The organism is Streptomyces sp. A18, from assembly GCF_059026065.1.
The window spans coordinates 57,672-113,236 of the sequence record NZ_JBWLKL010000019.1 but is presented as its reverse complement, the minus strand read 5'-3'; the positions used below and the strand labels follow the sequence as shown (position 1 = coordinate 113,236).

Sequence of the window (55,565 nt, the reverse complement as noted above, 5' to 3'; positions counted from 1 at the left end):
CATGTCGAGGCGCGGCACGTGGCCCTCGGACACGCGGCTCGCCTCACGCAGCGGCGTGCCCTCCGCGCGGTAGTGGCCGAGCGCCCGCAGCTCGTGGCCCGGCAGCAGCCGACCGTCCGCGCGCACCACGCGCCACCACGGAACCGCGTCTCCGTAGAGGGCCATCACCCGGCCGACCTGACGGGGGCCGCCCTCCTCCAGCCACTCCGCGACGTCCCCGTACGTCATCACCCGCCCCGGAGGGATCAGCTCCGCGACCTCGAAGACCCGCTCGGCGTACTCCGGGTACCTCGAGAGCCCCTGCTCCGGTCCGCTCTCCTCGCTCATCCGGTCCATCCTGCCGTACCCCACCGACACCGTGACCGCCCCGCGACAGAGTGTGCGGTAGGAGACAAACTGGAGCTGGGTGAACACTTTGGACCCCCGCATTGCACCCTGATGCCCCCCTCTGTCGGCGGGGCATGCCACCATCGTGCGGGCGGTGACTGGTGATACGAGATCAAGAAGAGGCGACGGAGCAGCAGGATGTGCACCCGGATGAGACGGCGGGCACCCCTGCGGCCGAGGCGCACCCGGACACCGGTGGGCACTCCCTGAAGAAGCACGAGAAGCACGAGAAGCCGGGCCACGAGAAGTTCGAGAAGCCGGGCCATGGGAAGTCCGAGAAGCCGGGCAGCGGCGAGAAGCCCGGCCAGGACGAGGCCGAGCAGCACCCACCCACCGCCCCCGTTCCCGACGACCACACCGACAACCACACCGAGAACCGCCCCGAGGACCGCTCCGACGGCGACCTCGCCGAAGGTGACCGCACCAAAGGCGACCGCACCGACAGCGACGACTGCGCCAACGGCGAGGGCGAAGGCGCCCACCCCGACCGCGTCGCCGGTGACGAACCGCTGCTCGCCGCCCGCGTGCACCGTCCATCGGACCTGATGCGGCTGCTCGTCGGCATCCTCGGCATCGCCATCGTCCTCGCCATCGCCGCGTTCGCGCACGGCACGACATCCGGTCTCGCCCAGGACATCGACAAGGGCACGGACCAGGCACCGGACCTCCTGATCAAGTTCGCGGGTCTCACCGCGAGCATCGGCGTCCTGCTAGTCCCGGTCGCCTTCGCCATCGAGCGCCTGGTCAAGCGGGACGGACTACGCATCGCCGACGGCGTCCTCGCGGCCGTCCTCGCGCACGGCGTCACGCTCGCCACCGACCTCTGGGTCGCCCAGGCCGCACCGGACTCCATCCAGGAGGCGCTGACCCGGCCGTCGCCCGGTGAACTGCACGCGCTCACCGACCCCGTGCACGGCTATCTCGCCCCCGTCATCGCGTACATGACCGCCGTCGGGATGTCCCGAAGGCCACGTTGGCGGGTCGTCCTGTGGGTGGTGCTGCTGCTCGACGCCTTCACGATGCTGGTCACCGGCTACACGACGCCGTTCTCGATCATCCTGACGGTCCTGCTCGGCTGGAGCGTGGCCTACGGAACGCTCTACGCGGTCGGTTCGCCGAACGTCCGCCCCACCGGCCAGACGCTCCTCGCCGGTCTGCGGCACGTCGGCTTCCACCCGGTGAGCGCGGCCCGCGAGGAGTCCCCGGACAGCGAGCACGGCGACCGGGGCCGCCGCTACTTCGTCACCCTCGAGGACGGCCCGCCCCTGGACGTCACGGTCATCGACCGCGAGCAGCAGGCGCAGGGCTTCTTCTACCGCGTATGGCGCAGGCTCACGCTGCGCGGCATCACCCAGCGCCGCAGCCTGCAGTCGCTGCGCCAGGCACTGGAGCAAGAGGCGCTCCTCGCGTACGCGGCGATCGCGGCCGGGGCCAACGCGCCCAAGCTGATCGCCACCTCCGAGCTCGGTCCTGACGCGGTGATCCTCGTCTACGAGCACACGGGCGGCCGCACCCTGGACTCGCTGCCGGCCGACGTCATCACCGATGAGCTGCTGTGCGACACCTGGCGGCAGGTGCAGGCGCTCCAGTCACGGCGGATCGCGCACCGCAGGCTCGCGGGCGACGCGATTTTGGTGGATCGTTCCGGCACGGTCATCCTGACCGATCTGCGGGGCGGTGAGATCGCCGCCGGTGACCTGGTCCTGCGGATGGACATCGCCCAGCTCCTGACCGCCTTCGGCCTGCGCGTGGGCGCCGAGCGCGCCGTCGCGACCGCGGTCGACGTGCTCGGTCCGGACACGGTCGCGGACTGTCTGCCGCTGCTCCAGCCCATCGCCCTGACCCGCTCCACCCGCGGGACCCTGCGCAAGCTGGCCAGGGAGCGGTCCCAGCGCGAGCGCGAGGCGGTCCTGGAGGCGTCCCGCAAGGACAAGGTGGCGCGCGCCGCGGAGGCGGACATCGAAACGGCCGCGGACGCGGCACAGACCGTCGAGGGTCCCAAGGGGCCCGACCGCAAGACCGTGCGCGCGGAGAAGCAGGCCGAGAAGCAGGCGATAGACGTCGCGCTCGACCAGGCACGCGAGGAGGATCTGCTCACCCAGATCCGTCACCAGGTGCTGCTCATCCGGCCGCAGGCGCCCGTGGAGCCCGCTCAGCTGGAGCGGATCAGGCCGCGCACGCTGATCAGCTTCATCGCCGGTGCCATCGGCGCGTACTTCCTGCTCTCACAGCTCACCCACGTCGACTTCAACACGATCATCGGCGAGGCCGAGTGGGGCTGGGTCGCCGTGGCGGTGGCCTGCTCGGCGCTGAGCTACTTCGCGGCGGCGATGAGCCTGCTCGGCTTCGTGCCGGAGCGCGTGCCGTTCCTGCGGGCGGTGCAGGCGCAGGTCGCCGGTTCGTTCGTGAAGATCGTGGCGCCCGCCGCGGTGGGCGGCGTCGCGCTCAACACGCGTTTCCTGCAGCGCTCCGGAGTGCGCTCGGGCCTCGCGGTGGCGAGCGTCGGGGCCTCGCAGCTGTTCGGACTCGGCTCGCACATCATGCTGCTGATGATCTTCGGTTATGTGACCGGTACGGAGAAGACACCGTCCCTGTCGCCGTCCCGGACCGTCATCGCCGGTCTCCTCTCGGTCGCGGTGCTCGTCCTCGTGGTCACCGCGATCCCCTTCCTGCGGAAGTTCGTGGTCACGCGCGTGCGGTCGCTGTTCGCGGGCGTCGTGCCGCGCATGCTCGACGTGCTGCAGCGCCCGCAGAAGCTGCTCACCGGCATCGGCGGCATGCTGCTCCTGACGCTCCTGTTCGTGCTCTGTCTCGACGCTTCGGTACGTGCCTTCAGCACTACGGAGATGAAGCCGCTGACCCTGGCCAGCGTCGCCGTGGTCTTCCTCGCCGGCAACGCGCTCGGCTCGGCGGCACCCACGCCCGGCGGTGTCGGGGCGGTCGAGGCGACGCTCACCTTCGGTCTAATCGCGGTGGGCGTGCCCAAGGACGTGGCGGCCCCCGCGGTGCTTCTGTACCGGCTCCTCACGCTGTGGCTGCCGGTGCTTCCGGGGTGGCTGTTCTTCAACCACCTGACAAGGAAGGGCCTTCTCTGAGGGAAGGGCCTTCTCCTGAGGGCGGGCCTTCTCCTGGGAGGGCCTTCTCCTGAGGAGGAGGAAGCCTGTCCACGGAAGGCCGAAGCAGTCGTGCGCCCCGTCTGCGCCCCCCGCAGGATGGGAAGCATGCCCAACCACAAGGCGCGTGCCGCCGCCACCGTCGTCCTGCTGTCTGCGACCCTCGCGGCCTGCGGCGGTGACGGCTCCAAGGACTCCGAGGCCTCCAAGGACACGGATCTGTCGGCCCAGGAGCTCAGCTGGAAGGACTGCCCCGCGCCCGATGCCGCCGAAGGCGGCGGTGAGCCCCCGTCCCCGCTGCCCGGTGGCGCCGAGTGGCAGTGCGCCACCATGAAGGCCCCACTCGACTGGGACAAGCCCAAGGGGGACACCCTTGACATCGCCCTGATCCGCGCCGGGGCGAGCGGCGACAAGGACCGGCGGATCGGCTCCCTCGTCTTCAACTTCGGTGGCCCCGGCGGCTCCGGAGTCACCACGCTGCCCGCCTTCGGAGAGGACTACGCCAAGCTGCGCACCCGCTACGACCTGGTGAGCTTCGACCCCCGCGGCGTCGGCCGCAGCGCGGGCATCAAGTGCGAGGACGACGAACAGCTCGACGCGTACTTCCAGGAGGACTCCACCCCCGACGACGGCGCCGAGCGCAAGAAGCTCATCGAGAACGTGAAGGGCTTCAACGGATCCTGCGAGAAGAACTCCGGCGAGGTGCTCCCCCACGTAGCCACCACCGACGCGGCCCGCGACATGGATCTGATGCGCCAGGTGCTCGGCGACGACAAGCTGCATTACTTCGGCATCTCGTACGGCACCGAACTGGGCGGCGTCTACGCGCACTTGTTCCCCAAGAGGGTGGGCCGCGCCGTCTTCGACGCGGTCGTCGACCCCACCGAGACGGGCGAACAGGGCTCGCTGGGCCAGGCGAAGGGTTTCCAGCTCGCGCTCGACAACTTCGCCAAGGACTGCACGTCGAAGGTCGAGGACTGCCCCGTCGGCGACACCGAGAAGGACGTCAAGGACAGGATCGCCAAGCTCCTCGAGGATCTGGACGCCAAGCCGCTGCCGGCCATCCCCCCGCGCGAACTGACGCAGACCGCTGCCACGAACGGCATCGCGCAGTCGCTGTACTCCCAGGACTTCTGGCCGTACCTCACCGAGGGCCTCGACCAGGCCTACGACGGCGACGGCAGGATCCTGATGACGCTCTCGGACTCCATGAACGGCCGCAACGAAGACGGCACCTACAGCAACATCCAGGCCGCCAACGTCTCCATCAACTGCGCGGACGACAAGGCGCGCTACACGCCGGAGTACGTCGAGGAGAAGCTCCCCGGGTTCCGCGAGGCGTCGCCGCTGTTCGGCGACTATCTGGCGTGGGGCATGGTCGGCTGCACCGACTGGGCCGTGGACGGCGCCGCCGAGCACCCGGACGTCAGCGCTCCGCAAGCGCCGCCCATCGTCGTCATCGGCAACACGGGCGACCCGGCCACGCCGTACGAGGGCGCGAAGAAGATGGCGGACGCGCTGGGCGAGGGCGTCGGCGTCCAGCTGACGTACAAGGGCCAAGGGCACGGGGCGTACGACAGCAAGAACAAGTGCGTGCGGGACGCGGTGAACGGCTACCTGCTCGACGGCACCGTGCCGAAGGAGGGCACGGTCTGTTCCTAGGGCCCAGTCTGCTCGTGACGACGGCGGGGCCACGCAGGGCGCCAAGATCCTTGTCAGTGACCCCGCCTACTATGGCTGGACTGTCTTGACGAGGGGGGAAGCGCTCCATGCCGCGTTTCGTACGGTCAGCCGCTCTGGCCGCCGCAGGGGTCCTGGTGGCGGGGCTCGCCGTCGGCTGCGGTGGTTCCGACGACGGGGGCAAGGACGACGCGAAGCCCGCGCCGACCGGCCCCGAGCAGTCGCCGAAGCCCGACCCCTCCTCCACCCTGCCCGCTTCGCTCACCGGCCAGAAGCTCGACTGGGGCGGCTGCAAGGCGAGCGGCGGCGACCCCGCACCCGGCTCCGAGTGGCAGTGCTCGACCCTCAAGGTCCCCTTGGACTACGAGAAGCCGGACGGCGAGACGATCGACGTCGCGCTGATCCGCGCCCGGTCCACCGGCGAGGGCAAGCGCGTCGGCTCGCTCCTGTTCAACTTCGGCGGACCCGGCGGCTCGGGCGTCTCCATGCTGCCGTCGTTCGCCGACATGTATGGAAATCTGCGCGAGCGGTACGACCTGGTGAGCTTCGACCCGCGCGGGGTCGCGGGCAGCGAGGGCGTGCGCTGCCGCAGCGACAAGGAGACGCAGGCCGCGGAGGCCGTCGACCTCACCCCGGACACCCCGGCCGAGGAAGCGGCGTACTTCAAGGACGCGGCCGACTTCGGCGCGGGCTGCGCGAAGGACGCGGGCAAGCTCCTCAGCCATGTCTCGACGGTCGAGGCCGCCCAGGACATGGACGTGATGCGCCAGGTCCTCGGCGACGAGAAGCTGCACTACATGGGCATTTCATACGGCACCGAACTGGGCGGCGTCTACGCGCACTTGTTCCCCAAGAAGGTGGGACGCCTCACCCTGGATGCCGTCGTCGACCCCAGCGCGGACTCGGTGGGCCATGCCAAGAACCAGGCGCGGGGCTTCCAGCGCGCCCTGGAGAACTATCTGAAGTCCTCGGGCCAGGACCCGAAGGAGGGCTCGCAGAAGATAGTGCGCCTCCTGAAGCGCCTCGACGCGAAGGCGCTGCCCGCATCGGACGACCGCAGGCTCACCCAGTCCCTGGCGCTCACCGGCATCACGGTCACGCTGTACAGCAAGCAGAGCTGGCCCGCCCTGACCCGCGGCCTGGAGGAGGCGGAGAAGGGCGACGGATCGGCGCTGCTCCAGCTGGCCGACGCGTACAACGAGCGGGATCCGTCCGGCGGTTACAGCACACAGAGCCACTCGCAGCGCTCGATATCCTGCCGCGACGCCAAGGCGCGGACGACTCCCGCGCAGGCGAAGGAGCAGCTCGGCGAGTTCCGCGGGATATCGCCGGTCTTCGGCGAGTTCATGGGCTGGGACACGGCGGGCTGGTGCCACGAGTGGCCGGTGGCGGGGCTGCACGACTCCCCCGACGTGAGCGCTCCGGGCGCGCCCCCGATCCTGGTCGTCGGCAACACGGGAGACCCGGCGACGCCCTACGAGGGTGCGCAGAAGATGGCCGACGAGCTCGGCAAGGGCGTGGGCACGATGCTGACCTGGAAGGGCGAGGGCCACGGGGCGTACGGCAGCGGGAGCGACTGCGTGGACGGCACGGTCAACGACTACTTGCTCGACGGAAAGGCTCCGAAGGACGGCAAGGTCTGCGAGAGCTGAGGGGACGATTCAGCCCGTCCGGCGTTTGAGGACGAGCCGTCAAGGCGATGTCTTGAGCCGCCCCGCCAACGGAGAGGGGCCCGCACCACAAGGTGCGGGCCCCTCTCCGTTCAAGCGCTACGCCTAGTAGACCGGCTTCGAGGGCTCGATCTGGTTGACCCAGCCGATGACGCCGCCGCCCACGTGCACCGCGTCCGAGAAGCCCGCGGACTTCAGCACGGCGAGGACTTCCGCGGACCGGACACCCGTCTTGCAGTGCAAGACGATCTTCTTGTCCTGCGGGAGGCTCTCCAGGGCGGTGCCCATGAGGAACTCGTTCTTCGGGATCAGCTTGGCGCCGGGGATCGAGACGATCTCCCACTCGTTCTGCTCGCGCACGTCGATGATCTCGATCTTCTCGTCCCCGTCGATCCACTCCTTGAGCTGCTTGGGAGTGATCGTCGAGCCGAGCGCCGCCTCCTGGGCCTCGTCCGACACGACGCCGCAGAAGGCTTCGTAGTCGATGAGCTCGGTGACGGTGGCGTTCGGGCCGCAGACCGCGCAGTCCGGGTCCTTGCGGACCTTGACCTGGCGGTACTGCATCTCCAGGGCGTCGTAGATCATCAGGCGCCCGACCAGCGGGTCGCCCACGCCGGCCAGGACCTTGATCGCCTCGGTGACCTGGATGGAGCCGATGGACGCGCAGAGCACGCCCAGGACGCCGCCCTCGGCGCAGGACGGGACCATGCCGGGGGGCGGGGGCTCCGGGTAGAGGCAGCGGTAGCACGGGCCGTGCTCGCTCCAGAAGACGGACGCCTGGCCGTCGAAGCGATAGATCGAACCCCATACGTACGGCTTGTTCAGCAGGACGCACGCGTCGTTGACCAGGTACCGCGTGGCGAAGTTGTCCGTGCCGTCGACGATCAGGTCGTACTGGCTGAAGATGTCCATCACGTTCTCGGCCTCGAGCCGCTCTTCGTGGAGGATCACGTTCACGTACGGGTTGATGCCGAGGACGGAGTCCTTCGCGGACGCCGCCTTGGAACGGCCGATGTCGGCCTGGCTGTGGATGATCTGGCGCTGCAGGTTCGACTCGTCGACCTCGTCGAACTCCACGATGCCGAGCGTGCCGACGCCCGCCGCCGCGAGGTACATCAGCGCCGGTGACCCGAGGCCGCCGGCGCCGACACACAGCACCTTGGCGTTCTTCAGCCGCTTCTGCCCGTCCATCCCGACGTCGGGAATGATCAGGTGGCGGGAGTACCTGCGAACCTCGTCGACGGTGAGCTCAGATGCTGGCTCGACCAGGGGTGGCAGCGACACGGGGACTCCGTTGGTCGGTGTTTCGGTGGGCCCCCCGCTCGAGTGGGATTCGAGAGTGGGGGAGGTTGTTCTCTCCGTAACACTGCCACGCCCTTCTTCATTCCGAGACGCCCGTTCCGATGCGCGAGACGATTTCGTCCCAGTACCCGGGCATCGACTCCCACGGGTCGTCCGCTCCACCGCTGTCCACCCGGTCGGTGAAGTAGATCGTCGACGCGCCCTGCCAGCGTGCGATGCGCAGCGCCTCGTCGAGATGGCCGCGCGGCATGCCGTGCACGAAGTGGCAGAAGCGCTCGGGCGGGTAGTCGGCGGTCCACTCGGCCACCTGTGACCAGCGGTAGTCGCTCCACGGACCCGAGAAGGTCACCAACTGGTCGCCGGATTCGGCGTATCCGGGATACGGGTGGGTCCCGTGCCCCAGGACGATGTGGGCGTCGTCGCAGAGCGCGCGCAGCGTCGTCACCGTCCTGCGCACCTCCGGGAGCGCCGCCCGCTCCGTGGGACAGCGGTCCAGGGAGAAGCCGTCGACCTGGTACCAGTCGAGGTAGCGGTGGGCGTCCGAGACGAGCTCCCCGAAGCCGCGGGCGCCGTACATCACGTCGAGGTGACCGAGAACACGCACGCCCGCGTTCCGCAGCCGCCCCGCCGCCTCCAGGCAGTGCGGGTCGGGCCGTTCCCCCGGCCCTCTGCTCACATTCAGGACGACCCAGTGCAAAGGGGTGGCGGGGCGGGTGAGTTCGGACCATTCGGCGGGGGCTACGAGGGGGTGCGCGAAGCCCGGGATGCCGAAGCCGAGACGTGTGTCGGTGTGCGCGGTGCCTGTGGCTGTGCTGGTCAGATGCGGCATGCCGCCTCCATCCAGATGTCGGCGAGTGATTCTTCGAGGTTGATCCGGGGGCGCCAGCCGAGCCGGTCGCGTGCGGTGCGCACGTCGGCCTGCTGCCAGCTGCCGCACCCGTCGGGGTAGGGATAGGCGGCCGGGCTCCCGTGGTCGGATTCGGTGCGGGGGTGCCCGATGGATTGCCGCATGACGCCTTGGTCGAGCTCGTGCAGGGCTCCGCCGTACCCGGCGACCCGCGCCAGGACGGCCGCCGCGTCACGCAGCCGCACGGCGCGGCCCGCGCCGATGTTCACGATCCCCTGGGCGGCGGAGAGCGAGGCGGCGTGCACGGCGCGCGCCACATCGCGTACGTCGATGAAGTCCCGCTGCACGCCGAGACCCCCGAGCTTGAGCTCGCCGTCACCGGCCTGCATGGCCCGCCGCATGGCCTCGGCGAGCCGCCCGAGCGGCGATCCGGCCGGGGTGCCGGGCCCGGCGGGCGAGAACACCCGCAGGACGACGGCGTCGAGCCCGGCCCCCAGAACCAGCTCGGTGGCGGCGAGCTTGCTGACTCCGTACGGTCCGCCGGGCCGGGGCACGGCGTCCTCGGCGGTGGACGATCCCGGCTGGCTCGGCCCGTACTCGGCGCCGCAGCCCAGCTGCACGAGCCGCGCCCCGCATCCGCTGCGGCGCAGGGCCTCGCAGATCGTGGCGACGGCGACGGTGTTGTGCCGGGTCAGCTCGCGGGCACCGCCCCGCGTCGCGCCCGCGCAGTTGATGACGACTCCCGGGTGCACGGCGTCCAGGAAGCGGGTGAGCGCGCCGGGGCTGCCGCTCGCGAGGTCGAACCGTACGTCCGAGTCGTCGCCGCGTCCGAGCGCGGTGAGCTGCACCGCCGGGTCGGCGAGCAGGCGGTCGGCGACGAACCGGCCGAGATATCCGTTGGCTCCGATCAGCAGCACCCTCATCGGGCGGCTCCCGGGTCGGATTCTCGGATGCTGAGGGTGCTCATCTGGCGTTCTCCTTCAGGGGTTTGCCGTGGTTCACGGGGTAAGGCCCGCGGTGTCGGCCCCGCGGGAGAGAAGGTCTTCGAGTGGAGCGTTTTCCCGTGCGGCCGGGAGGACCCGGCGGGGGCGGCGCGCATGCTCAAGCCCCGTCCGCATGCGCGGAGGCCCGGCTGAGCACCCGCGAGGAGTGGAGCAGCAGTACGCCCGCGGCGGCGCCGCACGCGACGACGGGTACGACGCCGGGCCCCCAGGCAAGGACCGCCTCGTCCACCGGAGCGGCCAGCCACCCGAACCCGGGCAGCCGCCCCCCGAACACCGAGGCGAGCGAGGCCGCCTCCACGGCACCCGCGGCCCCCAGCATCAGCAGGGGCGCCCGCGTGAACCCGTACGAGGAGAGCAGCCGGGAGAGCATCAGCAGCGCGCCGAGCGCCCCGGCCCCGGCGGACGCAGACACTCCGTAGACGGCACCGGCCCCTACGAGCAGGGCCCCCAGGGCGCACAGGTACAGCGCGACCACGCCGAGCAGCAACGGCCGCACGGAGGCGGTGAATTCAGCGAGCCCCCGGCTGAGCGCGAGTCGTCCCCGCGCCCCCACGGCGAACAGCCGCACGCACCACGCGGCGGGCGCCACAGCGAGCGAGAGCCCCAGCGCGGCGGCGGTCGGCGGCGCCCATGGGCCGTCGGAGCCGCCCGAGACGGCGGCCCGCAGCAGCCCGTCGCCGAAGAGGGCGTACGCGACGAGAAGGCACACCCACGCGTGCGTGGCGGGGGCGACAGGGTGGGCGGAGCGCAGCGGACCGTACCGAAGAGCCACGCGCAGCGCGACGGCTACGGCGAGCGATCCGCCGAGCCCCACCGCGAGCCGCGCACGCCCCTCGCTCAGGTCGAGCCCTGCGGCGGCGAGCCCGCACGCCACCCCCGGAAGGAGCGCGAACAGCGCCCATCCCGCGGGCACTTCGGGCGTCCCGCGCGAGGGAAGCGCCACAGGGACGCCGCGCTCCTCGTCATCGCGAGGCACGCGCGCGTACATCTCCTCGGCGAGCGCGAACACGTCCCGGTGCCGGAACCGCGCGGCGGTCCGGTCGGTCACTCCGTGCGCCTCGAGACCCGCGGCGATCTCCAGCGGGTCGACGGCTCGCTCGCACAGCTCCCGGTGCCGGTGCATCAGGGCCTTCACCGGGTCGACGCCACCGCGCCGGGCGGGCCTGGCACCGGCCGACGCCCCGACGCCGGTCCCGTCCCCGGCACCCCGCCAGGCCGCGGGCTCGCGCACCAGTGCCGCGTCGGCGACCAGCTCCTCCGACCGCATGTCCCAGCCGCCGGGGCTCTCCGGTGCCCGTGGCGCGTCCACCTTCTGTTCCTGGCTCATACGCCCGCCCCCTTCAACTGCTCCGGCTTCTCCGTCTCCTGCGCCCAGCTGGGCGCGCCGCCCGCACCCGTGCCCGCGTCGCCGCAGCCCGCGGCCACCGCCCACCGCCCCGGCATGTACGCCTCCGCCGGATTGCCGAACGGCACCGGCTCGCCCGCGTCGTCGAGCGCCTCCCTGCGCACCGGGCAGTGCGAGACGATCTCCAGGTAAATGCCGCGAAACGCCTCGATGTTCTGTTCCACGGTGAACAGTTCGAGCGCCCGCGCATGCGCCGCGGCCCCGAGCCGTTCGCGCCGCCCGGTGTCACGCAGCAACGCCACGCACGCCTCGGCGAGCGCCCGCGGATTGCGCGGCGGCACCACGAGCCCGGTGCCGCCGATGACCTCGACGACCGCGCCGACGTCCGTGGAGACCGTCGCGCGCCCGCAGAACATCGCCTCGACGAGGCTGATCGGGAAGCCCTCGACGACGCTCGACAGGACGACGACACTGCCCGCGGCGTACGCGTCCTCCAGCTCCGGCGTCTCGGGGGCGCCGATCTCCTCGAAGGACACGGGGTTGTCGCCGACCGCGTGCGCGCCGTCCGCCTCGTCCGGGAAGAGCTGCGCGGCGAGCGCCCTGCAGTGCGCGAGGTACGCGGCCGCCTCCTCGCCCTCCGCGGGCGCACCGACGATGCGCAGCCGCGCCTTCGGCTCGTCCTTGCGGACCTCCGCGAAGGCGTGGAGCAGGGAGATCAGGTCCTTGGCGGGCTCGATGCGTCCGACCCACAGGAGGGTGTCGGGGTCGCCCGGGTCCTCGCGCTCGCCGACCTCCGCGAAGCGGGAGGTCTCCATGCCCGGATAGACCGTGCGCAGCTTCGCCCGCTCGGCTCCGCACCGCTCCTGCCAGCGGCGGGCGTGCGTGTTGCCGGGCGTGATGATCTGGGCCTGGCGGTACACCTCGGCGGCGAGCCTGCCGTGGAAGGAGGTGAGCAGCGCCCGCGCCGGCGCGCTCAGCGCCTCTTCGCCGGTCGCGAGGTAGTGCGCCCGCAGCTGCACGCCGTACTCGGTGACCAGGAGCGGGACTCCGGAGAAGTGCTGGGCGAGGAGGCCGGGGAGTGCCGCGGGGCCGCCGGACGTGGCGTGGCACAGGTCCACCGCGCCGAGGCCGTCGTCGCCGTACCAGTCGAGGGAGAGCGGTCGCAGCGCGCGCTCCAGGTGGCCCGCCACGACGAGCAGGTCGGGCACCCGTGCGGTGCGTGCGGTGCGAAGTGCGCCCGGCGCGCGGCACGCGCCCTCCAGGGCGCGCACGGCGGCTTCGGAGCGCAGTGCGCCGACGAGTCCGCCCTGGTCGCGGGCGAGTTCGGCGAGGCCGTAGAGCGCACTGCCGAAACGGTCCGCCAACGCTTCGGAAGCGCCTGGGCCTTCACCGGCTCCGGCCGCCGTCCCGGCGTCGCACACCGCCGATGCCAGCGCGCCGAAGCACTCCGCGAAGCGCCGCCGCGCCCGCCGTCCGTACCCTGCCCCGAAGGCGACGCCGTCGTCGACCGTCCACAGAGGCGCCGTCCGCACGCGGTTCACCTGGGGCGGCAGCTCGATCCAGCCCTGCGCCTCCTGCCGCTCGCTGCGGCTGAGGGCGTAGACGTCGAATTCGTGCTGCTCGAGCCCGCGCACGAGCCGGTCACACCAGAGCCTGGCGTCACCGCTCACATACGGATAGCCACCCTCCGTAAGCAGTCCGATGCGCACGCGTACACCCCCGATCTCCCATGTAGAGAGCCGCCGTTGGACCGGAGGCTCGCAGCGGGACGAACGTATGCGGACATGCCAGTGGCGTGATGGACGGTTGTCCATCACGCCACCAAAAGGGGTGAACGGCAGTAACTTTCCTGCCCCGGTAGCGTTCCGTCGCGCTATGGCACGAGAGAGCGCTCTTTGACTACGGACCGTTAAGCTGCGGCCAGTTCCCTGCGGGCCGTGCGGCGCCGGTCACTTCACTTCCGTCTCAACTCTTGGGAAAAGCCCAGGGGTTGGCCTTGCACTTGATTCCGTCGTGATCGATGAACTTCGTCTGCTGCTGCATGACGGGCGCGAGTTGGCCGTCCTTCGTGCAGTCCGTGTGGTTGAAGCCGAGCCGGTGGCCGACCTCGTGGTTGATCAGCATCTGCCGGTACGGGTGGATGCGGTCGCCGTAGGTCTTGGCGCCCTGCGCCCAGCGGTAGGCATTGATCATGACGCGTTCCGTGGCCGCCGAGTCACAGGAGACGTTCTGCTCCATGGTGTCGAGCCCGGACTTCGCGCACCACTTCGCCGTCGTCCCGGGGCTGGCGAGCGTGATGACGAAATCGGGCTTCCCCGAAGAGATCCGCTCGAAGGTGCGGCCTCCGCCGTGCGCCCAGCTCCGTTCGTCGTTCAGGGTCTTCTGCACGGCCGACGCGAACAGCTCGCCGTCCAGGCCCATCCCCTTCTCGACGTCGACGCGGTAGCGGAACAACTGCCCCTTGCCGGGCGCCTTGTCGAACCCCGCCATCGCGTCGAAGTCGCCGGACGCCGTGAGCTTGGCGTCGAGCGGGTACTTCTCGGCCATCTTCGTCTCGTACGTCGCCGGGGCGGACTCAGGAGGCGTGGGACGGTCGTCCGAGCGGGACGCATCATCGCCGGCCTCGCGGCTGTCCTGGCCCTTGGCGGCCTGCGCCTGCGGGGCAGAATCCTTTGGCCCGTCCGTCACTTGGCCGGCCACCACGACCGCGAGGACGGTGGTGACAGCGGCGGCGGCTATCCCGGTGAAGGTGCGGCCCTTGCCGCCGCCCTTGCCGTCCGTGGCTTCGTCGTCCGCGGGGTCGCCGGGACCGTCGGCATCGGCGGACCACAGCTCTCCGTGGGCCTGCTCGTCCTCGTCGACCGCGCGGTCCCAGTCGGTGACGGAGGCGTACGGGTCGCGGGGCGGGGCTCCGGCCTGCATGGGCGAGGGGCGGCTCGCGCCGCCCCCGAAGAGGTCTTCGTCGGCGAACTCGTCGCCGAAGGCGTCCACGTAGTCACGCCGTGGCCCCGGGACGCGGGGCGGCGCACCCGGTACGCCGTAGGCGGCGCCCATCCGCGGCCCCGCTCCCCATGCCCCGCCCGGCTCGCGCTGCTCGGGGTGCCCACCACGGACGTGCGGCATGCCGTGCGCAGGAGTGGCCCGGGGCGTGCCCTGCGGCGGTGTGGCCTGCGGGAATCCGTGCGCGGGCGTGCCGCCGTCGCCCGGGGCGCGCCTGCGGCGTCCCGTACCGGCACCCGGCGGGCGTGCGCCCTGGGGCGGCGGTATGTCCGCGGTGTTCGTACTGCCCGTGTCGTCTGTGAGGTCCGCTGAACCCCGGCGGCTATGACGTCCCACTCGCCGCCTCAGCTCCTCGCGCCCGAACGGCCGGATCCAGGCAGGTCGTCTGTGTCCGCGAGGAGTTCGCGGACGGCCGTGGCCACCGTATCGGGATACTCCATCATCGCCACATGCCCCGCGTCCGGCAGCGTGAGCAGCCGTGAGTCACGGAACGCCGCGGCGGCCTTGCGGGCCATGCGGAACGAGACGAGCAGATCCCGGCCGCCGTAGATCAGCAGCGTCGGCGCGAGCACCCGCTCCGCCTGCCGCCACAGACCCTGCTGCCCGCCCAGTGTGTACGCGTTCACGATGCCGCGCGCCGAGCGGGCCATCGCGTCCCACATGTACGGAAGGGCGAGCCTGCGCTCCATCTCCCGCACGGCCGCGCTGTACCCCTCGGGCGAGACCCGGCCCGGGTCGCCGTAGCAGAGCCCCATGACGCCGCTGACGCGCTGCTCGGCCGACCAGTCCCTGGTGAGCCGGGTGAAGAGCTTCGCGACGCCGGGCACCGCGAGGAGCCCGGTCGGCAGGGCCGTGCGCTGCACCCGCAGCTCCGGGAGCGCGGGCGAGATCAGCGTGAGGGTGCGGACCAGGTCGGGGCGGACGGCGGCGACGCGGGTGCTGACCGCGCCGCCCATCGAATTGGCGATCAGATGGACGGGCCCGTCCTCGCGCGCGTCCAGATATCTGATGACCGCGCGCGCGTGACCGGTGATCGAGTAGTTGCCGTCGTCCGGCGGCGGCGAATCGCCGAACCCCGGCAGGTCGATCGCCGCACAGTCGACGACGTCCTCGAGCAGCGGCATCAGGGCCGACCAGTTCTGCGAGGATCCGCCGAGCCCGTGGACGTACAGCGCGGGGGGCAGCCCCTCGCGCACGGACGGTCTCGAACGCACCGAGAGCGTGAGCCCGGGGAGGGTGACCGAGCCGAGCTTCTCGCCCGGCGCGACCCCGACGGAGCCCGGTTTGGGCGCGACGGAGGCAGCGATCAGGTCCGGCAGCTCGGTCGAAGACATGCGGCAATGTTACGAGACGATCACACCGTGGTTCATGTGTTCGCCGTCACAGATCCGGCCGATGTCGCCCCGAGATCGCGTAGCGCCTGGTTCGGCAGTCTCCTAGGCTCATAGATGAGGGCGAACAGGGCACTCGCACCACTAGTCCGCTAGGGAAGAGAGCCACGATGACCGTCGACCCGTCCGACCCCGAGACCTTCGAGGCCGAAGAGACCGCCGACACCAGCGCCGAGGCGCCCGAGGCCGATGCCGCGGAGCAGCACACCGACCTCGCGCCGCGCGAGGACGACTCCTTGCAGGACGCGGACAAGGACTCGGCCAACGAGGCCGACCTGGCCGAACAGGCCCGCGTCGTCACGATCGACGAGGACGACTATCGCTGAGCTGCCCGTGTTTGCCCTGCTACGCACGGCTTTCACGGTCATCCAGTCCGTGAAATTCTCCGGCCGTACCGCGCACATCACGGTTACCGAAAAGTACGATGGCCGCGCGGCGCACACCGCACATTCACGATCATGGGAGGCGGCGTGACAGCCATCGAGCAGACAGAGGCGGCGCGCCCGCGGGGCACACGCCTGCCGCGTCGTGCCCGACGCAATCAGTTGCTGGGCGCGGCGCAAGAGGTCTTCGTCGCGCAGGGTTACCACGCGGCCGCGATGGACGACATCGCCGAGCGGGCCGGAGTCAGCAAGCCGGTGCTCTACCAGCACTTCCCCGGCAAGCTCGACCTGTATCTCGCGCTGCTCGACCAGCACTGCGAATCACTGCTGCAGTCCGTGCGTACGGCACTTGCCTCCACGTCGGACAACAAACTGCGCGTCGCGGCCACGATGGACGCCTACTTCGCGTACGTGGAGGACGAGGGCGGCGCCTTCCGCCTCGTCTTCGAGTCCGACCTGACGAACGAGGCCGCGGTCCGCGAGCGCGTGGACCGCGTCACGCTCCAGTGCGCGGAAGCGATCTGCGAGGTCATCGCCGAGGACACGGGCCTGCCCCGTGACGAGGCGATGCTGCTCGCCGTGGGCCTCGGCGGCTACTCACAGGTGGTCGCCCGGTACTGGCTCGCCAGCGGAAGCACGGTCCCGCGCGACAAGGCGGTGGAGCTGCTCACCTCGCTGGCCTGGCGCGGTATCGCGGGCTTCCCGCTGCACGGCGTGGACGGCCACTGACCCCCGGATTCGGTTGCCTGCGTTCTGTTCCCGATCTCTGTTCGCTACTGGCGTGCAGCGGCGGAAGCATACGCGTCGCTTCACCGGGCTAATGTGTGCTGAGTACGGCGCGGACGGCCGCGCACATCACTGACCGTCGGAGGGACAAAGCCGTGGAGGTCAAGATCGGCGTGCAGTACGCGCCCCGCGAGATCGTGCTGGAGAGCGGCCAGAGTGCCGAGGAAGTCGAGCACGCGGTGTCCGAGGCGCTGACCGGCAAGTCGCCGCTGCTGAGCCTCGTGGACGACCACGGCCGCAAGGTCCTGGTTCCGGCCGACCGTCTTGCGTACGTCGAGCTCGGTGAGCCGACCGCACGCAAGGTGGGCTTCAGCGCCCTGTAGTCCAGGACGCAGCACACAGCTCAACGAAAGAGAACGGCCCGGTGGTTGCGACTGCGCGACCACCGGGCCGTTCTTGTTTGCCGCACCGCCTCGCGCACAGAAGGTCTGGAGGGTTGTATTCCGGCCGCCACGGGTAAGACCGGCTACGACCGTTTTGCACCTGGCCGCGAGGGAGGGACACCCTGTGATTCTGGAAGCACTTGGATCCGCACTGCTCGGTTTCGCCCTGGCGTGGGCAGCGGCCCACCGACTGCCCCACCGGCTGCCCGCCCGCAACCTGGTCCTTTCGACCGGGGCGGCGGGAGCCGTGATCGGCGCATTCGTCACGCACATGGCCCTGGGCGCGGGCCACGCCCCCGCCACGATCGCCGGCGCGGTGGCCGTGGCAGCGGCCCTGCTCTCACTCCTGCTCCGCCCCAGCCGTGGCCGCCTACGCCGTCGCTCGGCGACGGCGTAGGGGCGGGGCGCCCCCACAGGGGCGCGAGCAACCACGATGCACCCGCAGGCACAAACGGCAAATCCGTGCCCCAAAGGGGCGCGGGGAACGGTGCGACAAGCCCCCACCCGCAGACGCAGGCGCAGGCGCAGGCACACCCGCAGGCCAAGACGAAATCCGCGCCCCGGAGCCCCAGCGACTACGCCGCGAGGCCCAGCGCAGCCATCCGCTTCGTGTGCGCCTCAGTGATCCGGGAGAACATCCGCCCGACCTCGGCAAGGTCGAACCCATCGGCCACGCCCCCGACCAGCATGGTCGACAGCGCGTCCCGGTCGGCAACGACCCGCTGCGACTGCGAGAGCGCCTCGCCCATCAGGCGACGGGCCCACAGCGCGAGCCGCCCACCCAGACGGGGATCCGCGTCGATCGCGGCCCGCACCTTCTCCACGGCGAAACTCGCGTGCCCCGTGTCGTCGAGCACGCCCAGGACGAGACGACGGGTGTCGCCGTCGAGCCGCGCCGCGACCTCGCGGTAGAAGTCACTGGCGATCGAGTCGCCCACGTACGCCTTGACCAGGCCCTCCAGCCAGTCGGACGGCGCCGTCTGGCGGTGGAAGCCGTCGAGGGCCGCCACGAAGGGCTCCATCGCCTCCGTCGCGTCCGCGCCGATCGCCGTGAGCCGGTCCCGCAACTGCTCGAAGTGGTGGAATTCGGCCGACGCCATCTTCGCCAGCTCCGCCTTGTCGCCGAGCGTCGGCGCAAGCTTCGCGTCCTCCGCGAGCCGCTCGAACGCCGCGAGCTCTCCGTAGGCGAGCGCTCCGAGCAGATCCACCACGGCGGCGCGGTAATGCGGCTCGTCGGCAGCGGTCTTCCAGTCCTGGGCGGCGATTCCCGTGGGTTCGTCAGGTGTGTCAGCGGCGGTGTCAGGCGTCTCCATAAACCGCACAATAGCCCGCTCGCAGCAACGTGTAAGGGCCTGGTCAGTGACTGTGACGACGACTACGTGACCAATTCGCCAGACACGGCTGCGAGATTCCGGGGTACAGTGGTAATGCGCCCGCCGAATATTCGTCGGGCCGTACGAATGAGGATGCCCGGTCGGAGGCCCGATCGGCTCCGAACCGACAGCCCTCCATGCGGCCCGCACAGTGCGGACGGCACGAGGAGGGAACCTCAGCGGTACGAGCGCTCGAGCGCAGGCAGTGGTCCCGCGCCCCCGGCCCCGCCCCCCAAGCAGCCGGCGGTAGTGGCACGGTCACGACCCCCAGCGTTCGCCTCGGACTGCGTCCACAGAAGAGGCAATGCCCTGACTACGACTTTCCGCGATCTCGGAATTCTCCCCGAGACGGCCGAGGCCCTTGAGGCCGTCGGCATCATCAGCCCTTTCCCCATCCAAGAGATGACGCTGCCCGTAGCGCTCTCCGGCACCGACGTCATCGGCCAGGCCAAGACCGGCACCGGCAAGACGCTCGGCTTCGGACTCCCGCTCCTGGAGCGCGTCACCGTCCCCGCGGACGTCGAGGCGGGCCGGGCCAAGCCCGAGCAGCTGACCGACGCCCCGCAGGCGCTCATCGTCGTCCCCACCCGTGAGCTGTGCCAGCAGGTCACGAACGACCTCCTGACCGCCGGCAAGGCGCGCAACGTCCGCGTCCTCGCCATATACGGCGGCCGTGCCTACGAACCGCAGGTCGAAGCCCTCAAGAAGGGCATCGACATCGTCGTCGGCACGCCGGGTCGTCTGCTCGACCTCGCGGGCCAGAAGAAGCTCAACCTCAAGCACATCAAGTGCCTGGTCCTCGACGAGGCCGACGAGATGCTTGACCTGGGCTTCCTGCCCGACGTCGAGCGGATCATCAACATGCTGCCGCCGAAGCGTCAGACGATGCTGTTCTCGGCGACCATGCCGGGCGCGGTCATCGGCCTGGCCCGTCGCTACATGTCGCAGCCCACACACATCCGCGCCACCGCGCCGGACGACGAGGGCCAGACCGTCGCGAACACGAAGCAGCACGTGTACCGCGCGCACAACATGGACAAGCCCGAGATGGTCTCGCGCATCCTGCAGGCCGACGGCCGCGGGCTCGCGATGATCTTCTGCCGTACGAAGCGGACCGCCGCGGACATCGCCGAGCAGCTCGAGAAGCGCGGCTTCGCCTCGGGCGCCGTGCACGGCGACCTCGGGCAGGGCGCCCGCGAGCAGGCGCTGCGCGCGTTCCGCAACGGCAAGGTGGACGTGCTCGTCTGCACGGACGTGGCCGCACGCGGCATCGACGTCGGCGGCGTCACGCACGTCATCAACTACCAGTCCCCCGAGGACGAGAAGACCTACCTGCACCGCATCGGCCGCACCGGCCGCGCGGGCGCCAAGGGCATCGCGATCACGCTGGTCGACTGGGACGACATCCCGCGCTGGCAGCTGATCAACAAGGCGCTGAACCTCGGTCTCAGCGACCCGGTCGAGACGTACTCAAGCTCTCCTCACCTGTACGAGGAGCTGAACATCCCGGCAGGCACGAAGGGTGTGCTGCCGCGCGCCGAGCGGACCCGTGCCGGGCTCCGCGCCGAGGAGGTCGAAGACCTCGGCGAGACGGGCGGCAAGGGCGGCTCGCGCGGTCGGGACCGTGGCGGCCGTGACGCGGGCCGTGACGCCGGCCGTGACCGTGACCGTGGGCGCGCTCCCGAGCCGGAGCGCGAGCCGCGTGAGGCACGTACGCCGCGTCGCCGCCGCCGGACACGTTCGGGTACGCCGCTGGAGGCACCCGCGGTGGCTGAGGCTACGGCGACTGCGACTGCGACTGCTGTGTCCGCCCCGGAGGCCGAACTGACGGAGCCGCGTACACCGCGCCGCCGCCGGCGGACGCGGAGCGGCTCGGAGGAGCCGGAGGCCGCGGAGGCAGTGGCGAACACGGTCGAGGCCGTGGAGCCCGCGGAGACGAAGCCGCGCCGCAGGACCCGCAAGACGGCCGAGCCCGTGGCCGAGGCTGCGGTGGACACGGTGGAGCCCACGGAGACCAAGCCCCGCCGCCGCACCCGCAAGGCAGCGGAGCCCGCAGTGGACACGGCCGAGACGGTCGAGCCGGCAGAGCCCGTCGAGACCAAGCCCCGCCGCAGGACCCGCAAGACGGCAGAGGCAGCAGAGGACGCGGTGGACACGGCGGAGGCCGTGGAGCCCGCGGAGACCAAGCCCCGCCGCCGCACCCGCAAGACGGCCGAGCCCGTGGCCGAGGCTGCGGTGGACACGGTGGAGGCCGTGGAACCCGCGGAGACGAAGCCCCGCCGCCGCACCCGCAAGACGGCCGAGCCCGTGGCCGAGGCTGCGGAAACGGTGGAGCCCACGGAGACCAAGCCCCGCCGCCGCACCCGCAAGGCAGCGGAGCCCGCAGTGGACACGGCCAAGTCGGTCGAGCCGGCAGAGCCCGTCGAGACCAAGCCCCGCCGCAGGACCCGCAAGACGGCAGAGGCAGCGGTGGACACCGTCGAGGCGGAGATCCCCGCTCAGCCGACGGAGGAGACCAAGCCCCGTCGCCGCACGCGCAAGGCTGCGGAGGCCCCGGCGGCCACCGAGGAAGCAGCGGTCGCAAAGCCGCGCCGCCGCACCCGCAAGGCGGTGGCCGCGCCGGTCGAGGCACCGGAGGGCTGAGCGGACGCTCCGCCAAGCCTGAACGCTTGAAGGCCCGGCCCCCTACGGGGCGCCGGGCCTTCGGCATACCACCCGCCAACTCCCGTCCCCCACTGCCCAGTTACAGGGCGCCTGCCCGGCGCCAGGCAACCCCGACCAGGCGAGTTGCGGTCCGCCCCCACCTACCCCGGCGCTCCGCGCCGGACCTCTCCCGCCCACCTACCCGATTACCCCGCAGCCGCAGCCGCAGCCGCAGCCGCAGGACCACGATCACCGTGCGATTGCGGAGCAACGGGTGAGCGGCCGGGAAAGATCCGCGCGCAGCACGGGAAAGCCGGCCAGCTAGCCTCAGTGCATGAGCAGGCCCCCGACCTTCACCCCGCCCCCGGGCGTCGACGCCCCCCGTCTCCAGACCGTGCGCGGCGAGTTCGCCGCGCTCGACGCGCGGCCACCGGCCGGCCAGGCCAAGGGCACCGTCCTGTTGCTCCCCGGATTCACCGGGAGCAAGGAGGACTTCATCGCCCTGCTCAGGCCCATCGCAGATGCCGGGTACCGAGCCGTCTCCGTCGACGGTCGCGGACAGTACGAGAGTCAGGGTCCCGCGGACGACGAATCCCCGTACGCGCAGGACCAGTTGGCCCTGGACGTCCTCGCCCAGGCCGAAGCCGTCGGCGGCGCACCGCACCCTCAGCCGCGCCTCCACCTCCTCGGGCACTCCCTCGGAGGGCAGATCGCCCGCGCCGCGGTCCTCCGCGCCCCCGCGGACACCTTCGCCTCGCTCACCCTGGTGGCATCCGGACCCGCCCAGATCTCGGCATCCCAGCAGGCCCGCGCCAAGATGCTGACCGACGCCCTCGGCGTCCTGTCCATGGCCGAGGCATGGGCGGCGATCCAGGCCATGGACCCGCCCGAGGACACCGACGTCGACGGCGACGCCCTGCGCGAGCGCTGGCTGCGGCACAGCCCCGCCCAGCTCATCGCCACCGGCAAGCAGCTCTGCGCCGAGCCCGACCGTGTCTCGGAGCTCGCCGCCACGCCTCTGCCCAAGCACGTCGTATCGGGAGAGCGCGACGACACCTGGCCCATCCCCTGGATCGACGACATGGCGGAGCGGCTACGGGCCCACCGCACCGTCATCGCGGGCGCCGAGCACTCCCCCAACACCGACCGCCCGACGGAGACCGCCGCCGCTCTCATCGCCTTCTGGGACGGGATCGCCGCCCGGCAGTAGCGAAGGCGACCCGCAGCCGCGAGTACTGCGCCAGCACGGCGCTAGTACTGCCTCTGCACTGCGCTAGTACCGCGTCTGCAAGTGCTCCCAGAAGCCGTCCCGCAACGCCCGCCGCAAGTCGGACTGCCCCCGCAGCGAGTACGCGAGCAGCTTCTCGGCCTCCACCAGGAGCTCCTGGTCCACCGACCCCGGCAGATACGGATGGCCGGGCAGCAGGTCCACCAACGCCGCGCGCCCCCGCGCCGCAAGCCACTTCGCGGCGATCTGCGCGCCCACGAAGCGCACGTCCTCGCGCGAAGGCCGCGGCGTGCCCGCCATCTCGTACGTCGCCGCGGCGCTGCGCCGGGACACGTACGGCTTGAAGAACTCGAGGTCGAACGTGCGCTGACTGTCGACCTCCCACAGCAGCGGCTCCGCCTGGTTGCGGCCGTCGGACGCCTCGATGCCCCACAGATGCACCCGGGCGCCGTACCCCTGCGCCGCCTCCACCGCCGAGACCAGGTCCTCGTCGCCCCCGATCAGGGCCGCGTCACTGATCGCTCGGTGCCGGGCCAGTGACTCCAGATCCGTCCGGATGAGGGAGTCCACGCCCTTCTGCTGGTTGTTCGCGTTGAGGTTGCCCAGGCGGACCTTGACGTCCGGGAGCTCCGCGATCGACTGCTGCTCCACGGTGTGGATGCGGCGCCGCGCACCGTCGTACCAGTAGACGCGCAGCAGACGGCTGTCCGCGAAGATCGTGCGCGCCTTGTCGATGAACGCCTCGATCAGACCCTCCGCGTCCAGGTCGAAGGCCCGCCGGTCCTCCGTGCCGACCGCGAGCCGTCCCGCCGCCGCGTACACATACCCGGCATCGACGAAGATCGCGTGCGTGGACGGCGTCTTCGCCACCTCGGCGAGCATGCGCTCGAGGAGTCCGTTGGTGCGCTCCAGCTGGGCGCTGATGTCGATCTCGTCGTTCATTGGGATCATTGTCCCGTTGGTCACGCAGCGAACACAACCGGTCTCGCTACTCGCGGGTAATTAGTCTGTCGAAAAATTTCCTTAGCGTAGGGAATGTTTGCTGGGGGCAACTCGTTGTACCCGTAGGAACCGCAGGACACAGCTGTCCCGGGGGACCACAACACCAGTAGTTCTCCTTCAGGAGGATGACCAGACGAAGGGAGAAGCCATATGCGCTTCGAAATCATGCGACTCGACGACGTCGACGGCGCCGCCGTGGACCGGACCGTCGTAGACGCCGCCTCCGTCAATCGGATCGTGCAGCAGGCCGCAGCGATCGGCCAGCGCATCTATATCCGCCCGGCCGAATCCCCGGCCTCGTAACGCACACGTTGCACTGACAGGTTGAAGGGCCCCCGTACACCTTTGGTACGGGGGCCCTTGGCATGCCCGGTCGGCTGCCCGCGCCAGGGGCGCGCTACCCGCCCTTGATCACCTGCGTCACGCCGTTGATGATCTGCTGCACCGCGATCGCGGAGAGCATCATGCCCGCGAGCCGCGTCACCAGGACCACGCCGCCGTCCTTGATGACCCGGATGATCAGCAGCGAGTAGCGCATCACGAGCCACAGCACGACGTGCATCGCCACGATCGCCGCCCACACGGAGACCTGCCCGCCGACACTGTCGGCGTCCTGGACGGCCAGGATGACCGAGACGATCGCGCCGGGCCCCGCGAGCAGCGGCATGCCCAGCGGCACGAGGGCGACGTTCACGTCCTTGGTCTGCTTCGGCTCGTCCGTCTTGCCGGTGAGCAGGTCGAGTGCGATCAGCAGGAGCAGCAGCCCGCCCGCGATCATCAGCGCGGGGACGGAGACATGCAGGTAGTCGAGGATCTGGTGGCCCAGGAGCCCGAAGACCGCGATCACGCCGAAGGCGACGCACACGGCCTGGAAGGCCATCTTCTTCTGCACCTTGGCGGGACGGCCCGAGGTGAGCCCGAGGAAGATCGGCGTGATCCCAGGGGGATCCATGATGACAAAAAGGGTGAGAAAGAGGGATCCGAAGACGGCGACGTCGAACACAGTGATGGCCTTGCAGTGAGTCGTACGAAAGTGCCGCGCGAGGGCGGCGGGAAGGGTGGGGCAGGTGGAGCCGGCGGGCCGGTGGCGCAGCGAGCGCTATGCGCCCGCGTGTCCGCCCGCGCCCGGCACCGGGAACGCCCCGGTCGCGCGGCGCGTGATCTCCCCGTAGATCTCGGGGTCGGTGGTGAACTCCCCGAGCACACAGGTCTTGCGGCTGCCGTGGTAGTCGCTCGACCCCGTGGCCAGCAGGCCGAGGTCCGTCGCGAGGCCGTGCAGCTTGGTGCGGGTGGCCGGATCGTGGTCCATGTGGTCGGCCTCAATGCCGTCGAGACCCGCTGCGGCCAGCGCAGCTATCGCGGCCTCGGGCACGACCTGCCCGCGCTTGACGGCCGCCGGGTGTGCGAAGACGGTGACGCCGCCCGCCGCCTTGACCAGACGGATCGCGTCGAAGGGGTCGAGCTCGTGCTTCTCGGCGTACGCACGGCCGCCGTCGGCGAGCCAGTCGGCCGTGAAGGCGTCCGAGACGGTGGGCACGACGCCCAGTTCCACCAGCGCCTCGGCGATGTGCGGGCGGCCGACCGAGCCGTCGCCCGCGATGCGCGCGACCTGCTCCCACGTGACGGCCACGCCCAGCTCCTGGAGCTTGCCGATCATCGCCTTCGCGCGGGGCACCCGGTCGTCGCGCACGAGCTCGCGCTCGCGTGCGAGCTCGGGCTCCTCGGGATCGAAGAGGTAGGCCAGCATGTGCAGGCCCACGCCGTCGAGGCGGCAGGAGAGTTCGGCACCGGTGACGAGGGTGAGGCCGACGGGGAGTGCCGCGACGGCCTCCCCGTACCCGCGGGTGGTGTCGTGGTCCGTGAGCGCGACGACGTCGAGCCCGGCGGCGGCAGCGTTGCGCACCAGCTGCGCCGGGGTGTCCGTGCCGTCGGAAGCGGTGGAGTGGGTGTGCAGGTCGATGCGCACGACGCGGACTCCAGGCTCTGACGGGGCGGACGAGGGGACGCTCAAGGATAACGGGACCCGAACGTTCCACCGGCCGCCACGGAGGAGACTCCCCTCACTACCCCAACGCCCCACCACCCACGAAGCTCACGCGGACCGCCCCCACCTCACGGCATCAGGATCCGCGGCGAAAGCGCCCCGCACGGCAGCAGGTCCACCTCGGCCCCCGCGTCCCGCAGGTCGGTGAGCACCAGCTCGTCGTACATCAGAAGCCCCGACTGCTCCGGCCACGCGATCGCCCACAGCCACATGCCGCGCGCCTCGCCCGCGAAGACCGCGCGGTCGTCCGGCGTGCCCGCCACGTGCCACATCGGGGTCGGCCTGCCCGCCGCGAGGAGCTTGGCCTGCGGCGGCTTCTCGACGTTCAGATACGGGCCGGGGTCCGGGCCGTCGACGCCCGCGTACCGCGCGCCGAGACCGACGCCGAGCTCCTCGGCGACCAGGACGAGCTCGCCCATGCCGCCGAGCGGCGCGGGTCCCGAGCAGGCCACGGCGGTCGCACGGCCGCCGCTGCGGTCGTCGCCCGCGCAGGCAACGCCCGTGAACAGCCAGCCGACCGGCAGCGGCCAGGGCATCCACACCGGTACCTGAGCGCGATGCACCACGACCTGGAGGGCCTCGACGCTGGGCGGGAGCACAGGCTGCAGCGGATGCACCGTCCCGTGCACATCGCACTGCCAGGAGTCGGCAAAGAGGCCGGGAGCCCTGACCCGGCCACCACACTTCGGGCAACTGGGTTCGCCCCTCATAGCGCCCAACGGTCCTCCCCGGTCGTCGCCCCGTCAAGGACGATCACCCGTCCGGTGGCCCTGTCACCAGGCAAAACTAGATGTAGCTTGCACCCTTTAGGCTGACTAACTAATATGTGTATACGTCAACGATCTCGACGGAAGCCGCTGACGGACCGCAACGGAACCCGCACGCAGCCCGCACGGAAGCCGCTAAGGAGCAGGCATGAACAGCAGCACAGGAGGAGGCCCCGCCGAAGGGGATCCGTTCGACGAGGGAGCGACGAGCCTTCTGCGTCAGCCGAAGGCAGTCTGGGCCACGGCAGGCGCTTCGGTCGTCGCCTTCATGGGCATCGGGCTCGTCGACCCGATCCTCCCCTCCATCGCCAAGGGCCTCGACGCATCCGCGAGCCAGGTCTCCCTGCTCTTCACCTCGTACTTCCTGATCACCGCCGTCGCGATGCTGGTGACCGGATTCGTCTCCAGCCGGATCGGCGGCAAGAAGACCCTGCTCCTCGGGCTCGCGCTCGTCGTGGTCTTCGCGGGGCTCGCCGGCACGTCGGGGTCGGTCGCCGAGCTCGTCGGGTTCCGCGCGGGATGGGGGCTCGGCAACGCGCTCTTCGTGTCGACCGCACTGGCGGTCATCGTCGGTGCGGCGGCCGGCGGCAGCGCCGCCGCGATCCTGCTCTACGAGTCGGCGCTCGGCCTCGGCATGGCGTGCGGGCCACTGCTCGGCGCGGTGCTCGGCAACGCCAGCTGGCGCTACCCGTTCTTCGGCACCGCGGCCTTGATGGCGGTCGGCTTCCTCTGCATCACGGCGTTCCTGAAGGAACAGCCGAAGCCCGCGCAGAAGACCTCACTGCTCGCCCCGATCAAGGCACTGGGTCACGGCGGGCTCGCGTCCGCCGCCGCCTCCGCGTTCTTCTACAACTACACGTTCTTCACGGTCCTGGCCTTCACGCCGTTCGTGCTGAACATGACCCCGTACAAGTCGGGTGCGATCTTCTTCGCATGGGGACTGCTGCTCGCGGTCTTCTCGGTGCTCGTGGCGCCCCGGCTGCAGGCGCGGTTCGGCTCGCTGAAGGTGCTCGGCGGTTCGCTCGTACTGCTCGCGGCGGACGTGCTCGTGCTCGGGTACGGCAACCACGCCACGGCCATCGTCTGCACGATCCTGTCCGGCGCCTTCATCGGCGTGAACAACACCGTCTACACCGAACTCGCGCTCGGCGTCTCGGACGCGCCGCGGCCGGTGGCAAGCGCCGGCTACAACTTCGTCCGCTGGTTCGCGGCCGCCGCCGCGCCGTTCTTCGCGCCGAAGATCGAGGAGTGGAGCAACATCCACGTCCCGTTCGTGGTCGCGGCCGTCACGGCGGTGCTCGGAGCGGTCGTGGTCTGGGTCCGCAAGGACGCGCTGACCCACGAGGCGGAGGAGCTCGAACCGAAGCACGCCACAGAGGACGGCGTCACCGTCTTCGCCAACTGAGAGTCTCCGTACGGGATTTCAGTCCAGGGACACGGACTTGCGCAGCGGATCGCGCAGGTCCGTCCCGCTGCTCAGCCAGCGCTCCTGCAGGGCCTGCGCGCCGTGCACGCGCTTCCACGCGGCCTCGTTCGGCGTCATGGGCAGCACCGGCAGGAAACGTACGGGCTCCATCGGTTCGTCGAGCTCCAGGTCCTCCACCAAGCCGCCCGGCTCCGCGACGAGCACCGACGTGAACTGCGCGCCGGGCCACAGCGGTTCACCCACGTCGAGCGAGGCGCCGGGGGCCACGATGAGGCCCTCGACCTGCGGCGAGGCCGCAAGCACTGCGAGGGGGCGCAGCACCTTGTCCGTGTCGGCGACGCCACCTCGCACCGACAGGATCAGCTCCGCCCGCGGGCCCTTGACCGGGTCGGCCAGAGCGGCAGTGGGATCGGCCATCGGCTGGGCCGACATGCCGAGGGTGGCGTACCTGACCACGTCCCCGTCCGTGAAACGCAGTACTTCTACGCGGTCGGTGCCGAGGAAGGTCACCGCGGCGCGGGCGCCCGGTTCACCGAGGCCGGTACGGAGACGGGCCTCGACCAGAGCAAGAACATCAGCCATGAACCGAGCATAGAACTCGTCAGAGACGGGTAAAGGCGGGGCTTGACACTTCAGTCGGCTGATAGTGTTGGCCGCTGGTTCCGGGCAGCACGCAGAGCGCGCTTTCAAGCCCCGGGCAGACGACTTCGCGCGCTACGCGCTTGGGACTCCCCTACGGGGGACCGGCCGGAGGAGGTGGGGCTGCCATGGATCGAAGTCGACCGTGCAGTACCACCCGTTCTTCCGTCTGACACCTCACGCAGCTCTGTAGCTGCCACTGTGCGCCTGCACTCCCCGTGCTCGCGTGCGACGGAAGAGCACTTCGTTTCCACCTGATCTCTCTGAGTTCTCCGATCTGAGTCAGTAGCGAAGCTGCCGCCGCGATGGTGCGGTGCTCCCCGCTTTGTGGACGTGCCAAACATCCTCAGCAGGACGTCCCCATTCCGGGTAGTTCCAACCGTTCGCCGGTCGCCTCCGTCGAAGGAGTCTGCCCATGTCGATGATCCGTGACCTTCGCGCCGCCGTCCGCCCCTCGCTCCGCAAGGACGGCAGCCCCTACAGCTCGTACGACACCACGCGCGACCCCACCGCCGCCTCCGCCGTCGTCGACTGCGCCGTCTACCGCGACGGCCGCCGCGCGGCCTGCGACGACACGCTCACGCCGCACGAGGCGATGCTCCAGGTGCGGCGTGACGGCGGCTTCGCCTGGATCGGCCTGCACGAGCCGACCGAGGCCGAATTCGCCGGTATCGCCGCCGAGTTCGGGCTGCACCCGCTCGCCGTCGAGGACGCGGTGCACGCGCACCAGCGTCCCAAGCTGGAGCGCTACGACGACACGCTCTTCACGGTCTTCAAGACCATCCACTACGTCGAGCACGCCGAACTCACCGCCACCAGCGAGATCGTGGAGACCGGCGAGGTGATGTGCTTCACCGGGCGGGACTTCTTCATCACCGTGCGGCACGGCGGCCACGGCTCGTTGCGCGCCCTCCGGCGCAGGCTCCAGGAGGAGCCCGAGCTGCTCTCCAAGGGCCCGTCCGCCGTCCTGCACACGATCGCCGACCACGTCGTCGACGGCTATCTCGCGGTCGCCGACGCGATGCAGGACGACATCGACGAGGTGGAGACCGAGGTGTTCTCCGCCCCGAGCAAGGGCAAGGGCTCCGCGCGCGGTGTCGACGCCGGGCGGATCTACCAGCTCAAGCGTGAGGTCCTGGAGTTCAAGCGGGCCGTGTCGCCGCTGCTTCGCCCCATGCTGCTGCTGAGCGAGCGGCCGATGCGCCTGGTCGACCCGGACATCCAGAAGTACTTCCGTGACGTCGCCGACCACTTGGCCCGCGTACAGGAGCAGGTCGTCGGCTTCGATGAACTGCTCAACTCGATCCTCCAGGCCAACCTCGCGCAGGCCGCGGTCGCGCAGAACGAGGACATGCGCAAGATCACCTCCTGGGCGGCGATCATCGCCGTGCCCACGGCGGTCTGCGGTGTCTACGGCATGAACTTCGACCACATGCCCGAGCTGCACTGGCGGTTCGGCTACCCGATGGTCCTCGGCCTCATCGGCGTGGTCTGCTACGCGATCCACCGCACCCTGAAGCGCAACGGCTGGCTCTAGAACCCCACAGCACCCCACTCGGTAGGCTGCGCGCATGACAGACACGCTGCTCGCCCAGGCCCTCCTCGAGGAGGCCACCAAGAAGTCGGGCCTCATCTGGGTGCGCGGCGAAGAGCCGGCCCGCGCCCTGTGGCACGTATGGCACGAGGGCGCGGCGCACCTCGTCGGCGACGGCCCCGACGAGCAGCCGCTGCCGGGTCTCGTGGACGGCGGCACCGCCGAAGTGACCGTACGCAGCAAGGACAAGGGCGGTCGGCTCATCGCCTGGACGGCCCTGGTGACCGAGCTCGCGCCGCGCTCCGAGGCGTGGGAGGCCGCCGTCGCCGAGCTCAAGGGCAAGCGCCTGAACGCGCCCGACGGCGAGCGGATGCCGCAGCGCTGGGCGGACGAGTGCCGGGTCGTGCGGCTCACCCCGCAGGACACGATCACCGACCTGCCCGACGGCTCCCTGGCGGCCCCGCCGCTGCCGACCGGGGCGATCACCCGGCAGCCGGTGCCCGAGGCGCTGCCCCGGCTGCTCTTCAAGCGGAAGAAGCGGCGCGCCTAGCTCGTCCGCGCGCCCTCAGGACTGCGGCAGCTGCTCGCCGTAGTCCACCATCTCGTCCTTGCCGGGCTCGTTCAGCGTGAAGTCCTTGCCCCAGTCGCCGAGTCGGAGCGTGCCCGCGTCGCCCGCGCGCTCCAGGCGCAGCGGGTAGGGCTTGCCCTTGAGGGAGACGTCCAGGGTGCCGCCCGCGCCCTTGTCGCCGTTGATCTCGATGGTGGGGTTGCCGGCCGTCGTGCCGCGGTCGCCGGTGGCGAGCTTGCCGTGCAGGGTGAGCATGCCCGCCAGGAGGACGTCCTTGTCCGTGAAGCCGCTCAGCTGCTGGTAGGACGCGTCTTCCTGGGGGACCTTCACGTACTTGCCGTCGAGCTTGGCCGCGGCGTCCTCGTCCGCCTTTCCGGGCTTCTCGCCGCCCTTGGCGTCCTGGTGGGTCCAGAAGGCGGAGTCGGCCTTCAGGAAGAGCTGCTTGCCGACGCGCAGCAGCTGGAAGGTCTCCCCCTTCGAGGTCACGGAGCCGGTGCCGCCCTCGTCCTTCAGCCGCATGTCGAGCTTGTACGTGTGGCCCTTGCTGACCAGCGTGCCCGACAGGCGCACCGCGGGGGCCGCGTCGGCCGCCGCGCGTGACTTGCTCTGGATCTTCGCGGCGGAGAGCTTGCCGATGCCGTTCGTGCCCGCGTCCGGATCCTCTTCGCTGCTGCACCCGGTGAGACCGGTGACCCCCAGGACGAGACCCGCGCACATCGCGCTCACGAGTGCCGTCTTGCGGGCGCGGCGGGCCGGGGGAATCGGTGACACAGGGGGCGCTGCCTCTCGTGGGGACGACGGCTACGGCTGGGGCAGTACGGCAGCGTACCCGTGCTGACCAGTTGAATCCGCGCCAGTCCTGCCGGACGCTCCGCCGGGGCGTATCCGACCGGGACGGGCTAGCCTGAAGCCCGCATTACCTGACAGAACGGCACAAAACGCTACGAGTGAGGGAGGCACGTGTGATGGCGGCAACCGCCTCCCGCGTCTTCGTCTCGCATCTGGCCGGTACCGCCGTCTTCGACCCGAACGGCGACCAGGTGGGCCGGGTGCGCGACCTGGTGGCGATGCTCCGTGTGCAGCGCAGACCGCCCCGGCTGCTCGGCCTCGTCGTCGAGCTGTCCACGCGGCGCCGCATCTTCCTGCCCATGACCCGCGTGACGGGCATCGAGTCGGGTCAGGTCATCACGACCGGCGTACTGAACGTGCGGCGCTTCGAGCAGCGGCCCACCGAGCGTCTGGTGCTCGGCGAGATGCTCGACCGGCGGGTCAGGCTCGTCGAGACGGACGAGGAGGTGACCGTCCTCGACGTGGCGGTGCAGCAGCTGCCGGCCCGCCGTGACTGGGAGATCGACCGGGTCTTCGTACGCAAGGGGAAGGGCGGCACCTTCCGGCGCAAGGGCGAGACCCTCACCGTCGAGTGGTCGGCCGTCGACGGCTTCTCCCTGGAGGAGCACGGCCAGGGCGCCGAGAGCCTGCTCGCCACCTTCGAACAACTGCGCCCAGCCGACCTCGCCAACGTCCTGCACCACCTCTCGCCGAAGCGGCGGGCGGAAGTCGCCGCGGCGCTCGACGACGACCGGCTCGCCGACGTCCTCGAAGAGCTCCCCGAGGACGACCAGATCGAGATCCTCGGCAAGCTCAAGGAGGAGCGCGCCGCCGACGTCCTGGAGGCGATGGACCCGGACGACGCCGCCGACCTGCTCGCCGAACTGCCCGAGGACGACAAGGAGCGGCTGCTCACCCTGATGCAGCCGGACGACGCGGCCGACGTGCGGCGTCTGATGGCGTACGAGGAGCGCACCGCCGGCGGTCTGATGACGACCGAGCCGATCGTGCTGAGGCCCGACGCGACGGTCGCCGACGCCCTCGCGAGGGTGCGCCAGCAGGACCTGTCCCCCGCGCTGGCCGCGCAGGTGTACGTGTGCCGCCCGCCGGACGAGACGCCGACGGGCAAGTACCTGGGCACCGTGCACTTCCAGCGGCTCCTGCGCGATCCGCCGTACACGCTGGTCAGCTCGGTCCTGGACGACGACCTGCAGACGCTGGCCCCGGAGACGGCGCTCCCTCAGGTCGCCGGGTTCTTCGCCACGTACGACATGGTGGCGGCCCCCGTCGTCGACGAGGGCGGCTCGCTGCTCGGCGCGGTCACCGTCGACGACGTGCTCGACCACATGCTGCCGGACGACTGGCGCGAGACCGAGTTCCTCCCCCAAACTCTCGACTCCGCTCGAGCAGGGTGGTACCCCCAGGGAAGAGGGGTGCCCCGTGCCGCCGACTGACCGGGAGCGGGAGACCCGCGTCGAGCCGCGGACCGCGCCCCGCTTCCGGCTCGACCAGCCGCGGCCGCCGCGCCGCAAGTTCCTGCCGGAGTACGACCCCGAGGCCTTCGGACGGCTCTCGGAGCGGATCGCGCGATTCCTGGGCACGGGGCGCTTCATCGTCTGGATGACGGTCACCATCATCGTGTGGGTCGGCTGGAACGTCTGGGCGCCCGAGATCCTGCGCTTCGACCCGTTCCCCTTCCTGTTCCTGACCCTCGCGCTCTCCCTCCAGGCGTCCTACGCGGCTCCCCTGATCCTGCTCGCGCAGAACCGGCAGGACGACCGCGACCGGGTCAACCTCGAACAGGACCGCAAACAGAACGAGCGCTCCATCGCGGACACCGAGTATCTGAGCCGCGAGATCGCCTCGCTGCGCATGGGTCTGGGCGAGGTGGCCACCCGCGACTGGATCCGTTCCGAACTCCAGGACCTGGTCAGGGAGCTGGAGGAGCAGCGCAGGGGCCATCGCGTCGTATTCCCGGCCGAGGAGAGCGGCGGGCGTGACGTAGGCGACCGTTGACGGCTCTTTCCGGGGCACGGTTACCGCGCCGTACTATCGGACGTATGGCTACGGAAGACGCGGTGCGTGAAGCACTGGCGACGGTGAACGACCCCGAGATCCACCGACCGATCACCGAGTTGGGGATGGTCAAATCGGTAGATATCTCCCCTGATGGAGCGGTAGCGGTCACCGTGTACCTCACGGTCTCCGGATGCCCGATGCGCGAGACCATCACGAAGAACGTGACCGACGCGGTCGCCGCCGTCGAAGGCGTCACGCACGTGGACGTCACCCTCGACGTGATGAGCGACGAGCAGCGCAAGGAGCTGGCGAGCGCGCTGCGCGGCGGCACCGCCGAGCGCGAGGTCCCCTTCGCCAAGCCCGGCTCGCTGACCCGTGTCTACGCGGTCGCGTCCGGCAAGGGCGGCGTCGGCAAGTCCTCGGTGACGGTGAACCTCGCGGCCTCGATGGCGGCGGACGGCCTGAAGGTCGGCGTCGTGGACGCGGACATCTACGGCCACTCCGTGCCCCGGATGCTGGGCGCCGACGGCAAGCCCACGCAGGTCGAGGACATGATCATGCCGCCGTCGGCGCACGGCGTGAAGGTCATCTCCATCGGCATGTTCACCCCGGGCAACGCCCCGGTCGTGTGGCGCGGCCCGATGCTCCACCGCGCACTCCAGCAGTTCCTCGCGGACGTCTTCTGGGGCGACCTGGACGTCCTCCTGCTCGACCTGCCGCCGGGAACCGGCGACATCGCGATCTCCGTGGCCCAGCTGGTCCCGAACGCCGAGATCCTGGTCGTCACGACGCCCCAGCAGGCGGCGGCCGAGGTCGCCGAGCGCGCGGGCTCGATCGCGGTGCAGACCCACCAGAAGATCGTCGGCGTCGTCGAGAACATGTCGGGGCTGCCCTGCCCGCACTGCGGCGAGATGGTCGACGTCTTCGGCACGGGCGGCGGCCAGCGCGTCGCCGAGGGCCTCACGAAGACCACGGGCGCGAACGTCCCGGTCCTCGGCTCCATCCCGATCGACGTCCGCCTGCGCGAGGGCGGCGACGAGGGCAAGCCGGTCGTCCTCACGGACCCGGAGTCCCCGGCGGGCTCGGCGCTGCGCACGATCGCGGGCAAGCTGGGCGGCCGCCAGCGCGGCCTGGCGGGCATGACGCTCGGCATCACGCCGCGCAACAAGTTCTGAGGCCTTTCAAGGCTCCTTCCGTATGCCGATGGGGGCGCCGCTCGTCATGAGCGGCGCCCCCATCGGCGTACGTGCGTGTGCGAGGCCCTAGGCGGCGTACTCGTGGATGTCCTTGACCACCGAGAAGCCCAGGCCGTACGCGCTCATGCCGCGCCCGTACGCGCCCAGGTGGACGCCCTCCTTGGTGGACCCGGCGAGCACCCAGCCGAACTCGGACTCGCGGTAGTGGAACGAGGTCGGCACCCCGTCCACCGGGAGCGAGAGCGTCGACCAGTCCTCGCCCTGCAGATCGTCCGCGAGGACCCACGCCGTCTCGGTCTGCTGGTCGAGCCAGTCGTCGCGCAAGCTGTGGTCCATCTGGTTGGGCCAAGTGAAGGACAGCAGCCCCACTCCGGCCAGCCAGGCAGCGGACGACACCGACGTCGCCTCGAGCAGACCCGTGCCGTCCGGGCTGCGGCGCACCGGGTTGGCCGCGACGGTCACCACGACCGCGAAGCGCTCCTTGTCGCTGTTCCCGAAGGGTCCGTCGCTCCGCACCGACGGCTCATCGCCGTGCCCGATGGAGCCGTGCTCCACCGCGCCGTCCGCGGCCGTGCCGACCTGCATCAGCCAGCGCTCGCCCGTGAAGGCCTCGTCGAGGCCGTACCAGGGGAAGGGCGCCAGCAGATAACTGTCGACCGTGCGCCGGGCGGAGGGCATCGCCTGTGCGGTGCCGTCCGCGGCCGGCGCCTGTGCGCCTACGCGACTTGTCGTCTCCATGTACCCGGCCGCCTCCTCGTTCTCATCGGTCCGCAGGGCCCGCCCCCCTCGGGCGTCCTCAGCCGGACAACAAGGCAGGATAGCCACACCCGTTCCGGAAGCTGGGACACCGGTAGGCGGCCGGGTGTCTCGAAGGGAGCGTCCGGGGGCGTGCCCAGGGGCGTACCGCGGGTGACGCGCAGGAGGTCAGGTGGCGTCCGCGTCGTACGGCGGATGCTCGGCGGGAGCGGCCTTCTCGGGCTTCTTGTCCATGTCGATACGGCCGTCCTTCTTGGCCATGTCGACACGGCCGCCGGGGGCGGCGCCGGACCCGCTGTCCGAGCTCTCGCCCTCGGCAGATTCACTCTCCCGCCCGTGCACGGCGTCCGTGACCTCGGCCATCTCCTTCTTGAGGTCGAAGCCGTTGCGGATTTCCTTCAGGCCAAGCTCGTCGTTGTCGAGCTGCTTGCGGATGAAGGTCTTCGGATTCAGGTCCTCGAACTCGAAGTCCTTGAATTCCGGGCCGAGTTCGCTGCGTATATCCGCCTTGGCGCTGTCCGAGAATTCACGGATCTTACGGATGGTGCGCGAGGCGTCCTGAATCAGCTTGGGCAGCTTGTCCGGGCCGAAAACGAGCACGGCGAGGATGATCAGCGCCACTACCTCGAGCGGGCCAATGTCTGAGAACACCTTGAGCTCCTTGCGATCCGGACCGGGTCCACGGTACCCGGCGTTCCTGTCCGTCCGGTAGCCGCTGGGCGACGGACGTGGATCAGTTGCCGCCCGCCGCACCGAGCACGAGCGTCACTTTCCGGTCCTTTCCCTCACGCTGGACGGTCAATTCGAGGCGGTCCTTGGGGCGGTGGGCGCGGATCTTGACGATGAGCTCGTCGCCGGAGTGGATGCGCTGGCCGTCCACTTCGGTGATGACGTCACCCGGCTCGATTCCGGCGCGGTCGCCGGGGCCGCCTTCGTTCACGGCGGGGCCGCCGTCCTTGCCCTTCTCGCCGACGCGGGCGCCGTCGCCGGTGTACTCCATGTCGAGCGTGACACCAATCACAGGGTGCGTGGCCTTGCCGGTGTTGATCAGCTCTTCGGCGACGCGCTTGCCCTGGTTGATGGGGATGGCGAAGCCGAGCCCTATCGAACCGGCCTGACCGCCGCCGGGCGCCGAGCTGTCGTCGGCGGAGCGGATGGCGCTGTTGATGCCGATGACGCGGGCATCGGCATCGACCAGCGGGCCGCCGGAGTTGCCCGGGTTGATGGGCGCGTCGGTCTGCAACGCGTCGACGTAACTGACGTCGCTGCCGTCGCCCTTCTCGCCACCGGCGGTGATGGGGCGCTCCTTGGCGCTGATGATGCCGGAGGTGACGGTGTTGGCAAGGTCGAAGGGGGCGCCGATGGCCACGACGGGATCGCCCACCTGCACGTTCTCGGAGTTGCCGAGGGGCAGCGGCTTCAGCCCGCGCACGCCGGAGACCTTGACCACGGCCAGGTCGTACCCGGCGTCGCGGCCGATGACCTCCGCCTTGGCACTCTCGCCGCCGCTGAAGGTCACCGATATCTCGCCGCCCGTCCCGGCGGGCTCGACCACGTGGTTGTTGGTGAGGATGTGGCCCTTGCCGTCGAGCACGAAGCCAGTGCCTGTGCCCTGCGCCTCGTCGCCGCTGACGTGCAGGGTCACGACGCCGGGCAGCGAACTGGCCGCGATCCCGGCGACGCTGTCCTTGGCCCGGTCCTTGCCCTGCGCGTCCGCCTGCGGCAGCTCGATGTCCGAGACCCCGCCGTTCCGCTCCAGGTAAGCGCCGATGGCTCCGCCGATGCCGCCGGCCACGAGGGTGATGACGGCAATCCCGATGAGGATGATCCGGTGCGCCCGCTTCGTCTGCTTCGCCTTGTCGACGGGAACGGCACCGCTCTGCTGGAGGGGCGCGTTCCAGGGGTCGTAGGGCCGGCGGGGAGGGGCGGGGGCCGGGGTGGGAGCCGGGGTGGGAGCCGGGACGGCTTGGGGGTGCGGCTGGGCCTGGGGGTGCGGCTGCGGCTGCGGCTGCGGCTGCGGGGGGACGCCTTGCGGGGGCGTGGGATGCGGGGTGCCGTGCGGCGGAGTGGTGCCGTGGGCGGGGGCTGGGGCCGGGGCTGGGCCCGGGGTTCCGTGGGGCGGGGTTCCGCTGTGCGCCGCCGTGGGCGCCGCCGGGAGCCGCGTGCCGTGGGTGGGGGTCGCCGCCGGGTGCTGCACCGGCGGGGCGGGGGCCCAGGGTCCGGGCTCGCCGTACGGCGGCGTGCTGTACGGATCGGGGTCATGCAGGGGGCGGGGACGCTCGGCGGGCGCCGCGTCGGCGGGAGCCGCCTGGGTCGAGCCGGGGGCAGAGGGGACGGCGGGGGCGGCAGGGGCCGTGGACGCGGAGCCGGAACCCGGCACCGCAGCAGGCGGAGTCGGCTCGGGCGTCGCCGGTGGAGCCGCCGCGGCCAGCGTGAAGTCGCCGGACGCGTCCTCCGCTCGTCCGGCGGCTGCGCCCGCCGCCTCGTCCCCCGCGGCGCCTATCGCACCGTCGGGGCCGCCCCGCTCCGCGCCCGTTCCGTCAGGTGCGGACGCCGACCTGGGGCGGCTCCACCATTTCGCCTTCGTGGGCTTGCCCTCGTCCATGCTCTCCCCACACCTGGCCTCACGGCGGACGCCGATCACGTGCTCAACTCCGCGCCCGCCACAGACCTCGGGCAGGCACGGCCCACCGAGGATTCAACCAGGTTCCCGCGCCGAAGCGCAGAGCACGTCAGCGGATCTGCGAAGTGCCCTGCAGTGCGCCGTCGATGGGCGGTGACGCCTCGGTGCGCGTCGGGTCCGCCCCGCCGCCCGAAGCCACGCCCCCCAGATTCGGCACGGCGCCAGCAGGAGACGTACCGCCCGGTGTCACGGGTGAGACCGGACGGATCAGAGGGGACATGATCGCCGCGCCGGTCAGCATCGGCGCCGTCACCTCATGCCCGGCGGGCACGGGCTCCGGCTGTTGGATGCGCGGGCCCCGCGCGGGCACCCCGGGCAGCAGTGGCCCGGTCGCCTGTGTCGGCGCGACCGGAGCAGCGAGCACTCCAGGGCGCTGGCCCTGCACGGACAGCGGTCCACTGCCACGGCGGCGGGTGGAATCCGGAGCCGTGGCGGCACCCGTGCCCTGCGAACGCAGGGGCGAGGCGTTGCTGTTGCCGCTCCCCGAGCCGTTGCCACTGCCCGAGTTGCTGCTCCCCGAGCTGTTGCTGCCCGCGCGCGGTTCGCCGGGGTCGGCGGGAACGCCCGTCGTGACGCCGCCCAGCGCTATCGCGGCGAGCGACACCGCACCGGCGGCGGCGAAGGCGAACCTGCGCCCGCGCCACAGCGACCGCTCGGCCTCGTGACGACCGACGTCGCGCCGGTCGACGTCATGGATGCGGAAACCGCGCCCCGTGCCCGGCAGCACCGCGGCATGCGCGCCCGAGGGCGCATAGCCGAAGCTCTCCGGCTGCACGCCGAAGATTCCGGTGGGAGGCAGCCCTGACTCCGTGTCCGCCGTGGCGAAGCCACCGCTTCCAGGGGGCCTGGGACCTGAGGGGGGCTCGCTGCCGCCGCCGGGAAGGCCTTGGAGGCGGGCGAGGAAACTCTCGGAGGGAGGCGGCGGTGCCACCTCCGCGAAAACGCTCTTGAGACGCCGCTGCGAGTCGGCCTCGGTCTTGCACTTCGGACAGGTCGCGAGATGAGCGAGGACCCGCTCACGCGCGTCATGGCCCAACTCACCGTCCACCAGGGCGGCGAGTCGGTCCCCCAGATGCTGCTCGGCCAGATGCCGCTCGGCAGGATTCGACCGTGATCCACTCACGCGGTCGCGCCCCCTCCTCCCAGCGCCACGGCTCCTGCGAGCGAGCGGCGCTCGGCGCGGGCTTCGGGCGACCGGTGCTGAAGGGCCTTGCGCAGCTGCGAGCGGCCACGGTGGATACGGCTGCGGACCGTGCCCAGCTTGACGCCCAGGGTCGCGGCGATCTCCTCGTACGAGAGGCCTTCGATGTCGCACAGGACCACTGCGGCACGGAACTCGGGAGCAAGGGTGTCGAGCGCCTGCTGCACGTCCGCGTCGAAATGCGTGTCGTTGAAGACCTGCTGCGGCGACGGCTCACGGCTGGGGAGGCGCTCTGCCGCGTCGTCCCCGAGGGCGTCGAAACGGATGCGCTGCTTGCGGCGCACCATGTCCAGGAAGAGGTTCGTGGTGATGCGGTGCAGCCAGCCCTCGAACGTGCCGGGGGTGTAGGTCGACAGGGACCGGAAGACACGGACGAAGACCTCTTGCGTGAGATCCTCGGCGTCGTGCTGGTTGCCGGTCAGGCGGTACGCCAGGCGATAGACCCGTCCGCTGTGCGTGCTGACGATCTCCTCCCAGGTGGGCGGAGTCCACGCCTGCGATTCCGCGTCAGCGGCAAAGGTCGCGGTCTGAGCGGAGTGGGCGGTGTGGAATCGGTCAGCGGTGTCGGTCACGGATTTCGGCTCACCCGCCAACCCGAGAAAGCGCCTCAGCGCTCCTCCCCGATCCGCGGACGCAGCCGCACCTCCCCTGTCGGCTCTGGTGGTGTCCAGTGGAGCCCCTACCATAACCACCTCGCCCGTTAGCTCCGGATAAGCGTTTTTACTGGAATTTGGTACGGGCTTCCTGCCGACCGTCCTGCCTGGTCGCAGTGCCCGCAGCCAGTCTTGATCCATTCGTTACCCCCGGGGTCCGCCTACCCCTACTAAACGCCCGGTCCCATCTGCGGGTTCCCGCCCCTTACGGATACAGTCACGGCCAGGCATCCACGGGGACAGGAGAGGGCCATTACCGGCAACCGGCAGACGAGCTGGGCGTTCGCCGACGCCTTTGTCGCCGAGGACGAGGCAGCGCGCTGGGCCCGTGACCGGGCCCAGGAGGCAGGGCTGCCCTCGGTGTCTCCCGGTACCGGCGCCGCGCTGCGCATGCTGGCCGCCACGGCGGACGCCAAGGCCGTCGCCGAGATCGGCACGGGCACGGGCGTGTCCGGGCTCCATCTGCTGCACGGCATGCGCCCCGACGGCGTCCTGACCACCGTCGACCCCGAGCCCGACCGCCAGCAGTTCGCGCGTGAGGCCTTCCGCGCCGCCGGATTCGCCGGCAACCGCGCGCGGTTCATCCCCGGCCGCGCGCTCGACGTACTGCCGCGGCTCGCTGACGGCGGGTACGACCTCGTCTTCTGCGACGGCGACCGCACGGAGTACCTGGACTACCTCGCTGAATCGTTGCGCCTGCTGCGGCCCGGCGGGCTCGTCTGCTTCGAGGGGGCCTTCTCCGACGGCCGCACCGTGGACTCCGGCCCGCAGCCCGCCGAGGTGCTGCGCATCCGCGAGCTCCTGCGGACCGTGCGGGAGAGCCAGGACCTGATGCCGGCGTTGCTGCCGGTCGGCGACGGGCTTCTCTGCGCGGTCAAGCGCTGAGCGTTCCCCTCGGCGAGCGGTTCTGTCGCCCCTGACGGGGCCCTCCTGCGAGGCCCCAGCACCCCGGACATAGCACTGCCCCGGCATGTCTTTACGATGCCGGGGCAGTGAAAAGTGTGAGCGCTTCCGCGTCAGCCGACGACCTTCTTCAGGGCGTCGCCGAGTGCATCGGCCTCGTCCGGAGTCAGTTCGACGACAAGTCGTCCGCCGCCTTCGAGCGGAACGCGCATGACGATGCCCCGCCCCTCCTTGGTCACCTCGAGCGGGCCGTCGCCCGTCCGCGGCTTCATGGCCGCCATGCTCGTTCCCCTTCCTGAAACCAGCTCATCGCAGCCGACAACCCAGGTGTCACCGGCATCGAACACATTGCTTCCAGGCCATTATCCCGCATGGCAGGACCCGATGACCAACATCGGTCTGCATCGCTTGCGCAACGCGCGCCCGCAAAACCACTCAATTCGGCGATGTGGCTGCGATACTGCGCCGCCCCTGACGCCTCCGCGGCCAGGAATTCTTTGACGCAGGTCACATATCTCCCCTCATGTCGGAGCCCGATGATCTCCGTCATGCTGTGCTCGGACAAAGATGACCGGCGCAGGACCACTGGAGGGGATTCACCATGGCCGACACCGTGCTCTACGAGGTGAGCGACGGGCTCGCGACCATCACGCTCAACCGCCCCGAGGCGATGAACGCGATGAACATCGAGGCCAAGGTCGCCCTGCGGGAGGCGGTGCAGTCGGCCGAGGCGGACCCCGCGGTCCGCGCCGTACTGCTCACCGCGACCGGGCGCGCCTTCTGTGTGGGGCAGGACCTGAAAGAACACGTGGGTTCCCTCATGGCGGACCGCGCGGCGGGCACCGGGCAGACGATGAGCACGGTGAAGGAGCACTACAACCCCGTCCTGCGCGCCCTGACCGGGATGGCCAAGCCGGTCGTCGCGGGCGTCAACGGCGTCGCGGCCGGTGCGGGGTTCGGCTTCGCGCTCGCCGCCGACTACCGGATCGTCGCCGACACCGCGCGGTTCAACACGTCCTTCGCCGGGGTCGCGCTGACCGCCGACTCGGGCGTCTCCTGGACCCTGCAGCGCCTGATCGGTCCCGGCCGTGCCGCGGATCTCCTGCTCTTCCCGCGCAACATCAGCGCCCAGGACGCGTACGAACTCGGCATCGCCAACAAGGTGGTCCCCGAGGCCGAGTTGGCGGCCGAGGCGGAGAAGCTGGCCCGCACCCTGGCCGAGGGCCCGACCCTCGCGTACGGGGCCCTCAAGGAGTCGCTCGCCTATGCGGCGGGCCACACCCTGGAGGAGTCCCTGGAGAAGGAGGACGAACTCCAGGCGAAGGCGGGCGCGTCCGAGGACCACGCGATCGCCGTCCAGGCGTTCCTGGACAAGGCGAAGCCCAAGTACCTGGGTCGCTAGGCCGCTCTAGCCGTCCTGGGGGACACGGATCACGCAGTCCTCCAGGTGGTCGTTCACCAGGCCGCAGGCCTGCATCAGGGCGTACGCCGTGGTGGGGCCGACGAACCGGATGCCGCGCTTCTTCAGGGCCTTGGACAGGGCCGTGGACTCGGGCGTGATCGCCGGTACGTCGGCCAGGGCGCTCGGGGCCTTGCGCGAGGCCGGGTCCGGCGCGTGCGACCAGATGAGCTCGTCGAGCTCTCCCGCCGACCAGCCGGCGAGTACGCGCGCGTTGGCGAGGGTCGCGTCGACCTTGGCGCGGTTGCGGATGATGCCGGGATCGGCGAGGAGCCGCTCACGGTCGGCGTCCGTGAACCGGGCGACCTCGTCGATCTTGAAGCCGGCGAAGGCGGCGCGGAAGCCCTCCCTGCGGCGCAGGATCGTGATCCAGGAGAGGCCCGACTGGAAGGCCTCCAGGCACAGCCTTTCGTAGAGCGCGTCGTCCCCGTGGACCGGGCGGCCCCACTCCTCGTCGTGGTACGTCACGTAGTCCTCGGTGGACAGTCCCCAAGGGCAGCGCAGTCTGCCGTCCGGGCCCGCCATCGCGTCGCCGCTCACTGGTCGTTCTCCTCTTCGGCCGCGTCCCTCGGGGCGTCCTGGTCCTGGGTCATCGTCGGTGGGGCGTGCGTCTTGAGGAGGCCGGGGCCGCCGACCGCGGTGGCCTGGGCGCCGGCGAGCGCCGACTCCAGCTCCGCGATGTGGGCGTCGCGCTCGGCCAGTTCGGCGGCGAGGCGGCCGAGGGCGTCGTCCACGTCCGCCATGCGGTAGCCGCGCAGGGTCAGCGGGAAGCGCAGCGCCTCCACGTCCGCGCGGCGCAGGGCGCGGTCCGGGGGCAGCGGGTCGGCGAACCGCTCGGCCGCCACGTCCGGCAGCGCGGCGCGCTCGCCGCCGCCGATCACGGCCAGCGTCACCGCGCCGACCACCACGACGAGGGCGATGACCAGGAACAAGAACAAGACCATCTCTTCAGGCCCCCACGCTCGACTGCCGTGCTCAAACTGTCAGGGTCTGATCGTGCCATGCGCCTGTGACAGTTAAGGTCGCAGGCGGCCGAACCACGGCACCGACAGAGGAGGCTCACCGGGGATGCTCAGGCTTGGCAGGCGTGAATTCGACGCGCACGAGCCGGTGATCATGGCGATCGTGAACCGGACCCCTGACTCCTTCTACGACCAGGGGGCCACGTTCCGCGACGAGCCCGCGCTCGCCCGCGTCGAGCAGGCGGTGTCCGAGGGCGCGGCCATCATCGACATCGGTGGGGTCAAGGCCGGTCCCGGTGAGGAAGTCACCGCCGAGGAGGAGGCGCGGCGGACGGTCGGCTTCGTCGCCGAGGTGCGGGCGCGGTTCCCCGATGTGGTCATCAGCGTCGACACGTGGCGGCACGACGTCGGCGAGGCGGTCTGCGAGGCGGGGGCCGACCTCCTGAACGACGCGTGGGGCGGTGTCGACCCGCGGCTCGCGGAGGTGGCCGCGCGCTATGGCGTGGGCCTGGTGTGCACGCACGCGGGAGGCGCAGAGCCGCGGACCCGCCCTCATCGCGTGACGTACGAGGACGTCATGGCCGACATCCTCTCGATCACCCTCGGCCTTGCCGAGCGCGCGGTCGCGCTCGGGGTGCCGCGTGAGTCCGTGATGATCGATCCCGGGCACGACTTCGGGAAGAACACACGGCATTCGCTCGAGGCGACGCGGCGGCTCGGGGAGATGGTGGAGACCGGGTGGCCCGTCCTTGTGTCCCTGTCCAACAAGGACTTCGTCGGGGAGACGCTCGACAAGCCGGTCAAGGAGCGCGTGGTGGGGACGCTGGCCACGACCGCGGTGTCGGCGTGGCTGGGGGCGCAGGTGTACCGGGTGCACGAGGTCGCGGAGACCCGGCAGGTCCTCGACATGGTGACCACGATCGCCGGCCACCGGGAGCCTGCGGTGGCACGGCGAGGGCTGGCGTGAGGAGCAAGACCTCAAACGCCTGACGCGCTGAATGGGGCGAGCCGCGGGGTGATTCGGATGGGCGGGCGGGGAAGATCCGCCGCGAAGCGGCGGTACTGGAATCGCCGCGGCGAGGCGGTGCCGGACGGCCGGCCCGAAGTAGCTCGCCCCGCCCGGTCGCCCGCCCGCCCGGCCAGGGCCTAGCGGCCGACCTCCTTGGTCACCAAGGAGACCGCCTCGTCCACGTCGTCCGTGATGTGGAAGAGGTGCAGGTCGTGCTCCGACGCCTTGCCGCCCGCCACCACGGTGTCGCGCAGCCAGTCGACGAGTCCGCCCCAGTACGCCGAGCCGAAGAGGACGATCGGGAAGCGGGTCACCTTGCGGGTCTGGACGAGGGTGAGGGCCTCGAAGAGCTCGTCCAGGGTGCCGAGGCCGCCCGGCAGGACCACGAAGCCCTGGGCGTACTTCACGAACATGGTCTTCCGCACGAAGAAGTAGCGGAAGTTCACGCCGATGTCGACGTGCTCGTTCAGGCCCTGCTCGAAGGGCAGCTCGATGCCCAGGCCCACGGAGACGCCCTTGGCCTCGCGCGCGCCCCTGTTGGCCGCCTCCATGGCTCCGGGGCCACCCCCGGTGATCACGGCGAAGCCCGCGTCGACCAGGGCCTTGCCGATGCGGACGCCCGCCTCGTACTCGGGCGTGCCGGGCGGTGTGCGCGCCGAGCCGAAGACGCTGATGGCGCTGGGGAGTTCGGCCAGCGCGCCGAAGCCTTCGACGAACTCCGACTGGATGCGCATGACCCGCCAGGGGTCGGTGTGCACCCATTCCGACTCGCCCTCGGCGTCGGTGTCGAGGAGCCGCTGGTCCGTCGTGCCGGGGGTGATCTGCTGGCGCCGTCGCACCACAGGCCCCAAGTGCTGCTCCTCCGGCGGGCCCTGACCTTCTGGACTACCCATGATCGTCCCCTTCCGCTGGCGGTCTTGCTCGACGTGCTGGTTCAGCGTAGGTCTACGGGCGTTACAGGCGACGCATCCTTACCGGAACTCACGATGTCAGCCAGGCGCTCAGCCGCTTCTCGGCCTCCGGGATCAGCGAGACCTTCACGCGCTCGTCGATCTTGTGGGCGAGCAGCGGGTCGCCGGGGCTGTAGTTCACGGCGGGCACCCCGAGCGCGCTGAAGCGGGATACGTCGGTCCAGCCGAACTTGGGCTTCGCCTCGCCGCCGACCGCCGCCATGAAGGCCGCGGCGGCGGGGTGGTTCAGGCCGGGGCGCGCCCCGCCGGTGTGGTCATCGACGATGAACTCGTCGATCTCGCAGTCCGCGAAGTAGTCGCGCACGAAGGCGAGCGCCTCGTCCTCGGAGCGGTCCGGGGCGTAACGGAAGTTGACGACGACGGTGCACTCGTCGGGGATGACGTTGGTGGCGACGCCGCCCTCGACGCGTACGGCGTTGAGGCCCTCGTGGAACTGCAGGCCGTCGACCACCGGCTTGCGCGGCTCGTACGCGGCGAGCTTCGCGAGGATCGGCGCGGCCTTGTGGATGGCGTTCGAGCCCATCCACGCGCGCGCGGAGTGCGCGCGCGTGCCCTTCGTCTTCAGGAGGACCCGCAGGGTGCCCTGGCAGCCGCCCTCGACCTGGTTGTCGGTCGGCTCCAGGAGGATCGCGAAGTCGCCGACGAGCCAGTCGGGGTGGGCCTCGGCGACGTGGCCGAGGCCGTTCAGATGGGCGGCGACCTCTTCGTTGTCGTAGAAGACGAAGGTGAGGTCGCGGTTCGGCTCGGTCACGGTCTGGGCGATGCGCAGCTGGATGGCGACGCCCGACTTCATGTCGCAGGTGCCGCAGCCCCACAGGACGCCGTCCTCGTCCAGGCGCGACGGTACGTTGTCGGCGATCGGGACGGTGTCGATGTGTCCGGCCAGGATCACGCGCTCGGAGCGGCCCAGGTTCGTGCGTGCCACCACGTTGTTGCCGTGCCGGTCGACCGTGAGGTGCGGCAGGCGGCGCAGGGCCGTCTCGATGGCGTCGGCGAGTGCTTTCTCCTCGCCGCTCGGCGACGGGAAATCGACCAGCTGGGCGGTGAGCGCGGCAGCGTCGAGCGTGAGGTCGAGCGACGTGTCGTGTGAGGTCTGGGCCATGGCTTCGACCCTAACGCCCCTCGGCCCGCCGCCCTCTCGGTGGCCTCCAGTACCTTGGTCGCGTGCCTGAGCCCCCCACCCTCGCCCGGCGCGGTCGCCTCATCCGTATCGGGGCCGCCGTCGCGATCCTGCTCGCGCTCGTGGGCTATGTGGTCGTGCAGTACGTCTTCGGGGGCAAGGCCGCTCCACGCTGCCAGGTCGTGTCGGGCAACGGCGACGGGGCATCGTACGAATTCGGTGCGGAGCAGGCTCAGAACGCGGCGACGGTGGCCGCCGTGGGCACCTCCCGCGGCATGCCGGAGCGCGCGGTCACCATCGCCCTGGCGACGGCCCTTCAGGAGTCGGGGCTCCGCAACATCAGCCATGGCGACCGTGACTCGCTCGGCCTCTTCCAGCAGCGGCCCTCACAGGGCTGGGGGAACGAGAAGCAGATCATGGACCCCGCGTACTCGGCCGCGCGCTTCTACGCCCACCTGAAGGACGTCCCGGGCTATTCACGGCTCCCCCTGACCGTTGCCGCGCAGCGCGTGCAGCGCAGCGGCTATCCGCAGGCGTACGCGAAGCACGAGCCGGACGCCGCGCTCCTCGCCGCCGCGCTGACCGGCCGCGCCCCCGCCACGCTCACCTGCGAGAGCGACGCGGCGTCCGACGAGCCGGGCGACCCGAAGAAGGTGCGGGAGGCCCTGGTCCGCGACTTCGGCCGCGACGTGGCGCCCCGGAGCGGCGGCGGCACGGTCACCGTGCCGGTCGATGCCGCGGCGGGCAGTGCGGCCGGCGGCGAGCAGCGGGGCTGGGAGCTCGCGCACTGGGCGGTGGCCCAGGCGTCCACGCTCGGCATCGAGCGCGTCTCGTACGGCGGGCGGGAGTGGAGCGCCACGGATTCCGGGAAGGAATGGCGCAAGTCGGGCAAGGCAGGCAAGGAGGCGCGGCGTCAGGACGCCGGTTCCGGCGCGGGCGACGTCCTGATCGTCATGGGGCAGTAGTACGGAGTGTCACCCGATCGAGCCACATTGATCACTCACGGGCGACGCGCCGTCCAGACATTCGCGCCCTTCACCCCGCGCCCGCCAAACCCCCTGTGAACACAGGGGATTGACGATTCAGCAGGCTCTCGCGCGCCGGACCCTTTGCCCGTTTTTATCCACAGCCGATTATGCGATGCATTGCCAACTCTTTACGTTGGCCCACCGCAACCTTCGAGGACTTCGAGCGGTAGTCACTGCGTCCGAGCGCCGGGCCCCATCCGGCCGGACACACCAACGTCCTCTCCCGTCTGAAGGAGCATCATGTCCCTCCCCCTGACCCGCCGGATCGCCCGCGCCGCGCTGCTCATCGCAGCGGGGGCGGCTCCCGTGGTCGGTGCGGCCGGCTCCGCAAGCGCCGCCGAGCTTCCGGCCACGCCCGACCTGGGCGGTGTGACCGCCCTGGACGGTGCCGGTCTGGGCAACACCGTCGACGGCGCGGCTCAGAACACCACCGGTCTCGCGGGTGAGACCGGCAGCAAGGCCGTGAAGAAGGGCGTCCCGACCGCGGGCAAGGTCGTCGGCTCGGGCGCGAAGACCACGACCCCCGTGGCGCAGAAGGCCGCGGGCGACCTCGCGGGCAACGCCGGTGACGTCGTCGGCGAGACCACGGGCACGGCCACCAAGGACGGTCTGCCGACCGACGCCGTCGGCGAGGGCCTGCCGACGGACACGGTCACCAAGGGCGGACTGCCCACCGACCAGCTGCCGGTCAAGAGCCTGCCGCTCGGCTGACCCGCGCACCTGAGAGGAGGGCCCGGAGCCACTGGCTCCGGGCCCTCCTCGCGTGCCGGCTCGCCTCACCTCACCCGTGCCCCTGCGCGTCGACGAGGACCTCCCCCGCCGCCGTACGGAAATACAGCACCGACCGCCCCGTACGCCGCCTGCGCACGAGCCCCGCGTCGAGCAGCACCCGCAGATGGCGGCCCACCGAGCCGAGCCCCTGCCCCGTCAGCGTCACCAGCTGCGAGGTGGTCTTCGGCGCCGCGAGCAGCACCAGGACCGCTGCCCGCCCCGGACCCAGGAGCCTGCCGAGCGGCTCGGGCACCGACGCCGTACGGTCCGCGTCGGCGAGCACCCCCGAGCACGGGTACACGACCGCGTACCGGTCCGCCGCGTCCCACGACACCCAGCTCTGCCACGGCGTCACCGGCACGAAGAGGAGGCGCGCCCCGGAGATCTCGCGCGGCGGGTAGTCGTGGGTATTGATCTGGAGCCTGCTCTCCCCCAGCCAGCGCATCCCCGGCCGCATGCCGTTCAGCGCCTCGATCCAGCCGCCCTGGCTCAACTGGGCGGTGCGCGCGATGACATCGGCCTCGATGACCGTACGGATGCGGGGCCAGCGCGGCAGTACCGTCCGCGTCCACACCCACTCCAGGAGACCGGCCATCCGGTCCGCGGGAGCCGGCCGGAGCAGCGTGGCGGTCAGCGGGCCACCGAAGGACCGGGTCAGGTGCTCGCGGGCCACGCCGTCGGAGGTCTCGCGGACCCGCGCCACCTCCTCGTCGAAGGACGCCTCCGGCTCCCCGGTGGGAGTCGGCGTGAGGAAGTCCGCGATCCAACGCGTCCGGTCGCCGAGCGCGGCCCGCGCCAGCTCCGCGAGGCCGGGGTCGGCGGCCAGGCGCTCGCCGTAGGCGGGCAGATGGGCGTCGAGCCAGGCCCGCTCCCCCGGATGCCGGGCCGTGCGCCGCTCCAGCGAGAAGAGGCTCGCGGTCGCCTCGGCCAGCGGTGAGACGACGAAGCGGCTGCCCGCGAGCGTGTCCGCGTTGACCTGCCACCAGCCCATGCCGCACCCCGCCCCGTCGACCACGTTTCGCCGCTCCGCGCAACGTTAACGCCTGTGTTCCCGGCGCCCCGAGACTCCGGGGCATGCGTACCTACCGCGAGCTCTTCCGCACCCCGGAGTTCACGCCGTTCTTCCTGGGCGCCTCCTTCCAGGCGGCGGCCCAGACGGTGAGCGGCCTGGCACTCGGCACGCTGATCTACGACAGGACCGGCTCTCCGCTGCTCTCCGCACTCGGCATGTTCGGGCCATCGCTGGCCCACGTCCTGGGCGCCACCGCCCTGTTGTCGGCGGCCGACCGGCTGCCGCCGCGCGGCGCGACGGCGGGCCTCGCGCTGGTCTTCGGCGCCGCCACCGCCGCGCAGGCCATCCCCGGGCTTCCCCTGTGGGTCGCGTTCGCACTCCTCCTGGGCCTGGGGACGCTGGCCGCGCTCGGCGGCGGTGTGCGCTACGGGCTGCTCAACGACATCCTCTCCAGGGAGGGATATCTGCTCGGCCGCTCCGTGCTCAACATGTCCAACGGCACGATGCAGATCTGCGGCTTCGGGCTCGGCGGCGTCCTGGTCGCCACGCTCTCGCCGCGCGGAACCCTGCTCGTCGGTGCCGGGTTCTACGTCGCGGCGGCGGTCGTCGCGCGCTGCGGCCTCGTGCGCAGGGCACCGCGCGCCGCGGGCCGCCCCTCGGTGGCCGAGACCTGGCGCACGAACGTGTTGCTGTGGTCGTCGAAGCCACGGCGTGCCGTGTATCTCGCGCTCTGGTTGCCCAACGGCCTGATCGTGGGCTGCGAGTCGCTCTACGTCCCGTACGCGCCGGGCCACGCGGGGCTGCTCTTCGCCTTCGCCGCGTTCGGGATGCTCGTCGGGGACGTGCTGACCGGACGCCTGCTGCCGCCCCGGTGGCGCGAGCGGCTCGCCGCGCCGCTGCGGCTGCTGCTCGCCGTCCCGTACCTGGTCTTCGCGCTGCGGCCTGGGCTGCCCTTCGCGCTGACGGCGGTCGTGCTCGCCTCGATCGGGTTCTCGGCGAGCCTGCTGCTCCAGGAGCAGCTGATGGCCCTGACGCCGGACGAGTTGAGCGGGCACGCCCTTGGCCTGCACGCGTCCGGGATGCTCACGATGCAGGGCGTAGCCGCCGCGCTCGCGGGCGGCCTCGCCCAGCTGACATCGCCCGCGGACGCCATGACCGTCCTGGCCACGGCGTCCGTCGCCGTCACGCTCTCCCTCGCTCCGGGGCTGCGGTCAGCGGCTTCAGCGGCTTCAGCGGTTCAGGAGGCGAGCCGCTCGACCGCCGCCGCCACGCGCTCGTCCGTCGCGGTCAACGCCACGCGGACGAAACGGTCGCCCGCCGGGCCGTAGAAGTCGCCCGGGGCCACCAGGATGCCGAGCCGCGCGAGGTGCCCGACCGTGTCCCAGCAGGACTCGTCCCGGGTGACCCAGAGGTAGAGGCTCGCCTCGCTGTGCTCGACGCGGAAGCCGTGCTTGAGCAGGGCGTCGCGCAGGGCGGTACGGCGAGCGAGATATCGCTCGCGCTGTACGCGCACGTGCTCGTCGTCCCCGAGCGCCGCGACGACCGCGGCCTGCGTCGGCGCGGACGTCATCATGCCGCCGTGCTTGCGGATCTGGAGCAGCTCGCCGAGGACGTCCGCGTCACCGGCGAGGAAGGCCGCGCGGTAGCCCGCGAGGTTCGACCGCTTGGAGAGCGAGTGGACGGCGACGATCCCCTCGTACGAACCACCGCACACGTCCGGGTGCAGGACCGAGACCGGCTCCGCCTCCCAGCCGAGCTCCAGGTAGCACTCGTCGCTCACGAGGAGCACCCCGTGCTCACGCGCCCAGGCGACCGTGCGGATCAGCTCTTCCTTGGAAAGGACGCGACCTGTGGGGTTCGAGGGCGAGTTGAGCCAGAGGAGCCCCAGGCCCGTGGGGTCGAGCTCGGTGGGGTCGTCGTACGCGACGTACTCCGCGCGAGCCAGGCGCGCGCCCACCTCGTACGTCGGGTAGGCGAGGCGCGGGTAGGCGACGACGTCGCCGGGGCCCAGGCCCAGCTGCGTCGGCAGCCAGGCCACCAGCTCCTTGGAGCCCACGATCGGCAGTACGTTCCGGTGCGTCACGTCGCGCGCGCCCAGGCGGCGCTCGCACCAGCCGGTGATCGCGTCACGCAGCTCGGGCGTGCCCCAGACCGTCGGATAGCCGGGCGAGTCCGCCGCCGCGATCAGCGCTTTCTGGATCAGCTCGGGCACCGGGTCGACCGGGGTGCCCACCGACAGGTCGACGATGCCGCCGGGATGGGCGGCCGCCGTGGCCTTGTACGGCTCCAGCTTGTCCCAGGGGAAGGTGGGAAGGCGGCCGGAAAGACCTGCGACTACGGACACGTGCTGACTCCCGTACTGCGTGTGTGGACAAATGCCTCGGCCCCGTACAGCGATGTGTGCCGTACGGGACCGGGGCGGCGCTTCAAGCTGCCGTTACTGGTTCTGCGGCGGCAATGCGGCGATGAAGGCGTGGTCGCGCTCGATCAGGCCGAGCTTGCTGGCACCACCGGGCGATCCGAGCTCGTCGAAGAACTCGACGTTCGCCTTGTAGTAGTCCTTCCACTCTTCCGGAGTGTCGTCTTCATAGAAGATCGCCTCGACCGGGCAGACCGGTTCACAGGCTCCACAGTCGACGCATTCGTCCGGGTGGATGTACAAGGACCGGGAGCCCTCGTAAATGCAGTCGACCGGGCACTCCTCGATGCACGCCTTGTCCTTGACGTCGACACAAGGCTGCGCGATGACGTAGGTCACGCTGTCGTTCCTCCTCGATACGGGCGTTGGCGGGCCGTCTTCAGGCTCCGCTCGCCTGGCGCGCGGGAGCGCGGCGTCGTCGATGCCCACCTCTAGTATCTCCGTTCCCGGGCATGATCCGAACAGGAGGGGCGTACAGAGCTGTGGAATTCACTGCGGGCGGACGGCTCGAGGTCCGAATTACCCCTGCTGACGTGGGCAAACGGGTCTCTGTAAGGCGCCTTGACGACGGGTCGAGGACGGGCGGTAAGTTCACTGACACGGTGGGTGTTCTCACATCGTGGAACGATGGTGTGGTACTGATCACACGACGCGACGGTGAGCGTGTCCCCATCGTGGAGAGCTCCCTCGTCGCGGGCAAGGTGGTCCCCCCGGCCCCGGCCCGCAGGCGCGGCCCCGCCGCGTCCTACGTGGAGCTGGCCCGGGTCGCCGCGCGTGCCTGGCCACCGGTGGAGAGCGAGCGGCTCGGTGAGTGGGAGCTGCGGGCGGCCGCTCAGGAGGAGTCGCGCGAAGCGCGTCGTGGAGGGGCGGTGGCCGGGCGACGGGTGGGCTTCACCCGGCGGGCCAATTCGGTGTTGCCGCTGGGCGATCCGGGACGACCGCTGGACGAGGCCCTCGCGTACGTACGCCAGTGGTACGAGCAGCGGGGGCTGCCCGCGTACATCCAGACCGCGACCGGGGCCGAAGGCACCCAGGAGCTGCTCTGCGCGGAGCTCGACGAGCGGGGCTGGGAGCGCGAGGTGAGTTCGGAGATCCACGTCGGGGCCCTCGCGCCGCTCGGTGATCTCGACCTGCCCGACGCGACCGTGGAACGGGTGCGTCTTTCGCGCTCCTTCGACGAGGCGTGGCTGCGGCCGTACAAGCGATTCGGGGTCGCTGGACCTCATGTGCTCCAGGTGCTGGCGGGCGGCCCCTCGGTGTGGTTCGCTTCCGTGCCCGGGGCCTCTCGTGACGCGGGGCCCGCGGCGATCGGGCGCTGTGTCGTGGACGGGCGCTGGGCGGGATTCATGGCGGTCGAGGTGGATCCGGCGCACCGCAGGCAGGGACTTGCGTCCGCGGTGATGGCCGCACTGTCCCGGCAGGCGCTCGCCGAAGGCGCTTCGGCGGCGTGGCTGCAGGTCGAGGACGACAACGAGGGTGCGCGGGCGCTGTACGGCGGTCTTGGGTTCGCCGCGCACCACACGTACCACCACTATCGATACCCGTCGGCTCGGTAGCTCCTACCGGTCGGCTCGGTAAGTAAGGCACGAGGCACGCATGCACGAGGAGTCAAGGACCGCCGCGTCCCGGCGGCGGTTCGCTGAGGAGGCCAGGTCCGAGCGGCCCGACCTGTCCCTGCTGTGCCTCCTGCTGAGCGCGGAGGCCGATCCCGACCTTGCCGACGACGGCATCGACGCGGCGCAGATCGAGCTGGACCGGCTCGCCGGTCAGCTGCCCTACCGGCCCGGCGGCGCGCGGGAGTGGGCGGCGGCGCTCGCCGAGCTCCTGGGGGCGCGGTACGGGTTCATGGGAACGCCCGCGGACTACCAGCGCCTGGAGTCCTCGCTGCTGCACGAGGTACTGGAGCGCCGCCGGGGGCTGCCGATCCTGCTCTCGGTGGTGTGGATCGAGGTGGCGCGCCGGGCGGGCGCTCCCGTCTACGGCGTCGCGCTGCCCGGTCACTTCGTGGTCGGCTTCGGCGCACGCGACGAGCAGGTGCTCACCGACCCGTTCGCGGGCGGGCGGCTCCTGACGGGTGAGGACGCGGAGCTGCTCGTCGCCGGTTCGTCGGGCGGCACGGTGAGCTCCTCGATGCTGACGCCCGCCGATCCGCTGAACATCGTGCTGCGCATCCTCAACAACATCCGCGCGTGGGCGGCGGCCCGCCCCGAGCGCTCGGACGTCGCGCTCTGGGCGGTCGAACTCTCCCTGCTGCTGCCCGCGCACTCCGACCAGTTGCACTATGACCGGGCCCAACTCCTCGTCCAGCGCGGCGACTTCCTGACCGGTGCCATGGAGATCGAGACGTACGCCGACGCACTGGCCGCCACCGACGAGGCGGCGGCGGGGCGACTGCGTCAGGAGGCACGCGGGGCGCGGGCGATGCTGAACTGATGCTCAGCACAAGGCAGTTCGGGGCTTCAGAGCCAGCCCTTGTCCCTGGCCGCCTTGACCGCCTCGGCGCGGTTGCGCACGGCCAGCTTCTGGATGGCCGTCGAGAGGTAGTTGCGGACCGTGCCCGCCGAGAGGTGCAGGGCCGCGGCGAGTTCAGCGTTTCCGGCGCCGTCGGCCGCCGCGCGCAGGACCTCGCGCTCGCGGTCGGTCAGCGGGTTCGCGCCCCCGGCCAGTGCCGCCGCCGCGAGCGTGGGGTCGATGACCCGCTCCCCGGCGAGGACCTTGCGGACCGCGTCGGCGAGCTGGGCCGCGGGCGCGTCCTTGACCAGGAAGGCGTCGGCGCCCGCCTCCATGGCGCTGCGCAGGTATCCGGGGCGGCCGAAGGTGGTGAGCACCACGATCTTCAACTCCGGCAACTCGGCGTGGAGTTCGGCCGCCGCCTCGATGCCCGTGCTGCCCGGCATCTCGATGTCGAGCAGCGCCACGTCCACCGCGTGCTCGCGCGCCGCCGCCAGGACCTCGTCGCCGCGGGCCACCTGCGCGACCACCTCGATGTCCGGCTCGAGGCCGAGCAGCGCCGCGAGGGCCTCGCGGACCATCGACTGGTCCTCGGCGAGCAGCACCCTGACGGTGGGGCCCGCGCTGTACGTACTCATGCGGAGGATCCTAGAGCCGAAGATCCCGTGGCGGAGCCGCCGCTGTCGTCGGCCGCACCCCCGCCGAGCGGCACCCTGGCCGTGAGCCGGAAGCCCCTGCGGGCGCCGGGTCCCACGTCCAGGGCGCCGCCGACCGCCTCCACGCGCTCGGTCAGGCCCGTCAGTCCGTTGCCCGCCCCGGAGCTCGCGCTCGCCGCGGAGGCGCCCCTGCCGTCGTCCTCCACGGACAGTTCGACGACCGGCCCGTCCAGGGTGTGCCGCGACGTGAACGCCACCGTGCAGCGGCGCGCACCGCTGTGCCGCACCACGTTCGTCACCGCCTCGCGCAGCGCCCAGGCCAGCGCCGTCTCGCCGTCCTCTGCGGGCAGCACGTCGGGCGCCTCAAGCGGTACGTCGGCCTCGACACCGGCGGCGGTGAGCGCCGTGCGGGCGCCCGCGAGCTCGCCGGCGAGGGTGCGCCTGCGGTAGCCGGAGACCGCCTCGCGCACGTCCACCAGGGCCTGGCGGCTGACCTGCTCGATGTCGGCCACCTGCTGCGCGGCCTTGTCGGGGTGGGCCGGGAGCATCCGCCCGGCCAGTTCGCTCTTCAGCGTGATCAGGGAGAGCGAGTGGCCGAGCAGGTCGTGGAGGTCGCGGGCGAGCCGCAGCCGCTCTTCGTTGGCGGCCAGTTGGGCGACGGTGGCCCGTGCCTGGCGCAGCTCGATCGTCGTACGGACCAGCTCGCGCACCCCGGTCATCGCGAAGCCGACCAGGACGGTCAGCACGGCGAGGCTGCCGAGCAGGTCCGCGACGCTGTCGGTGCGCACGCCGATCAGGATCATGACGCCGGTGACGCCCGGGATGACCCACGCCGCGTGGCGCAGCGGCAGCACGGCACCCGCGGACACGGAGACGTACACGAAGAGCCCGAGCCAGGGCTTGCCGAAGGAGAACGACAGGATCACGGCCAGCGCGAGCAGCCCCACCAAGGA

General features: G+C 71.1%; 54 protein-coding genes (2 of these 54 cut by a window edge). 24 read left to right on the top strand and 30 right to left on the bottom strand.

Translation table 11 applies throughout. The features are described 5' to 3' along the window. A protein-coding gene (locus tag AC5P1C_RS26625) for an MGMT family protein (RefSeq protein ID WP_493868451.1) crosses the window boundary here: on the bottom strand, positions 1-327 show its 5' portion. 177 nt of this gene lie to the left of the window's left edge; 327 of the gene's 504 nt are visible here — the first part of the coding sequence; it begins with the start codon at positions 325-327; its stop codon lies beyond the left edge, outside the window. Positions 328-488: 161 nt separating this feature from the next. On the opposite strand from AC5P1C_RS26625, the gene AC5P1C_RS26620 reads away from it, so the two are divergent. The 3 genes from AC5P1C_RS26620 (at position 489) to AC5P1C_RS26610 (ending at position 6,832) form a co-directional block, all read left to right on the top strand. Continuing rightward, positions 489-3,482 carry a lysylphosphatidylglycerol synthase transmembrane domain-containing protein gene (locus AC5P1C_RS26620; RefSeq protein ID WP_493868450.1) on the top strand — a complete coding sequence of 998 codons (2,994 nt, stop codon included), beginning with the start codon at positions 489-491 and terminating at the stop codon, positions 3,480-3,482. Positions 3,483-3,608: 126 nt separating this feature from the next. Continuing rightward, positions 3,609-5,162, top strand: coding sequence for an alpha/beta hydrolase (locus AC5P1C_RS26615; protein WP_493868449.1), 1,554 nt, complete (start codon positions 3,609-3,611; stop codon positions 5,160-5,162). A 107-nt stretch (positions 5,163-5,269) separates the two neighbouring features. Continuing rightward, complete coding sequence (locus AC5P1C_RS26610; RefSeq protein ID WP_493868448.1) at positions 5,270-6,832, top strand: alpha/beta hydrolase; 1,563 nt, start codon at positions 5,270-5,272, stop codon at positions 6,830-6,832. A gap of 123 nt (positions 6,833-6,955) precedes the next feature. On the opposite strand, the gene moeZ is transcribed toward AC5P1C_RS26610, so the two are convergent. The 7 genes from moeZ to AC5P1C_RS26575 form a co-directional block, all read right to left on the bottom strand. Next, complete coding sequence (gene moeZ / locus AC5P1C_RS26605; RefSeq protein ID WP_493868447.1) at positions 6,956-8,134, bottom strand: adenylyltransferase/sulfurtransferase MoeZ; 1,179 nt, start codon at positions 8,132-8,134, stop codon at positions 6,956-6,958. Between the two features lie 97 nt (positions 8,135-8,231). Continuing rightward, positions 8,232-8,981, bottom strand: a complete 750-nt coding sequence (locus AC5P1C_RS26600) for a spherulation-specific family 4 protein (RefSeq protein ID WP_493868446.1) — start codon at positions 8,979-8,981, stop codon at positions 8,232-8,234. Beyond that, positions 8,969-9,922, bottom strand: a complete 954-nt coding sequence (locus tag AC5P1C_RS26595) for an NAD-dependent epimerase/dehydratase family protein (protein ID WP_493868445.1) — start codon at positions 9,920-9,922, stop codon at positions 8,969-8,971. The genes AC5P1C_RS26600 and AC5P1C_RS26595 overlap by 13 nt, the downstream gene beginning before the upstream one ends. 178 nt (positions 9,923-10,100) lie before the next feature. Further along, on the bottom strand, positions 10,101-11,330 hold the full coding sequence (locus AC5P1C_RS26590; RefSeq protein WP_493868444.1) for a hypothetical protein: 1,230 nt from the start codon (positions 11,328-11,330) through the stop codon (positions 10,101-10,103). Further along, positions 11,327-13,057, bottom strand: coding sequence for a DUF3492 domain-containing protein (locus tag AC5P1C_RS26585; protein WP_493868443.1), 1,731 nt, complete (start codon positions 13,055-13,057; stop codon positions 11,327-11,329). Before AC5P1C_RS26585 ends, AC5P1C_RS26590 begins: the two co-directional genes overlap by 4 nt. Before the next feature lie 256 nt (positions 13,058-13,313). After that, the gene (locus AC5P1C_RS26580; RefSeq protein ID WP_493868442.1) at positions 13,314-14,684 is read right to left on the bottom strand and encodes a DUF3152 domain-containing protein; all 1,371 of its coding nucleotides are present in this window, start codon (positions 14,682-14,684) and stop codon (positions 13,314-13,316) included. 8 nt (positions 14,685-14,692) lie between these two features. Beyond that, positions 14,693-15,682: an alpha/beta fold hydrolase gene (locus AC5P1C_RS26575; RefSeq protein ID WP_493868441.1), complete on the bottom strand. Its 990-nt coding sequence runs from the start codon at positions 15,680-15,682 to the stop codon at positions 14,693-14,695. Between the two features lie 167 nt (positions 15,683-15,849). On the opposite strand from AC5P1C_RS26575, the gene AC5P1C_RS26570 reads away from it, so the two are divergent. The 4 genes from AC5P1C_RS26570 to AC5P1C_RS26555 all read left to right on the top strand — a co-directional run bounded on the left by AC5P1C_RS26570 (position 15,850) and on the right by AC5P1C_RS26555 (position 17,688). Further along, positions 15,850-16,065 (top strand): Rv3202a family protein, encoded by a 216-nt coding sequence (locus tag AC5P1C_RS26570; protein WP_493868440.1) that lies wholly within the window; start codon positions 15,850-15,852, stop codon positions 16,063-16,065. A 144-nt stretch (positions 16,066-16,209) separates the two neighbouring features. Then, entirely contained in the window at positions 16,210-16,851 is a 642-nt protein-coding gene (locus AC5P1C_RS26565; protein WP_160507089.1) for a TetR family transcriptional regulator, read from the top strand. A 152-nt stretch (positions 16,852-17,003) separates the two neighbouring features. After that, a complete protein-coding gene (locus AC5P1C_RS26560) occupies positions 17,004-17,231 on the top strand; it encodes a DUF3107 domain-containing protein (RefSeq protein ID WP_055565193.1) in 228 nt (75 codons plus the stop codon). Between the two features lie 184 nt (positions 17,232-17,415). Further along, the gene (locus AC5P1C_RS26555) at positions 17,416-17,688 is read left to right on the top strand and encodes a hypothetical protein (protein ID WP_493868439.1); all 273 of its coding nucleotides are present in this window, start codon (positions 17,416-17,418) and stop codon (positions 17,686-17,688) included. 178 nt (positions 17,689-17,866) lie between these two features. Here the strand turns inward: AC5P1C_RS26555 and AC5P1C_RS26550 are convergent, their stop codons facing one another. Continuing rightward, entirely contained in the window at positions 17,867-18,604 is a 738-nt protein-coding gene (locus AC5P1C_RS26550) for a ferritin-like fold-containing protein (RefSeq protein WP_493868438.1), read from the bottom strand. A 462-nt stretch (positions 18,605-19,066) separates the two neighbouring features. On the opposite strand from AC5P1C_RS26550, the gene AC5P1C_RS26545 reads away from it, so the two are divergent. Then, positions 19,067-21,307, top strand: coding sequence for a DEAD/DEAH box helicase (locus tag AC5P1C_RS26545; RefSeq protein ID WP_493868437.1), 2,241 nt, complete (start codon positions 19,067-19,069; stop codon positions 21,305-21,307). Between the two features lie 334 nt (positions 21,308-21,641). After that, entirely contained in the window at positions 21,642-22,517 is an 876-nt protein-coding gene (locus AC5P1C_RS26540) for an alpha/beta fold hydrolase (protein WP_493868436.1), read from the top strand. Positions 22,518-22,580: 63 nt separating this feature from the next. On the opposite strand, the gene AC5P1C_RS26535 is transcribed toward AC5P1C_RS26540, so the two are convergent. Beyond that, positions 22,581-23,486: an NYN domain-containing protein gene (locus AC5P1C_RS26535; RefSeq protein ID WP_493868435.1), complete on the bottom strand. Its 906-nt coding sequence runs from the start codon at positions 23,484-23,486 to the stop codon at positions 22,581-22,583. 201 nt (positions 23,487-23,687) lie between these two features. Between AC5P1C_RS26535 and AC5P1C_RS26530 the strand changes: the two genes are divergently transcribed. Then, the gene (locus tag AC5P1C_RS26530; RefSeq protein ID WP_167829028.1) at positions 23,688-23,840 is read left to right on the top strand and encodes a DUF8834 family protein; all 153 of its coding nucleotides are present in this window, start codon (positions 23,688-23,690) and stop codon (positions 23,838-23,840) included. 94 nt (positions 23,841-23,934) lie between these two features. Here the strand turns inward: AC5P1C_RS26530 and AC5P1C_RS26525 are convergent, their stop codons facing one another. From AC5P1C_RS26525 to AC5P1C_RS26515, 3 genes are all read right to left on the bottom strand, one after another. Then, the gene (locus AC5P1C_RS26525; protein WP_493868434.1) at positions 23,935-24,540 is read right to left on the bottom strand and encodes a MarC family protein; all 606 of its coding nucleotides are present in this window, start codon (positions 24,538-24,540) and stop codon (positions 23,935-23,937) included. 96 nt (positions 24,541-24,636) lie between these two features. Next, positions 24,637-25,503, bottom strand: a complete 867-nt coding sequence (locus AC5P1C_RS26520) for a PHP domain-containing protein (RefSeq protein WP_493868433.1) — start codon at positions 25,501-25,503, stop codon at positions 24,637-24,639. 146 nt (positions 25,504-25,649) lie between these two features. Beyond that, a complete protein-coding gene (locus AC5P1C_RS26515; protein WP_493868432.1) occupies positions 25,650-26,291 on the bottom strand; it encodes a DUF6758 family protein in 642 nt (213 codons plus the stop codon). A 205-nt stretch (positions 26,292-26,496) separates the two neighbouring features. On the opposite strand from AC5P1C_RS26515, the gene AC5P1C_RS26510 reads away from it, so the two are divergent. Then, positions 26,497-27,753, top strand: coding sequence for an MFS transporter (locus AC5P1C_RS26510; protein ID WP_493868431.1), 1,257 nt, complete (start codon positions 26,497-26,499; stop codon positions 27,751-27,753). 18 nt (positions 27,754-27,771) lie between these two features. Here AC5P1C_RS26510 and AC5P1C_RS26505 read toward each other — a convergent pair whose 3' ends face one another. Further along, entirely contained in the window at positions 27,772-28,356 is a 585-nt protein-coding gene (locus AC5P1C_RS26505; protein ID WP_493868430.1) for a suppressor of fused domain protein, read from the bottom strand. 472 nt (positions 28,357-28,828) lie between these two features. Here AC5P1C_RS26505 and AC5P1C_RS26500 point away from each other — a divergent pair, with 472 nt between their 5' ends. Further along, on the top strand, positions 28,829-29,950 hold the full coding sequence (locus AC5P1C_RS26500; protein WP_493868429.1) for a magnesium and cobalt transport protein CorA: 1,122 nt from the start codon (positions 28,829-28,831) through the stop codon (positions 29,948-29,950). A 34-nt stretch (positions 29,951-29,984) separates the two neighbouring features. Next, entirely contained in the window at positions 29,985-30,497 is a 513-nt protein-coding gene (locus AC5P1C_RS26495) for a hypothetical protein (protein WP_493868428.1), read from the top strand. Positions 30,498-30,512: 15 nt separating this feature from the next. Here the strand turns inward: AC5P1C_RS26495 and AC5P1C_RS26490 are convergent, their stop codons facing one another. Continuing rightward, on the bottom strand, positions 30,513-31,232 hold the full coding sequence (locus tag AC5P1C_RS26490) for a hypothetical protein (RefSeq protein WP_493868478.1): 720 nt from the start codon (positions 31,230-31,232) through the stop codon (positions 30,513-30,515). Positions 31,233-31,480: 248 nt separating this feature from the next. Here AC5P1C_RS26490 and AC5P1C_RS26485 point away from each other — a divergent pair, with 248 nt between their 5' ends. From AC5P1C_RS26485 to AC5P1C_RS26475, 3 genes are read left to right on the top strand one after another with little or no spacing between them, the layout of a single operon-like run. After that, positions 31,481-32,797, top strand: a complete 1,317-nt coding sequence (locus AC5P1C_RS26485) for a magnesium transporter MgtE N-terminal domain-containing protein (RefSeq protein ID WP_493868427.1) — start codon at positions 31,481-31,483, stop codon at positions 32,795-32,797. After that, positions 32,784-33,359 carry a DUF1003 domain-containing protein gene (locus AC5P1C_RS26480; RefSeq protein ID WP_493868426.1) on the top strand — a complete coding sequence of 192 codons (576 nt, stop codon included), beginning with the start codon at positions 32,784-32,786 and terminating at the stop codon, positions 33,357-33,359. Before AC5P1C_RS26485 ends, AC5P1C_RS26480 begins: the two co-directional genes overlap by 14 nt. Positions 33,360-33,403: 44 nt before the next feature. Then, positions 33,404-34,537 carry an Mrp/NBP35 family ATP-binding protein gene (locus AC5P1C_RS26475; RefSeq protein ID WP_493868425.1) on the top strand — a complete coding sequence of 378 codons (1,134 nt, stop codon included), beginning with the start codon at positions 33,404-33,406 and terminating at the stop codon, positions 34,535-34,537. An 87-nt stretch (positions 34,538-34,624) separates the two neighbouring features. On the opposite strand, the gene AC5P1C_RS26470 is transcribed toward AC5P1C_RS26475, so the two are convergent. From AC5P1C_RS26470 to sigE, 5 genes are all read right to left on the bottom strand, one after another. Further along, positions 34,625-35,296 carry a hypothetical protein gene (locus AC5P1C_RS26470; protein WP_493868424.1) on the bottom strand — a complete coding sequence of 224 codons (672 nt, stop codon included), beginning with the start codon at positions 35,294-35,296 and terminating at the stop codon, positions 34,625-34,627. Between the two features lie 186 nt (positions 35,297-35,482). Beyond that, on the bottom strand, positions 35,483-35,965 hold the full coding sequence (locus AC5P1C_RS26465; protein ID WP_493868423.1) for a sec-independent translocase: 483 nt from the start codon (positions 35,963-35,965) through the stop codon (positions 35,483-35,485). An 82-nt stretch (positions 35,966-36,047) separates the two neighbouring features. Continuing rightward, complete coding sequence (locus AC5P1C_RS26460; RefSeq protein WP_493868422.1) at positions 36,048-37,919, bottom strand: S1C family serine protease; 1,872 nt, start codon at positions 37,917-37,919, stop codon at positions 36,048-36,050. Positions 37,920-38,046: 127 nt separating this feature from the next. Beyond that, a complete protein-coding gene (locus tag AC5P1C_RS26455; RefSeq protein ID WP_493868421.1) occupies positions 38,047-39,120 on the bottom strand; it encodes an anti-sigma factor family protein in 1,074 nt (357 codons plus the stop codon). Next, entirely contained in the window at positions 39,117-39,884 is a 768-nt protein-coding gene (gene sigE, locus AC5P1C_RS26450; RefSeq protein WP_363308023.1) for an RNA polymerase sigma factor SigE, read from the bottom strand. Before sigE ends, AC5P1C_RS26455 begins: the two co-directional genes overlap by 4 nt. Positions 39,885-40,037: 153 nt before the next feature. Between sigE and AC5P1C_RS26445 the strand changes: the two genes are divergently transcribed. Next, positions 40,038-40,736, top strand: coding sequence for an O-methyltransferase (locus AC5P1C_RS26445; RefSeq protein ID WP_283779160.1), 699 nt, complete (start codon positions 40,038-40,040; stop codon positions 40,734-40,736). 131 nt (positions 40,737-40,867) lie between these two features. Here the strand turns inward: AC5P1C_RS26445 and AC5P1C_RS26440 are convergent, their stop codons facing one another. After that, complete coding sequence (locus AC5P1C_RS26440) at positions 40,868-41,035, bottom strand: DUF3117 domain-containing protein (protein ID WP_003966491.1); 168 nt, start codon at positions 41,033-41,035, stop codon at positions 40,868-40,870. A gap of 320 nt (positions 41,036-41,355) precedes the next feature. Between AC5P1C_RS26440 and chcB the strand changes: the two genes are divergently transcribed. Continuing rightward, positions 41,356-42,156, top strand: coding sequence for a 2-cyclohexenylcarbonyl CoA isomerase (chcB, locus tag AC5P1C_RS26435; RefSeq protein WP_493868420.1), 801 nt, complete (start codon positions 41,356-41,358; stop codon positions 42,154-42,156). Positions 42,157-42,162: 6 nt separating this feature from the next. Here the strand turns inward: chcB and AC5P1C_RS26430 are convergent, their stop codons facing one another. Both AC5P1C_RS26430 and AC5P1C_RS26425 read right to left on the bottom strand, forming a co-directional pair. Beyond that, on the bottom strand, positions 42,163-42,753 hold the full coding sequence (locus AC5P1C_RS26430; protein ID WP_493868419.1) for a DNA-3-methyladenine glycosylase I: 591 nt from the start codon (positions 42,751-42,753) through the stop codon (positions 42,163-42,165). Beyond that, positions 42,750-43,157 (bottom strand): DivIVA domain-containing protein, encoded by a 408-nt coding sequence (locus AC5P1C_RS26425; protein ID WP_493868418.1) that lies wholly within the window; start codon positions 43,155-43,157, stop codon positions 42,750-42,752. The genes AC5P1C_RS26430 and AC5P1C_RS26425 overlap by 4 nt, the downstream gene beginning before the upstream one ends. A gap of 124 nt (positions 43,158-43,281) precedes the next feature. Here AC5P1C_RS26425 and folP point away from each other — a divergent pair, with 124 nt between their 5' ends. Further along, entirely contained in the window at positions 43,282-44,142 is an 861-nt protein-coding gene (gene folP / locus AC5P1C_RS26420; protein WP_493868417.1) for a dihydropteroate synthase, read from the top strand. 179 nt (positions 44,143-44,321) lie between these two features. Here folP and AC5P1C_RS26415 read toward each other — a convergent pair whose 3' ends face one another. Together AC5P1C_RS26415 and dapE are read right to left on the bottom strand one after the other, a co-directional pair. After that, positions 44,322-45,077, bottom strand: coding sequence for an LOG family protein (locus AC5P1C_RS26415; RefSeq protein WP_493868416.1), 756 nt, complete (start codon positions 45,075-45,077; stop codon positions 44,322-44,324). 88 nt (positions 45,078-45,165) lie between these two features. Further along, positions 45,166-46,257: a succinyl-diaminopimelate desuccinylase gene (gene dapE / locus AC5P1C_RS26410; protein ID WP_493868415.1), complete on the bottom strand. Its 1,092-nt coding sequence runs from the start codon at positions 46,255-46,257 to the stop codon at positions 45,166-45,168. A gap of 62 nt (positions 46,258-46,319) precedes the next feature. On the opposite strand from dapE, the gene AC5P1C_RS26405 reads away from it, so the two are divergent. Together AC5P1C_RS26405 and AC5P1C_RS26400 are read left to right on the top strand one after the other, a co-directional pair. After that, a complete protein-coding gene (locus AC5P1C_RS26405) occupies positions 46,320-47,240 on the top strand; it encodes a VldE C-terminal domain-containing protein (protein ID WP_493868414.1) in 921 nt (306 codons plus the stop codon). A 303-nt stretch (positions 47,241-47,543) separates the two neighbouring features. Continuing rightward, positions 47,544-48,014 (top strand): ATP-binding protein, encoded by a 471-nt coding sequence (locus AC5P1C_RS26400; RefSeq protein WP_493868413.1) that lies wholly within the window; start codon positions 47,544-47,546, stop codon positions 48,012-48,014. Between the two features lie 70 nt (positions 48,015-48,084). Here AC5P1C_RS26400 and AC5P1C_RS26395 read toward each other — a convergent pair whose 3' ends face one another. Further along, on the bottom strand, positions 48,085-49,065 hold the full coding sequence (locus AC5P1C_RS26395) for an ArsR/SmtB family transcription factor (protein WP_493868477.1): 981 nt from the start codon (positions 49,063-49,065) through the stop codon (positions 48,085-48,087). 83 nt (positions 49,066-49,148) lie between these two features. Between AC5P1C_RS26395 and AC5P1C_RS26390 the strand changes: the two genes are divergently transcribed. Beyond that, positions 49,149-50,414 carry an MFS transporter gene (locus AC5P1C_RS26390; RefSeq protein WP_493868412.1) on the top strand — a complete coding sequence of 422 codons (1,266 nt, stop codon included), beginning with the start codon at positions 49,149-49,151 and terminating at the stop codon, positions 50,412-50,414. Here the strand turns inward: AC5P1C_RS26390 and AC5P1C_RS26385 are convergent. After that, a complete protein-coding gene (locus AC5P1C_RS26385) occupies positions 50,324-51,430 on the bottom strand; it encodes a bifunctional succinyldiaminopimelate transaminase/glutamate-prephenate aminotransferase (RefSeq protein ID WP_493868411.1) in 1,107 nt (368 codons plus the stop codon). The genes AC5P1C_RS26390 and AC5P1C_RS26385 overlap by 91 nt on opposite strands. A 93-nt stretch (positions 51,431-51,523) precedes the next feature. Next, positions 51,524-51,844: a ferredoxin gene (gene fdxA, locus AC5P1C_RS26380; protein WP_030573070.1), complete on the bottom strand. Its 321-nt coding sequence runs from the start codon at positions 51,842-51,844 to the stop codon at positions 51,524-51,526. Positions 51,845-51,987: 143 nt separating this feature from the next. Between fdxA and AC5P1C_RS26375 the strand changes: the two genes are divergently transcribed. Both AC5P1C_RS26375 and AC5P1C_RS26370 read left to right on the top strand, forming a co-directional pair. Beyond that, positions 51,988-53,061 carry a GNAT family N-acetyltransferase gene (locus tag AC5P1C_RS26375; RefSeq protein WP_493868410.1) on the top strand — a complete coding sequence of 358 codons (1,074 nt, stop codon included), beginning with the start codon at positions 51,988-51,990 and terminating at the stop codon, positions 53,059-53,061. 40 nt (positions 53,062-53,101) lie between these two features. Next, complete coding sequence (locus AC5P1C_RS26370) at positions 53,102-53,938, top strand: transglutaminase-like and tetratricopeptide repeat-containing protein (RefSeq protein WP_493868409.1); 837 nt, start codon at positions 53,102-53,104, stop codon at positions 53,936-53,938. A gap of 26 nt (positions 53,939-53,964) precedes the next feature. Here the strand turns inward: AC5P1C_RS26370 and AC5P1C_RS26365 are convergent, their stop codons facing one another. Further along, positions 53,965-54,594, bottom strand: a complete 630-nt coding sequence (locus AC5P1C_RS26365) for a response regulator (RefSeq protein ID WP_493868408.1) — start codon at positions 54,592-54,594, stop codon at positions 53,965-53,967. Continuing rightward, a protein-coding gene (locus AC5P1C_RS26360) for a sensor histidine kinase (protein WP_493868476.1) crosses the window boundary here: on the bottom strand, positions 54,591-55,565 show its 3' portion. Its footprint extends 282 nt past the window's final position; only the last 975 of its 1,257 coding nucleotides appear in the window; its start codon lies off the right edge, out of view; its stop codon occupies positions 54,591-54,593. Before AC5P1C_RS26360 ends, AC5P1C_RS26365 begins: the two co-directional genes overlap by 4 nt.

Excerpts from the sequence above, each read along its gene's own strand:
- AC5P1C_RS26395 (WP_493868477.1), bottom strand. The coding sequence starts at position 49,065 with ATGGGCTGGTGGCAGGTCAACGCGGACACGCTCGCGGGCAGCCGCTTC.
- folP (WP_493868417.1), top strand. The coding sequence starts at position 43,282 with ATGCTCAGGCTTGGCAGGCGTGAATTCGACGCGCACGAGCCGGTGATC.
- AC5P1C_RS26540 (WP_493868436.1), top strand. The coding sequence starts at position 21,642 with ATGAGCAGGCCCCCGACCTTCACCCCGCCCCCGGGCGTCGACGCCCCC.
- AC5P1C_RS26440 (WP_003966491.1), bottom strand. The coding sequence starts at position 41,035 with ATGGCGGCCATGAAGCCGCGGACGGGCGACGGCCCGCTCGAGGTGACC.
- AC5P1C_RS26460 (WP_493868422.1), bottom strand. The coding sequence starts at position 37,919 with ATGGACGAGGGCAAGCCCACGAAGGCGAAATGGTGGAGCCGCCCCAGG.
- chcB (WP_493868420.1), top strand. The coding sequence starts at position 41,356 with ATGGCCGACACCGTGCTCTACGAGGTGAGCGACGGGCTCGCGACCATC.
- AC5P1C_RS26370 (WP_493868409.1), top strand. The coding sequence starts at position 53,102 with ATGCACGAGGAGTCAAGGACCGCCGCGTCCCGGCGGCGGTTCGCTGAG.
- AC5P1C_RS26545 (WP_493868437.1), top strand. The coding sequence starts at position 19,067 with ATGACGCTGCCCGTAGCGCTCTCCGGCACCGACGTCATCGGCCAGGCC.
- AC5P1C_RS26490 (WP_493868478.1), bottom strand. The coding sequence starts at position 31,232 with ATGTGCGCGGGTCTCGTCCTGGGGGTCACCGGTCTCACCGGGTGCAGC.
- AC5P1C_RS26595 (WP_493868445.1), bottom strand. The coding sequence starts at position 9,922 with ATGAGGGTGCTGCTGATCGGAGCCAACGGATATCTCGGCCGGTTCGTC.
- AC5P1C_RS26470 (WP_493868424.1), bottom strand. The coding sequence starts at position 35,296 with ATGGAGACGACAAGTCGCGTAGGCGCACAGGCGCCGGCCGCGGACGGC.
- AC5P1C_RS26485 (WP_493868427.1), top strand. The coding sequence starts at position 31,481 with ATGGCGGCAACCGCCTCCCGCGTCTTCGTCTCGCATCTGGCCGGTACC.
- AC5P1C_RS26550 (WP_493868438.1), bottom strand. The coding sequence starts at position 18,604 with ATGGAGACGCCTGACACCGCCGCTGACACACCTGACGAACCCACGGGA.
- AC5P1C_RS26365 (WP_493868408.1), bottom strand. The coding sequence starts at position 54,594 with ATGAGTACGTACAGCGCGGGCCCCACCGTCAGGGTGCTGCTCGCCGAG.
- AC5P1C_RS26515 (WP_493868432.1), bottom strand. The coding sequence starts at position 26,291 with ATGAGGGGCGAACCCAGTTGCCCGAAGTGTGGTGGCCGGGTCAGGGCT.
- AC5P1C_RS26575 (WP_493868441.1), bottom strand. The coding sequence starts at position 15,682 with ATGTCTTCGACCGAGCTGCCGGACCTGATCGCTGCCTCCGTCGCGCCC.
- AC5P1C_RS26390 (WP_493868412.1), top strand. The coding sequence starts at position 49,149 with ATGCGTACCTACCGCGAGCTCTTCCGCACCCCGGAGTTCACGCCGTTC.
- AC5P1C_RS26495 (WP_493868428.1), top strand. The coding sequence starts at position 29,985 with ATGACAGACACGCTGCTCGCCCAGGCCCTCCTCGAGGAGGCCACCAAG.
- AC5P1C_RS26415 (WP_493868416.1), bottom strand. The coding sequence starts at position 45,077 with ATGGGTAGTCCAGAAGGTCAGGGCCCGCCGGAGGAGCAGCACTTGGGG.
- AC5P1C_RS26400 (WP_493868413.1), top strand. The coding sequence starts at position 47,544 with ATGTCCCTCCCCCTGACCCGCCGGATCGCCCGCGCCGCGCTGCTCATC.
- AC5P1C_RS26590 (WP_493868444.1), bottom strand. The coding sequence starts at position 11,330 with ATGAGCCAGGAACAGAAGGTGGACGCGCCACGGGCACCGGAGAGCCCC.
- AC5P1C_RS26510 (WP_493868431.1), top strand. The coding sequence starts at position 26,497 with ATGAACAGCAGCACAGGAGGAGGCCCCGCCGAAGGGGATCCGTTCGAC.
- sigE (WP_363308023.1), bottom strand. The coding sequence starts at position 39,884 with ATGGTAGGGGCTCCACTGGACACCACCAGAGCCGACAGGGGAGGTGCG.
- dapE (WP_493868415.1), bottom strand. The coding sequence starts at position 46,257 with ATGGCCCAGACCTCACACGACACGTCGCTCGACCTCACGCTCGACGCT.
- AC5P1C_RS26500 (WP_493868429.1), top strand. The coding sequence starts at position 28,829 with ATGTCGATGATCCGTGACCTTCGCGCCGCCGTCCGCCCCTCGCTCCGC.
- AC5P1C_RS26610 (WP_493868448.1), top strand. The coding sequence starts at position 5,270 with ATGCCGCGTTTCGTACGGTCAGCCGCTCTGGCCGCCGCAGGGGTCCTG.
- AC5P1C_RS26530 (WP_167829028.1), top strand. The coding sequence starts at position 23,688 with ATGCGCTTCGAAATCATGCGACTCGACGACGTCGACGGCGCCGCCGTG.
- AC5P1C_RS26600 (WP_493868446.1), bottom strand. The coding sequence starts at position 8,981 with ATGCCGCATCTGACCAGCACAGCCACAGGCACCGCGCACACCGACACA.
- AC5P1C_RS26505 (WP_493868430.1), bottom strand. The coding sequence starts at position 28,356 with ATGGCTGATGTTCTTGCTCTGGTCGAGGCCCGTCTCCGTACCGGCCTC.
- AC5P1C_RS26570 (WP_493868440.1), top strand. The coding sequence starts at position 15,850 with ATGACCGTCGACCCGTCCGACCCCGAGACCTTCGAGGCCGAAGAGACC.
- AC5P1C_RS26615 (WP_493868449.1), top strand. The coding sequence starts at position 3,609 with ATGCCCAACCACAAGGCGCGTGCCGCCGCCACCGTCGTCCTGCTGTCT.
- AC5P1C_RS26475 (WP_493868425.1), top strand. The coding sequence starts at position 33,404 with ATGGCTACGGAAGACGCGGTGCGTGAAGCACTGGCGACGGTGAACGAC.
- AC5P1C_RS26425 (WP_493868418.1), bottom strand. The coding sequence starts at position 43,157 with ATGGTCTTGTTCTTGTTCCTGGTCATCGCCCTCGTCGTGGTGGTCGGC.
- AC5P1C_RS26535 (WP_493868435.1), bottom strand. The coding sequence starts at position 23,486 with ATGATCCCAATGAACGACGAGATCGACATCAGCGCCCAGCTGGAGCGC.